The sequence below is a fragment of the Streptomyces poriticola genome (genome assembly GCF_036689765.1).
In the GTDB taxonomy this organism is placed as follows: Bacteria; Actinomycetota; Actinomycetes; order Streptomycetales; family Streptomycetaceae; genus Streptomyces; species Streptomyces poriticola.
In genome coordinates this window covers 170,205-226,202 of the sequence record NZ_JBAGKH010000004.1, presented here as the reverse complement: position 1 = coordinate 226,202, position 55,998 = coordinate 170,205, and the positions used below count along the sequence as shown (strand labels likewise).

The 55,998-nt window shown below is 74.6% G+C and carries 54 protein-coding genes (2 of these 54 running past the window's edge); 32 read left to right on the top strand and 22 right to left on the bottom strand.

The annotated features are described in order from the left end of the window. The 5 genes from V5O46_RS08645 to V5O46_RS08625 all read right to left on the bottom strand — a co-directional run. Positions 1–204, bottom strand: the start of a protein-coding gene (locus tag V5O46_RS08645) for a helix-turn-helix domain-containing protein (protein WP_332884124.1). 717 nt of this gene lie to the left of the window's left edge; 204 of the gene's 921 nt are visible here — the first part of the coding sequence; it begins with the start codon at positions 202–204; its stop codon lies off the left edge, out of view. Positions 205–301: 97 nt separating this feature from the next. Beyond that, positions 302–1,810 carry a MocR-like pyridoxine biosynthesis transcription factor PdxR gene (pdxR, locus tag V5O46_RS08640; RefSeq protein WP_332883891.1) on the bottom strand — a complete coding sequence of 503 codons (1,509 nt, stop codon included), beginning with the start codon at positions 1,808–1,810 and terminating at the stop codon, positions 302–304. A gap of 95 nt (positions 1,811–1,905) precedes the next feature. Continuing rightward, the gene (locus V5O46_RS08635; protein ID WP_332883890.1) at positions 1,906–2,592 is read right to left on the bottom strand and encodes a B3/B4 domain-containing protein; all 687 of its coding nucleotides are present in this window, start codon (positions 2,590–2,592) and stop codon (positions 1,906–1,908) included. A 16-nt stretch (positions 2,593–2,608) separates the two neighbouring features. Beyond that, positions 2,609–3,214: a LysE family translocator gene (locus V5O46_RS08630; RefSeq protein ID WP_332883889.1), complete on the bottom strand. Its 606-nt coding sequence runs from the start codon at positions 3,212–3,214 to the stop codon at positions 2,609–2,611. A gap of 321 nt (positions 3,215–3,535) precedes the next feature. Further along, positions 3,536–3,763 carry a DUF397 domain-containing protein gene (locus V5O46_RS08625; RefSeq protein WP_332883888.1) on the bottom strand — a complete coding sequence of 76 codons (228 nt, stop codon included), beginning with the start codon at positions 3,761–3,763 and terminating at the stop codon, positions 3,536–3,538. A gap of 178 nt (positions 3,764–3,941) precedes the next feature. On the opposite strand from V5O46_RS08625, the gene V5O46_RS08620 reads away from it, so the two are divergent. The 3 genes from V5O46_RS08620 to V5O46_RS08610 all read left to right on the top strand — a co-directional run bounded on the left by V5O46_RS08620 (position 3,942) and on the right by V5O46_RS08610 (position 5,443). After that, positions 3,942–4,436 (top strand): ATP-binding protein, encoded by a 495-nt coding sequence (locus tag V5O46_RS08620; protein WP_332883887.1) that lies wholly within the window; start codon positions 3,942–3,944, stop codon positions 4,434–4,436. Between the two features lie 26 nt (positions 4,437–4,462). Further along, entirely contained in the window at positions 4,463–5,008 is a 546-nt protein-coding gene (locus V5O46_RS08615; protein ID WP_332883886.1) for a hypothetical protein, read from the top strand. Positions 5,009–5,182: 174 nt separating this feature from the next. Beyond that, the gene (locus V5O46_RS08610; protein ID WP_332883885.1) at positions 5,183–5,443 is read left to right on the top strand and encodes a DUF5133 domain-containing protein; all 261 of its coding nucleotides are present in this window, start codon (positions 5,183–5,185) and stop codon (positions 5,441–5,443) included. Positions 5,444–5,461: 18 nt separating this feature from the next. Here V5O46_RS08610 and V5O46_RS08605 read toward each other — a convergent pair whose 3' ends face one another. Beyond that, complete coding sequence (locus V5O46_RS08605; RefSeq protein ID WP_332883884.1) at positions 5,462–6,442, bottom strand: GlxA family transcriptional regulator; 981 nt, start codon at positions 6,440–6,442, stop codon at positions 5,462–5,464. Between the two features lie 192 nt (positions 6,443–6,634). On the opposite strand from V5O46_RS08605, the gene V5O46_RS08600 reads away from it, so the two are divergent. Then, a complete protein-coding gene (locus tag V5O46_RS08600; protein WP_332883883.1) occupies positions 6,635–7,168 on the top strand; it encodes a hypothetical protein in 534 nt (177 codons plus the stop codon). Between the two features lie 109 nt (positions 7,169–7,277). Next, the gene (locus V5O46_RS08595; RefSeq protein ID WP_332883882.1) at positions 7,278–7,481 is read left to right on the top strand and encodes a hypothetical protein; all 204 of its coding nucleotides are present in this window, start codon (positions 7,278–7,280) and stop codon (positions 7,479–7,481) included. A 19-nt stretch (positions 7,482–7,500) separates the two neighbouring features. On the opposite strand, the gene tgmB is transcribed toward V5O46_RS08595, so the two are convergent. From tgmB to V5O46_RS08580, 3 genes are all read right to left on the bottom strand, one after another. After that, positions 7,501–8,484: an ATP-grasp ribosomal peptide maturase gene (gene tgmB, locus V5O46_RS08590; protein ID WP_332883881.1), complete on the bottom strand. Its 984-nt coding sequence runs from the start codon at positions 8,482–8,484 to the stop codon at positions 7,501–7,503. A 16-nt stretch (positions 8,485–8,500) separates the two neighbouring features. Next, the gene (gene tgmA, locus V5O46_RS08585; RefSeq protein ID WP_332883880.1) at positions 8,501–8,692 is read right to left on the bottom strand and encodes a putative ATP-grasp-modified RiPP; all 192 of its coding nucleotides are present in this window, start codon (positions 8,690–8,692) and stop codon (positions 8,501–8,503) included. Positions 8,693–8,838: 146 nt separating this feature from the next. Next, positions 8,839–9,153: a YkvA family protein gene (locus tag V5O46_RS08580; RefSeq protein WP_332883879.1), complete on the bottom strand. Its 315-nt coding sequence runs from the start codon at positions 9,151–9,153 to the stop codon at positions 8,839–8,841. 239 nt (positions 9,154–9,392) lie between these two features. Between V5O46_RS08580 and V5O46_RS08575 the strand changes: the two genes are divergently transcribed. Next, complete coding sequence (locus V5O46_RS08575) at positions 9,393–10,658, top strand: hypothetical protein (RefSeq protein ID WP_332883878.1); 1,266 nt, start codon at positions 9,393–9,395, stop codon at positions 10,656–10,658. Positions 10,659–10,783: 125 nt separating this feature from the next. On the opposite strand, the gene V5O46_RS08570 is transcribed toward V5O46_RS08575, so the two are convergent. Then, on the bottom strand, positions 10,784–11,896 hold the full coding sequence (locus V5O46_RS08570; protein ID WP_332883877.1) for a hypothetical protein: 1,113 nt from the start codon (positions 11,894–11,896) through the stop codon (positions 10,784–10,786). Between the two features lie 255 nt (positions 11,897–12,151). On the opposite strand from V5O46_RS08570, the gene V5O46_RS08565 reads away from it, so the two are divergent. The 4 genes from V5O46_RS08565 to V5O46_RS08550 are packed head-to-tail and all read left to right on the top strand — an operon-like array spanning position 12,152 to position 14,311. After that, entirely contained in the window at positions 12,152–12,550 is a 399-nt protein-coding gene (locus tag V5O46_RS08565; RefSeq protein WP_332883876.1) for a hypothetical protein, read from the top strand. Beyond that, positions 12,547–13,326 carry a hypothetical protein gene (locus tag V5O46_RS08560; protein ID WP_332883875.1) on the top strand — a complete coding sequence of 260 codons (780 nt, stop codon included), beginning with the start codon at positions 12,547–12,549 and terminating at the stop codon, positions 13,324–13,326. The genes V5O46_RS08565 and V5O46_RS08560 overlap by 4 nt, the downstream gene beginning before the upstream one ends. A gap of 38 nt (positions 13,327–13,364) precedes the next feature. Next, complete coding sequence (locus V5O46_RS08555) at positions 13,365–13,895, top strand: roadblock/LC7 domain-containing protein (RefSeq protein WP_332883874.1); 531 nt, start codon at positions 13,365–13,367, stop codon at positions 13,893–13,895. Between the two features lie 41 nt (positions 13,896–13,936). After that, complete coding sequence (locus tag V5O46_RS08550; protein ID WP_332883873.1) at positions 13,937–14,311, top strand: roadblock/LC7 domain-containing protein; 375 nt, start codon at positions 13,937–13,939, stop codon at positions 14,309–14,311. Between the two features lie 92 nt (positions 14,312–14,403). On the opposite strand, the gene V5O46_RS08545 is transcribed toward V5O46_RS08550, so the two are convergent. From V5O46_RS08545 to V5O46_RS08525, 5 genes are all read right to left on the bottom strand, one after another. After that, on the bottom strand, positions 14,404–15,768 hold the full coding sequence (locus V5O46_RS08545; protein ID WP_332883872.1) for an FAD-dependent oxidoreductase: 1,365 nt from the start codon (positions 15,766–15,768) through the stop codon (positions 14,404–14,406). Between the two features lie 194 nt (positions 15,769–15,962). Beyond that, entirely contained in the window at positions 15,963–18,695 is a 2,733-nt protein-coding gene (locus V5O46_RS08540) for a SpoIIE family protein phosphatase (protein ID WP_332883871.1), read from the bottom strand. Positions 18,696–18,834: 139 nt separating this feature from the next. After that, positions 18,835–21,378 carry a SpoIIE family protein phosphatase gene (locus tag V5O46_RS08535; RefSeq protein ID WP_332883870.1) on the bottom strand — a complete coding sequence of 848 codons (2,544 nt, stop codon included), beginning with the start codon at positions 21,376–21,378 and terminating at the stop codon, positions 18,835–18,837. A 144-nt stretch (positions 21,379–21,522) separates the two neighbouring features. Next, entirely contained in the window at positions 21,523–21,927 is a 405-nt protein-coding gene (locus V5O46_RS08530) for a VOC family protein (RefSeq protein WP_332883869.1), read from the bottom strand. Between the two features lie 227 nt (positions 21,928–22,154). Continuing rightward, a complete protein-coding gene (locus tag V5O46_RS08525; RefSeq protein WP_332883868.1) occupies positions 22,155–23,360 on the bottom strand; it encodes a glycoside hydrolase family 64 protein in 1,206 nt (401 codons plus the stop codon). Positions 23,361–23,574: 214 nt separating this feature from the next. Between V5O46_RS08525 and V5O46_RS08520 the strand changes: the two genes are divergently transcribed. Beyond that, entirely contained in the window at positions 23,575–23,856 is a 282-nt protein-coding gene (locus V5O46_RS08520; RefSeq protein ID WP_332883867.1) for a hypothetical protein, read from the top strand. 39 nt (positions 23,857–23,895) lie between these two features. Here the strand turns inward: V5O46_RS08520 and V5O46_RS08515 are convergent, their stop codons facing one another. Both V5O46_RS08515 and V5O46_RS08510 read right to left on the bottom strand, forming a co-directional pair. Continuing rightward, on the bottom strand, positions 23,896–25,485 hold the full coding sequence (locus V5O46_RS08515) for a glycerol-3-phosphate dehydrogenase/oxidase (protein WP_332883866.1): 1,590 nt from the start codon (positions 25,483–25,485) through the stop codon (positions 23,896–23,898). Between the two features lie 113 nt (positions 25,486–25,598). Beyond that, on the bottom strand, positions 25,599–26,216 hold the full coding sequence (locus V5O46_RS08510; protein ID WP_332883865.1) for a TetR/AcrR family transcriptional regulator: 618 nt from the start codon (positions 26,214–26,216) through the stop codon (positions 25,599–25,601). A 71-nt stretch (positions 26,217–26,287) separates the two neighbouring features. Between V5O46_RS08510 and V5O46_RS08505 the strand changes: the two genes are divergently transcribed. Continuing rightward, positions 26,288–27,886, top strand: a complete 1,599-nt coding sequence (locus V5O46_RS08505; RefSeq protein WP_332883864.1) for an FAD-binding oxidoreductase — start codon at positions 26,288–26,290, stop codon at positions 27,884–27,886. Positions 27,887–28,083: 197 nt separating this feature from the next. After that, positions 28,084–28,965, top strand: coding sequence for a YegS/Rv2252/BmrU family lipid kinase (locus V5O46_RS08500; protein ID WP_332883863.1), 882 nt, complete (start codon positions 28,084–28,086; stop codon positions 28,963–28,965). A gap of 647 nt (positions 28,966–29,612) precedes the next feature. Here V5O46_RS08500 and V5O46_RS08495 read toward each other — a convergent pair. Further along, positions 29,613–30,656 carry a M48 family metallopeptidase gene (locus V5O46_RS08495; protein WP_332883862.1) on the bottom strand — a complete coding sequence of 348 codons (1,044 nt, stop codon included), beginning with the start codon at positions 30,654–30,656 and terminating at the stop codon, positions 29,613–29,615. Positions 30,657–30,890: 234 nt separating this feature from the next. Then, a complete protein-coding gene (locus V5O46_RS08490) occupies positions 30,891–31,586 on the bottom strand; it encodes a class I SAM-dependent methyltransferase (RefSeq protein ID WP_332883861.1) in 696 nt (231 codons plus the stop codon). Between the two features lie 193 nt (positions 31,587–31,779). Between V5O46_RS08490 and V5O46_RS08485 the strand changes: the two genes are divergently transcribed. The 4 genes from V5O46_RS08485 to V5O46_RS08470 all read left to right on the top strand — a co-directional run bounded on the left by V5O46_RS08485 (position 31,780) and on the right by V5O46_RS08470 (position 37,308). Then, positions 31,780–33,975 carry a DUF1996 domain-containing protein gene (locus V5O46_RS08485; protein ID WP_332883860.1) on the top strand — a complete coding sequence of 732 codons (2,196 nt, stop codon included), beginning with the start codon at positions 31,780–31,782 and terminating at the stop codon, positions 33,973–33,975. A 220-nt stretch (positions 33,976–34,195) separates the two neighbouring features. Beyond that, positions 34,196–35,899 carry a tetratricopeptide repeat protein gene (locus V5O46_RS08480; protein ID WP_332883859.1) on the top strand — a complete coding sequence of 568 codons (1,704 nt, stop codon included), beginning with the start codon at positions 34,196–34,198 and terminating at the stop codon, positions 35,897–35,899. 35 nt (positions 35,900–35,934) lie between these two features. Then, on the top strand, positions 35,935–36,369 hold the full coding sequence (locus V5O46_RS08475; protein WP_408648944.1) for a BlaI/MecI/CopY family transcriptional regulator: 435 nt from the start codon (positions 35,935–35,937) through the stop codon (positions 36,367–36,369). Positions 36,370–36,375: 6 nt separating this feature from the next. Further along, a complete protein-coding gene (locus V5O46_RS08470) occupies positions 36,376–37,308 on the top strand; it encodes a M56 family metallopeptidase (protein ID WP_332883857.1) in 933 nt (310 codons plus the stop codon). A gap of 25 nt (positions 37,309–37,333) precedes the next feature. Here V5O46_RS08470 and V5O46_RS08465 read toward each other — a convergent pair whose 3' ends face one another. Further along, positions 37,334–37,786 (bottom strand): flavodoxin family protein, encoded by a 453-nt coding sequence (locus V5O46_RS08465; protein WP_332883856.1) that lies wholly within the window; start codon positions 37,784–37,786, stop codon positions 37,334–37,336. Positions 37,787–37,944: 158 nt separating this feature from the next. Between V5O46_RS08465 and V5O46_RS08460 the strand changes: the two genes are divergently transcribed. From V5O46_RS08460 to V5O46_RS08450, 3 genes are all read left to right on the top strand, one after another. Continuing rightward, positions 37,945–38,457, top strand: coding sequence for a GNAT family N-acetyltransferase (locus V5O46_RS08460; protein ID WP_332883855.1), 513 nt, complete (start codon positions 37,945–37,947; stop codon positions 38,455–38,457). Between the two features lie 183 nt (positions 38,458–38,640). Then, the gene (locus V5O46_RS08455; RefSeq protein WP_332883854.1) at positions 38,641–41,025 is read left to right on the top strand and encodes a phosphoketolase family protein; all 2,385 of its coding nucleotides are present in this window, start codon (positions 38,641–38,643) and stop codon (positions 41,023–41,025) included. A 61-nt stretch (positions 41,026–41,086) separates the two neighbouring features. Further along, positions 41,087–43,477 (top strand): glycoside hydrolase family 65 protein, encoded by a 2,391-nt coding sequence (locus V5O46_RS08450; RefSeq protein WP_332883853.1) that lies wholly within the window; start codon positions 41,087–41,089, stop codon positions 43,475–43,477. Between the two features lie 54 nt (positions 43,478–43,531). Here V5O46_RS08450 and V5O46_RS08445 read toward each other — a convergent pair whose 3' ends face one another. Then, complete coding sequence (locus V5O46_RS08445; RefSeq protein ID WP_332883852.1) at positions 43,532–43,987, bottom strand: hypothetical protein; 456 nt, start codon at positions 43,985–43,987, stop codon at positions 43,532–43,534. 440 nt (positions 43,988–44,427) lie between these two features. Between V5O46_RS08445 and V5O46_RS08440 the strand changes: the two genes are divergently transcribed. Then, positions 44,428–44,691, top strand: coding sequence for a hypothetical protein (locus V5O46_RS08440; protein ID WP_332883851.1), 264 nt, complete (start codon positions 44,428–44,430; stop codon positions 44,689–44,691). A gap of 56 nt (positions 44,692–44,747) precedes the next feature. Here V5O46_RS08440 and V5O46_RS08435 read toward each other — a convergent pair whose 3' ends face one another. Next, positions 44,748–45,614 carry a DMT family transporter gene (locus V5O46_RS08435; protein WP_332883850.1) on the bottom strand — a complete coding sequence of 289 codons (867 nt, stop codon included), beginning with the start codon at positions 45,612–45,614 and terminating at the stop codon, positions 44,748–44,750. 333 nt (positions 45,615–45,947) lie between these two features. Between V5O46_RS08435 and V5O46_RS08430 the strand changes: the two genes are divergently transcribed. From V5O46_RS08430 to V5O46_RS08380, 11 genes are all read left to right on the top strand, one after another. Continuing rightward, positions 45,948–46,277: a hypothetical protein gene (locus tag V5O46_RS08430; RefSeq protein WP_332883849.1), complete on the top strand. Its 330-nt coding sequence runs from the start codon at positions 45,948–45,950 to the stop codon at positions 46,275–46,277. Between the two features lie 186 nt (positions 46,278–46,463). Further along, positions 46,464–47,192 (top strand): FAD binding domain-containing protein, encoded by a 729-nt coding sequence (locus V5O46_RS08425; protein WP_332883848.1) that lies wholly within the window; start codon positions 46,464–46,466, stop codon positions 47,190–47,192. A gap of 165 nt (positions 47,193–47,357) precedes the next feature. After that, positions 47,358–48,443 carry a GNAT family N-acetyltransferase gene (locus tag V5O46_RS08420; RefSeq protein ID WP_332883847.1) on the top strand — a complete coding sequence of 362 codons (1,086 nt, stop codon included), beginning with the start codon at positions 47,358–47,360 and terminating at the stop codon, positions 48,441–48,443. Between the two features lie 108 nt (positions 48,444–48,551). Continuing rightward, on the top strand, positions 48,552–48,902 hold the full coding sequence (locus tag V5O46_RS08415) for an NADH-quinone oxidoreductase subunit A (RefSeq protein WP_332883846.1): 351 nt from the start codon (positions 48,552–48,554) through the stop codon (positions 48,900–48,902). After that, a complete protein-coding gene (locus V5O46_RS08410) occupies positions 48,893–50,071 on the top strand; it encodes a hypothetical protein (protein WP_332883845.1) in 1,179 nt (392 codons plus the stop codon). Before V5O46_RS08415 ends, V5O46_RS08410 begins: the two co-directional genes overlap by 10 nt. After that, positions 50,064–51,008: a complex I subunit 1 family protein gene (locus tag V5O46_RS08405; RefSeq protein WP_332883844.1), complete on the top strand. Its 945-nt coding sequence runs from the start codon at positions 50,064–50,066 to the stop codon at positions 51,006–51,008. Before V5O46_RS08410 ends, V5O46_RS08405 begins: the two co-directional genes overlap by 8 nt. A gap of 18 nt (positions 51,009–51,026) precedes the next feature. Then, positions 51,027–51,590 (top strand): NADH-quinone oxidoreductase subunit J, encoded by a 564-nt coding sequence (locus V5O46_RS08400; RefSeq protein ID WP_332883843.1) that lies wholly within the window; start codon positions 51,027–51,029, stop codon positions 51,588–51,590. Further along, positions 51,587–51,892, top strand: coding sequence for an NADH-quinone oxidoreductase subunit NuoK (nuoK, locus tag V5O46_RS08395; protein WP_332883842.1), 306 nt, complete (start codon positions 51,587–51,589; stop codon positions 51,890–51,892). Before V5O46_RS08400 ends, nuoK begins: the two co-directional genes overlap by 4 nt. Continuing rightward, a complete protein-coding gene (locus V5O46_RS08390; protein WP_332883841.1) occupies positions 51,889–53,724 on the top strand; it encodes a proton-conducting transporter transmembrane domain-containing protein in 1,836 nt (611 codons plus the stop codon). The genes nuoK and V5O46_RS08390 overlap by 4 nt, the downstream gene beginning before the upstream one ends. Before the next feature lie 6 nt (positions 53,725–53,730). Beyond that, entirely contained in the window at positions 53,731–55,236 is a 1,506-nt protein-coding gene (locus V5O46_RS08385; RefSeq protein WP_332883840.1) for a complex I subunit 4 family protein, read from the top strand. Further along, positions 55,233–55,998: the 5' portion of an NADH-quinone oxidoreductase subunit N gene (locus tag V5O46_RS08380; protein WP_332883839.1), read on the top strand. 650 nt of this gene lie beyond the right edge of the window; 766 of the gene's 1,416 nt are visible here — the first part of the coding sequence; the start codon lies at positions 55,233–55,235; its stop codon lies off the right edge, out of view. The genes V5O46_RS08385 and V5O46_RS08380 overlap by 4 nt, the downstream gene beginning before the upstream one ends.

Sequence of the window (55,998 nt, the reverse complement as noted above, 5' to 3'; positions counted from 1 at the left end):
CCTGCGGCCCTTGCCCGACTCGATTCGGGACAGCTTCGCCGCGCTGAACCCCAGCTCGCGGGCGGCCTGGTCCTGTGCCAGACCGGCATCCTCACGGAACCCCGCCAGCTGCACCCCGACGAGCATCTTCAGCAGGGTGGGAGCCGGCTCGGGCCGGTCCAGATAGGGTTCGAGTCGGGAGAGGCGATGCGACGAGGCGGACATCCTGGCTCCCAGCAGACCGGCAGAGTCGAGAACCACACTATCCCATCCGCTGCCGCCTCACCGCATACAGCGTCGGCAACCTCGTCCGAAGGAGGCGTCAGACCAGCTCGCGCAGCGCCTTTCCAAGCACCGCCACTCCTTCGGCGATGGCCCCCGGCGGGGTGGCCGCGTAGCCGAGGACGAGGCCGGGGTGGCCGGGCATCTGCCGGTGCCACGACAGCGGCTGGCACTTCACGCCCTGGGCGAGCGCGGCGGCGGCGAGCTCGGTGTCCGGCACCTCCGGTGCATACGTGACGGTCAGGTGCAGGCCGGCCGCTGCGCCGTGCACGACAGCGCCCGGCAGGTGCTCGGCGATGGCGTCGATCATCGCGTCGCGCCGCCGCCGGTGACGGCCGCGCATCAGATGCAAATGCCGCTCCAGGTCGCCGGACTCCATCAGCCGGGCGAGTACCAGCTGCGGCAGCACAGCATTGCCCAGGTCGGTGAAGCGTTTCGCGTCGGTCAGCGCGTCGCGGTAGCGGGGCGGCGGTACCACCCAGCCGATCCGCAGCGCGGGCGCGAGCAGCTTGGACACGCTGCCCATGTAGCACACCTGGTCGGCCAGCAACGCGCGCAGCGCGGCCACCGGCGGCCGGTCGTAGCGGTGCTCCGCATCGTAGTCGTCCTCCATGATCATCCCACCGTCCTTCGCCCAGAGCAGCAGCTCGCGGCGGCGCTGGCCGCTGGTCAACACACCGGTGGGGAATTGGTGGGCGGGCGTGAGCAGCACCGCGCGGGCACCGGTGGCGCGCAGTGCGTCGACGCGCACGCCATCGCGGTCGACCGGCACCGGTGGGGTAGCCAGGGCTCCGTTCCGCAGGTGCTGGCGGGTGCCGAGCGAGCCGGGGTCCTCAACCGCAACACTGTCGATGCCGTCCGCTCGCAGCACGGGGTGCAGCAGCGTGAGGGCCTGCGCGGTGCCGGCGACGACCAGCACCTCGTCCGGCTCCACCCGGATGCCGCGGCTGGTCGCCAGCCAGGTTGCGACGGCGCGGCGCAGTGGTGGGGCTCCGCGGGGGTCGCCGTAGCCGAGGTTGTCGGCGGACAGCTCGGCGAGCACGGCCCGTTCGGCGCGCAGCCACGACGCCCGGGGAAACGCGCTGAGGTCGGGCTGGCCGGGGGTGAAGTCGATGCGCGCGCGGACAGCACGCAGCGCGTCAAAGACGTCGGCATCGGGTTCGCCGGCGAACAGCGTGCCTGGCGCACGGTCGGCGGCGACTGGCGCCGGGCCCCGGCACGGCCTGGTCCCGCAGGGCGTCGACGGCTGCAAGAGAGGTGTCGCGACCACCACCGTTCCACCGCGCCGACGCCCCTCGACGTAGCCGTCCTCGGCCAGCCGCCGGTACGCCTCGGTGACCACCCCGCGCGAGACGCGCAGTTCCGCGGCCAGCGCCCGGGTGGGCGGCAGCCTGCTGCCCACCGTCAGCTGGCCGTCAGCGACAGCCTGCCGCAGCCGTCGGGCCAGCCAGTCCACCTTGCGACCGGTGGGGGCGTCACCGGCGTCGAGCTGCAGGAAATCGGAGCCGTAGGCCGGGGATCCGCAGTCCGCCGACGTGGCTGCCGTCATGGGTACGGCGGCCGTTCCGTCCGCTACCCGTCTCCCCTCGTTCACCGGGCCGATGGTGTCATACGCCACCGCAGTTCTGCAGGCTCACCAGGGCCCTACCCGCCGAAGACGAATTCTGGTGCGGGCGGGGTGAGGACGGCCGCCGCGGGGTCGGTCGGCCAGTGCGCGGCCAGTTCCTCGGCCACCGTCTTCAGTAGCTCCGGCACGACCTCGGCTCCGCCGTCGTGCATGGCCTCCGCCACCACCAGGATCCGGCTGGTGCGCTCACCGACCGCGGAGTGGCCGCTCTGTCGGTTCGTCCAACGGCGGGCGTGCGCCCGTCCGACGGAGTCGGTGAAGGTCACCTCGCCGGGTTGAGGGTGCTCGGTGCCGCCGCCGAAGGTCGTGTAGTGCTCGTCACCGCGGGCGTAGCGCACCTCCAGCAGCGGGCCTGCGATGCGGTCCGTGTCGAGGACCGCCACCGGCACTGCGTATGCAGCCGATATCGCGTTGCACAAGTCGATCACCGGATGGATGCGCGGCAGTTCTCCCTTCTTCCTCAGCCGCCGCAGCAGCGATTCCGAGGCGCAGCGGTACTGCGTCGGCTTGAGCCCCATCCGGGAGAAGACCCGCCGCCAGGCCAGCACTTCGGGGAACCCACCCTCGGCGGCACCGGCCAGCCGGGCAGCGGCGCGGGCCGTGTACTCAGCGACGCGCGGGCCGACATCGGCGGCGGCGTCAACGCCGGTGGCCCACAGCGCACCGGCGGCGAGTTCGGGGTGGTCGGACCAGATTGCGTCCACGTGCCGGAAGCGCATCTCACGCCACCGCCAGCCACGCGCTCAGGCCCGCGAAGCAGGCGGCGAACCCCCGGCGGATGCCGGTCATCACCCTCGGCCTGGCCAGCACGCGGTGTCGTACGGCGGCGGCACACATCCCGTACGCGACGAAGACGACGAAAGTCAGCGCCATGAAAACGGCGCTGAGCCGGAGCATCGCTCCAAGGGAGCCGGATTGGTCGGCGGGCACGAACTGCGGCAGGAACGCGACGAAGAATATCGTGAGCTTCGGGTTGAGAAGGTTGATCAGTACCCCGGAAGCGATCACACGGGCCGCCGGCCGCGGCTCGGCCTCCCCCTCGACGGACAGCGCCTCCTTGTCGCGGAGCGTCGCCCACGCCATGTACAGGAGGTAGCCGACACCGAGGTACCTCACGACCTCGTAGGCGACGACACTGGTGTGCAGCAGCGCGGCGAGGCCGGTCATCGTCGCCACCAGATGCGGCACGATGCCAAGGGTGCAGCCGAGTGCGGCGACCGCGCTCGCCCGGCGGCCGTGGGACAATCCGGCAGCCAGGGTGTACACCACTCCGGCGCCGGGGGTGACCACCACGACCAAGGTGGTCAGCAGGAACGCGATGCTCAAGGAGACCTCCACAAGGTTCAAGGTCCCCCCAACCCTGCCCCGGCCATGGTGCGGTGGACAGAGCCAAAGTACGCCGAGCCAAATGGTCCATAAGGTCGAGCCGACTGCGAAGTACGCCCCTCCGGGCCACAGCCTTCTCACTGGCAGATGCACGTGGTCACCAAGGCCTTGAGCGCCAGGCCGGACCGGGTAGTCGGTTGCGCTTGCCGGTGAAGGAGTCCAGGCGCCCGGTCGACAGGCCCGAGGGTGGGGACGGTCACCTTTTCGCCGCAAGGGGCAGTCGGCGCCATCGGCGTGGCCGTCTCCGGTCCGGCCGGGCGCTCACAGCAGGTGGTCGAACTCTCCGTCCCTGGCCCCGGCCAGGAAGGCCGCCACCTCGGCCGGCGTGTAGACGAGCGCCGGCCCGTCCGGGTCACGGGAGTTGCGCATCGCGATGCCCCCGTCCACCGGGGCGACCTCGACGCAGTTGCCCTCGGCGTTGCTGTGCCGGCTCTTGGTCCAGCGGACGTCCAGCGAGCTGGCCCGCACTCCGTTGCGTACTGGTGGCACCGCGGTCTCCTTGCCTCTCGGGGGAGCCCGGCGGACCCTGCGGGCCCGGGTCGGCTCCCAGCCGAATTCTCGCGCAATTTCGCGTGCAATTGCATGCGAGCGCTGACAGCGTGGATAATAGCCGGGGCGTCAACCCCCGTGGAGGCGCCCCGGCCTGACGTCGCATCGAGGAGATGCCGTGTCATCACCTGCGCACCGCACGCTCCCGCCGCGGAGCGAACTCGCCCCGACGACCGGCGGAACGGACGGGGGCGACCGCCGGGTGACATCGGCGGTGCTGCGCGTCGCGTGCAGTGCGGAGGGATTCGCCCGGGCGCGCGCGTTCGCCCGGGACACGCTGCACGGCTGGGCACTCGACCACCGCTGCGACGACGCCGTGCTGGTCCTGACCGAACTGGCCGCCAACGCCGTGGCGCACGCCGTTCCCGCGGCGGCGGCAGGCACCGTCGAGGTCGGGCTCGGGCTCGCTCCGGACCGCGGTCGCGTGACACTGACCGTCTCCGACCTCACCGACGCCGCACCCGTGTTCGCACCGTCCGGCCGGCCCGTCCTGCGGGAGCACGGACGCGGACTGTGCATCGTCGACGCCCTGGCGGAGGACTGGGGCTGGACCCCCAGACCTCCCGTCGGCAAGACCGTCTGGGCCCAGCTGTCGACCCGTCCCCGCAACTGACCCCGACTGCCGCGGAAAGGCCCCCCATGCGCACCGCTCCGACTCCGCAGCCGAGCACCCGGCGCGCCCACGGCCGTACCTCGCCGACCGGGTCCGCCCCGGCCTCCCCCCTCGCCGGTGTCGACCGGATCCCCTGGGCCGAGATCCAGGACTCCAGCGGCTCGGCCGCAGCGATCCCGCTGCTCCTGAAGCGCGTGGCCTGGGGCGACACCGAGACCGCCCGTGCCGCCCTGACCGACCTGCGCACCCGTATCTGCCAGTACGGCTTCGTCGTCGAGCAGGCCACCGCCGCCACCGTGCCCTTCCTGTGGGAGCTGGCCCAGCTCCCCGGCGTCGGCAGCCGGGCGCAGATCATCCGCCTGCTGAAGGACATCGCCGACGCCCGGCAGTGGGAGAGCACCGCCGCCGTCTACCCCAAGCTGCTCAACCACCGCGAGAACCCGGTGGCGTGGGAGCGCGCGGCCCGCCGGGCGGTCCGCGCCCGGCGTGCCGACCTGCCGCGGCTGCTGGCCGAGGACGACAGCGAGATCGCCCGTGCCACCACCGAACTGGCCCGGGTGCTCGGCGAGTAGCACCCGGCCGTCACACACCGTGGCCGATGCTTTTCGGTCGAAACTTCGTCGGTTACGGAGACTGCACGGTCGAAAGATGATTGATTCTCGTCATTTGGGCGGTGACGGGCCGATGGTGTGCATGTTTCTGCCGGGTCCGGGCACAGGGAGCGAAAAAGGAGAGAGGGGCGCTTCGTGCTCGTACCGGACCCGAAGGTCGTCAGGGAGTTGCTGACGCGGTACGCGTCACTGCGGATCGCTCAGGCGGAAGGGGAGAGCCCGGCCACGGCGCGCGAGCTGGCGGACGTCAGCTACACGCTGTGCGTGATCACAGGGAAGACCGGCATTCACGACGCGGTGGCCGAGGCGGACGCCCTGCTGCTCGCCCAGGGGCGCCGGACCGGTGCCGCAACAGGCGGCCGGGACGGGGAGAGCGGCCTGTCGCTGGCGGTGTGACCCGCGGGCGGCCGGGCTTCAGCCGCGGTCGGGCGAGGCGGCCGAGGGGCGGGCCGGCCGGGCGCGGAACGCCGCACGATAGGCGAAGGGCGTGGTGCCGACCACCCGGCGGAACCGCTCCCGGAAGGCCGTCGGGGAACCGAACCCCGCCTGCCGGGCGATCCGTTCCACCGGGTGCTCGCTGTTCTCCAGCAGATACTGCGCGCGCCGCACCCGTGCCCGGAGCACCCACTGCAGCGGGGTGGTGCCGGTCTGCTCGCGGAACCGCCGGCTGAAGGTCCGCTCGCTCATCCCCGAGTGCGCCGCCATCGCAGCCAGGGTGATCTCCCCGGCCAGCTGGTCCTCGATCCACTCCAGCACCGGCTCGAGGCCGGACCCGCGGGGCACCGGCGGATGCTCGTGCACGATGAACTGCGCCTGCCCGCCCTCCCGTTCCAGCGGCACGACACACATGCGCGCGGCATGCGCGGCCACCGCCGAACCGAGGTCGCCGCGGATCATGTGCAGGCACATGTCCAGTCCCGCGGCGGCACCCGCCGAGGTGAGGATCTGGCCGTTGTCCACGTACAGCACGTCCGGCTGCACCTCGACGCGCGGATAGCGCCGGGCCAGTTCCTCGGCCGCGAACCAGTGCGTGGTGGCCCGCAGCCCGTCCAGCAGCCCCGCCTCGGCGAGGACGAAGGCCCCGACACACACCGAGGCGATCCGGGTGCCGGCCACGGCCGCCTGCCGGAGTGCGTCCAGCACCCGGCCGGAGGGCGGGCCGGACTCGTCGGAGCGGCCCGGGACGATGATCGTGTCCGCGTCCCGGAGCGCGTCGAGTCCCCGGTCGATCCGCAGCGCCAGACCCCTGGTGCGCACGTCCGGTTGCTCGGCGCACAGCCGGACCCGGTAGGGGCTGCGCCCGTCGGGCAGCCGCGTCCAGTCGAAGGCCTGGAAGGGCGCCGCCATGTCGAAGGGCACCACATCGTCCAGGACCAGGATCGCCACGGTGTGCATGCTCGCCACGATAGGCGGGATCCCGCCGGTGGGGGGAGCCCAGGTCACATCCGGTACCGGGGACTTCCGGCCGGTGGGGGATTTGGCGGGAACCCGTTGCAAGCTGTCGTTCCGGCCCCTGTGCGAGCGTGCGGCGGATTCCTAGCGTGGGTGATCGATTTCCGACCACCGTCACGCCCCGGAGCCCCGCCGATGACCAAGTTCCTGCTGTCGCTGCACGTCCTGGCCGCCATCCTGGCCGTCGGTCCGGTCACCGTCGCCGCGAGCATGTTCCCGCCCGCGGTCCGCCGCGCAGCCCTGTCCGGCACGGACACCGCCGGGTCCGCGCCGGACCTGGCCGGCCTCCTGCCGGACCCGGACGGCGCCGGTGGTGCCGGTGGTGCCGGGGGCGTCGCCACGGTACGGCTGCTGCACCGCATCTGCCGGGTCTACGCAGGACTCGGCATCGCGGTGCCGGTCCTCGGCCTCGCCACCGCGCTCGCCATGGGTGTCCTGGGCGACACATGGCTTGTGGTCTCCATCACCCTGACCACCGCGGCCGCCGGTGTCCTGGTCGCCTTCGTGCTGCCCCGCCAGGAGGAGCTCCTGGACCGGCTGACACAGCACCGGCCCGTCGAACGCGCCGGTACCGCGCGCCTCGCCATGTTCACCGGTGTGTTCAACCTGCTGTGGGCCACGGTCACCGTCCTGATGATCGTCCGCCCCGGCTCCACCACCGGTGCCTGAGGTCCCGTCACCGGCTGGACGGATCGCACCCCGCCGGGTGAGCGTCCCCCTAGACTGCTCACTCGCGCCTGACGCACAGGGGCTGACGACACGAAAGGCACGTTGACGGGTGTTCCAGGATTCCCCCATCTACGACCGACTGGTCGCCGAATGCGGCGACGTCCCCGCGCAGGTGCGCCGGGAGGCCGAGCGCGTGAGCAGGGAACTGGAGGTCGTCATGCGCCCGCGGCACACGCCCGGCGGGGAGCGCCCCCCGGCCCCGGGCAACGGCTGGCAGCGCGCCGGCACCCTCCCCGGGCCGCGCCCCGACTGACCCCCCTGCCCCGCCCGGATCAGATGACCGCGGTGTCCGCGCCCCCCGGCTGCACCCGATCCGCCGGATCCGGCCGGGCCAGCCAGTCGGCGACGGCCCGGGCTATCGGCTGACCGGTGTCCACCTCGACGAAGCCGAACTGGCCGGACTGATTGCACTCCAGGAACCACCAGGTCCCGTCGCCGTCCTCGGCGAAGTCGAAGGCACCGTAGGCCAGTTGGGAGGACCGGAGGTACTCCCGGACGGCCTCGGCGACGCGCGGCGGCACCTCTGCGGGACGCCACGGCTCGGCGGAGGCGGTGAACCGGACGTCCACGTCCCCGGGGTCCGCGTTCACGGCGGTTGCCTTGCGGGCGGCCAGCAGCCGCTCGCCGACGGCGGTGAGCCGGATGTCGGCGCGCTTGGGCACCCGCCGCTGCAGCAGGGTCGGGCCGAACGCGACGGCGGCGAAGTCCGTCTCCGGCGGAACCCGGCTGGCCGGCACCGCCCGCGGCGGATCCTGCGGATGGGCGCCCGAGACCGGCTTGACCACCAGGTCCGGATACCGCTCGGCGAACTCCCGAGCCGCCCGCGGGAACGTCGTGATCAGCGTGGCCGGCACCGGCAGGCCGCACTGCTGGGCCAGCCGGAGCTGCCAGGGCTTGTGCCGGGCCCGGCGGGCGGCGTCGGGATGGTTCATCCAGCGTGCCTCCGAGCCGCGCAGCATGCCGTAGAGCGCCTGCCCGGACTCCTCCGTCAGCCATGCGGACGGTTCGGCCGCGCGCCCGGCCGGGCTGCCCGGCCGGCGCACCCAGACGGACCGCAGCCCCCCGATGCTCACCATCCGGCCCCCGGACGACAGATGGCCGCGGAAGGAGCCGTGTACGTACTCCCCCGACAGGGCGACGGACCCGGTCAGGTCGGCCGGATCCAGTCGCACCACCGGGACCCCCGACTCGTGCAGGTGCACGACCACCATGTCGGCGGTGACGTCCTCTTCACAGGTCAGGATCAATACGGTCATGTTCGGCGGTCCGCGTTCAGTCGTCGAAGTGAGTCTTCGAGCCCGCGGTGGAGGTCGTGGTCCCCAGCTCCCGGAGCAGGGCGTGGTCCCGGGCCGCCACCCGGCCGTCGAGGAGCACGTTCAACTGCAGCCCGGAGTCGTAGACGTACGGAGTGGCCGCTTCCAACTCCGCTGCGGGACGTGCGTAGTTGAGCGCGAACGGTTGCATCGTCTCTCCCTCGTCGGTGCTCGCCGAGCAGGCGGTGGTCCAGCAGCGCCTTCGGCCGGTCCGCCGACTTGCTTCGGCTTCCAGAGACTTATACGAATCGAACGGGTGAATGGTTTCCTCACGCTGCGTAGTATTACGCTGCGTAGTCAAGCCATGGGTTCGTGATCCGGTCGCCGCGGCTCGGGGTGCCGTCCCCGCTCGCCCAGGGAGCCGCGCATGCTGCGCAGGGACAGCAGCAGGACACCGATGTCGTCCAGGTACACCGGATCGGGCAACAGGTCCGCCGGCAGGGCGAGATAGAGGACGGCGCCCCAGAAGACCCAGCGCGGGCCCGTCGGCAGCCCGGATCTCCTGAGATCCCGTCGGGTCCGTACCAGCCGCACCAGGACGGCGACGGCCAGAGCGAGCACGACCGCCGCGAGCGCCATGGCCGCGACGATCCACGCCGTGGTCGTGTCCACCCGCCCCCTCCTCATGGTCGGTCCGTGTCCGGTGCACCGCTCCGGTGCCCTTGCACACACGCGTCCTCTACGGGATTCCCCTTGGGAGCACACATATGGCTGCCGGGCGGGTGGCTCCCCCGGGTGGCCGGTCCGAGTGGCGGGCCGGGGCGGGGCAGCTTAGTAATGGTCACCACCATGTCGCGTGTCGCATGTCGGGGACGCAGGAGCGGCCGCACCCCCTTCACACGGAGCAGACCATGACCACCGGCTCTTCAACCACCTGTTCGGACGAGTACGCCATAGCCCCCGTGGACCTGCCGACAGCCGAGACCGCCACCGCCACCGGCACACACAGCAGCACCACGGCCCCGGCACTCACCGGCCTCGACCCCGACCCGTGGCCCGACCCGTGGCCCGACCCGGCCCCGGAATCGGCGCCCCCGGCCCCGGCAGGTGCGTCCGGGGACGCACCCTCCGCCCACCCGGACGCGACGGAGTCCTACGGCGACCCGGCGGCCGACCTGGTGCGCTCCGCGGTCGCCGACCGGCCGCTGGAGGAGGTCGTCGCCCTGATCGCGATGCTGGAGGAGTCGCCCGAGTACGCACAGGCGACGGTCGATGCGCTGCGCGCGGCCGGCGTCAACCGGTCGGTGGAGGACGTCACCCGGTTGGTGGGCCTGCTCACCAGGCCGCCCCGTCACCCCGCCAGTGCGGACGAGGCGATCCGCGCGGCGGCCGAGCACCGGTCGGTGGAGGACGTGACCCGGCTGATGGCGCTGCTGCACCGCACCCCGTTGGAGCCGCACTGCGGCCGGGAGGCGGTGCGGGCCGCGGCCACCGGCCGGTCCGTAGCGGAACTCGTCCAACTCATCGGGCGGCTCGCCGAGGAACGCCGGGACCCCGCCTACCGGCCCGACGCCGCCCCGTCGCCCGCCGCGGAGGACACCGGCGCCCCCGACCGGCCGCGGCGGAACGGCGGCGCGGCCGGTCCCGACGACGACGCACCACCGGCTGCCGGCACCCGGCCCTCCGGCCGCGAAGGCCGCAGCGGCCCGCGGCGCCTCCGGGTCGCGCGCCGGTGTCCGGGGCGGCCGGCCGACCGCGGCCCGTCCCGGCCCGTCCGGCTCGCCGTCGCCGCGCTCGCCGGCTGCGGCGTCGCCTTCTTCCCGCCGCAGCCGGACGGCGCCTCCGTCCGGGTGTACGCCGTCGCCCTCGGCCTGTCCGCGCTCTGCCTGGTGCTCGCCCTGCTGCTGACGGTGCGGCCCGCGGTGCCCGTGCTCGCCGCGGGGGTGGCGGGGCCTGCCGCGCTGGCCGCCGCCAAGCTGTACGGCAGCGCCACTCCCACGGCCGGCGCGTCCCGGGTGCTGGACCTCACACTCGCGCCGGGCTGGGTCGCCGCGGCCGTGGCCGTGGCCGCGTCCCTGGTGGCACTGACGGCGCTGTGCGTACAGGTGGCGGCACAGTCGCCCGCCGCCCGCCGGCCCCGCCGCCCGGCGGCCGGGACGAGCCGCACCGCGGACTGACCGCACTGCCGCCCACGGTCACCCGGCGGGGCCCGCCACCACGGCCGCGAGTGCCCCGGGAGCCGAAGCCGGAAGCCGGAAGCCCGGCGCCGGCGGCAGGCGGAGGCCGGGCGCCTGCCGGGCCGTCAGTTCCCCGGCCCGGCCGGGCCCGGGCCCGGGCCCGGCCGCAGGCTCCTGAGTCGCTCCAGGGTGCGGGTCAGGAAACGTCGCGGGAGCACCGCGCGGGACGGTTCCGCGGCCCGAGCGGAGTCGCGGCACGCGGCCAGTGCCTCGTTGGCGCGCTCGGCGGCCTCCCGGTACAGGTCCCGGGACCTGGTCATGGCCTCCAGCGCCTCGGCGTACATGGCGACCAGCCTGCGTTCACGGGCCAGTTCCTCCTCGAGGGTCAGCAGCCGCCACTCCTCGCGCAGCGCCGCGAGCGCCTCCTCGGCGCCCTCGGGCAGCGGCCGGTCGAGCGCGGCGAACCGGGTGACCGCCGCGATCAGATCGGCGGGTTCGGAGCCGTCGAGGAAGACGGAGCGGACCGTGAACGCCTGTGGGTCGTGGCCGGCCGGGGCCGGTGTGCCGGGCAGCACCACGGCGCCGCCGCGCGGCAGTTGCACGCCGTGGTCCTGGAGTGCCCAGTTCGCCGCCCGCAGTTGCTGCGGCGCGGCGCGGTGCTCGACCACACGGTGCCGCAGCCCGGGCGGCAGCCACCCGGCCAGCGGCATCCGCCCGCGGTGGTCGGGGGTCATCGCCTCGTGGACGACGACATGGATCTGCCACGAGTGCCGCGCCGCGTCCCGCAGCAGCCGGCGGACCGTCCGGTCGTCGTCCGGCAGCGTGTTGATCCCGCGCAGCCGCAGTCCCGTGGCGGCGTCCCGGTCCCAGGGGACGTCCGGGTCCTCGGGCCAGAACACGGCGGCGGGGGACGGCCACGCCGGGTCCCAGGGTCCCTCGGCCTCCGCGACCAGCGTCCACTCCTGCCCGCCCGCCGAGCCAGGTGCCAGCGTCAGCCGGGCCCGCACGGTGACGTCTTCGCCTCCGTCCCCGGCCACGGTCCAGCGGGCCTCGAAGACCCGCGGGCCGGGGCCGTCCTCGTCCTCCGGCGGCTCCAGGAAGGCGTCGACGGCACCGGAGTCCCTGCGCTGCCGCAGTGTGCGGAGCAGCAGGTCCTCCGCGCCGGATCCGACGTGGCGGCCACGCGCCGGCCACACGGTGGGCGGAAGCGTGGGGCGATCCGGGGGAGAGGTCGGCATGAGTCCATCCGAAGACGGGAGTAGGTGTACAGACCAGTATGGTCGTCGCAGACCGGAGGATCTCACCCGGGGCCCGGTGGACGGACGCCGCCCGGACGGGTGCGGCAGGATGTCAGGGGGCCGGATCCGGCCGAATTATGCACCACCCCGGGCACGTTCCCCTGGAAAATGCCAAACCCCTCACCTCATGCGTGCACTTTCCGTAGTGTCGGCGTCACGTTCGCGGCACAGGGGTGCCAGGGGAGGGGAACCGGCGTGCCCGGAATTGACGAGAGCCTGCTCGAGGCGATGCGGGTGCCCGGGGCCCGGGGCGTGTCCCTGGTGGACTGGATCAGCGGGCTGGCCCTGGGCACGGTGGGCGAGGCGCCGGGCGGCGATGCGGAGGCGAGCGCCGCGGAGACCGCCGAACTCGCCCGGCTGGCCGCCGAGAGCGGCACCCTCGCCCCGGCCGGGCGCGGCGCCGCGGCGGACAAGGAGCCCCCGGTCGAGGATCTGATCGTCACCACCGCCGACTCCTACCACCTGCTGAGGTTCGTCGGCACGCCGTTCGACAGCACCGTCCTGCTGCACCTGTGGCTGGACCGGAACGACGGCAACCTGGCACTGGCCCGCATCCGGCTGGCCGAGACGGCGGACCGACTGGTGCTGGGATGACGACCGGGACCGCGCACGGCACCACCTCCGCCTCGCTGGCCGCCCTGGCGGCCGACCGCGCCACCGGCGCCCTGTCCGGTGAACGCGGCGTGTTCTATCTCGTCTCCGGCCGCATCGTGCACGTCGAGTCCGCGCTCACCCCCGGCCTGCGGGCGCTGCTCACGCACAGCGGCGCCGTAGCCGCCGACGGCTGGTGGGAGGCGGTCGCCCGGGACGGTGCCCGGCACCGGGTCGGGCACCGGCTGGTGGACAGCGGACGGGTCTCGGCGGGGGCGCTGGAGGTCTGTCATCTCGGGGCGCTCTTCGACGCCGCGTACTTCGCCCTCGCCCATGACACCCGTCCCCACCGCTTCCGGCCCGGCGCCGCGCACTGGCTGGGCACCGTCCGCTCCGTCCCCGTCGACGCCGTCGTCCGCGAGTCCCGGCGCCGCCGCACCCTGCTGGAGCGCATCTGGCCCGACCCGGCCGTCGACGTCGCCCCGCTCGCCCGCGCACCGGGCGCCGGGGCCGCTGAGCTGCCGGTGCGCCGTGGCCGGATCCTCGAACAGGTCGACGGCGTACGCACGGCCGCGGACATCGCCGCCGCCCTCGCCTGCCGCACCTACCACACCCTGGTCGAACTGCGCCGCCTGGCCGCCGGCGGACTCGTCACCACCGCCTCGCCCCGGCCCGCGCCGCCACCGGCGCCCGGCGGTCCGGATCCCTGCGGCACGGCATGGGACGACCCCGACACGGCCCTGCTGCGGCGGCTTCGAGACGCCTTGGAGGCCTTGTGATCCGCGCGCGCCGACAGCGTGCCGAAAGGAGACTGCTCATGGCCGTCGAGAGGGACGTCCTGGACGAGCTGCACCGACTGCGCAACCGCGTGCCCCAGGTGACCGGGTCGCTCGCGGCCACGGTCGACGGGCTCGTCCTGGCCCACGACGCCCCCGGCGCCGAACCCGAGGGGCTCGCCGCCCTCACCGCCGCCGCCCTCGGCGTCGCCCAGCGCACCACGGACGCCACCGGGCGCGGCGCGTTCCGTGAACTGCTGCTGCGCGGCGCCCACGGCTACGTCGCCACGTACGCGGCCGGCCCGGCCGTCGTGCTCACCCTTCTCGCCGACGCCCGCGTCAACGTCGGCCGGCTGCACCTGGAGGGCCGGCGCAGCGGAGCCCGTATCGCGGAGCTCATGGCGGCCGGCGGCGACGGGACGCGGACCGGCGCACAGCCGGCGCCCGGCGCGCGCACCGCCGCCGCTCCCGCGGACCCGGCGCGGCCCATCGGCACCCTGCCGGTGCGCACCCCGCCCCGCCCCGCCCACCAGCCCCGCCCCTCGGCCGGCGGCCACCGCCGGCCGGTCTGATCCACCGATCACGTACCGATCACGTACGGAAGGAAGACACCATGGCCAATCTGGAGACGTCGCTCAAGGAATGCCTCAGCTCCATCGACGGGGCGACGGCCGCCGCGCTGGTCGACTACACCAGCGGCATGGCCCTAGGCACCCTCGGCGGCACCAAGGACTTCAATCTGGAGGTGGCCGCCGCCGGCAACACCGATGTCGTCCGGGCCAAGCTGCGCACCATGGAGCACCTCGGCCTGACGGAGGAGATCGAGGACATCCTGATCACTCTCAGCACCCAGTACCACATGATCCGGCTGCTCAAGGGCCGTGGCGGCAACGGGCTGTTCCTGTACCTGGTGCTCGACGCAGGCCGGGCCAACCTGGCGATGGCCCGGCACCAGCTGCGCCGGATCGAGGGCGAGCTGGAGGTCTGATGCGAACCGGTTCCCGGCTCCGGGGCTGAGCACGGGTGCGCCCGGTGCCGGTGGCCAGCCGTGGCCACCGGCACCGGGCGCGGGCGGTGCTCTCAGGCGCCGCTCTCCCGGAGCATGTCCTCGCGCTCGACGATCTTCACCCGCTCGCGGCCCTGCGGCTCGCCCAGCGCCTTCTCCGCTGCGTCCAGCCGGTACCAGCCGTCCCAGGTGGTGAAGCGGACGTTCCGCTCGGCCAGGAACGTGTCCACGGCCTCGGGGCCGGGCGCGGACGGCGTGTGCAGCCGGCCGGCCGCGTAGTCGTCCAGCAGATTGGTCACCGTCTCGTTGGCGTCACCCTTGGTGTGGCCGATCAGACCCACCGGGCCGCGCCGGATCCAGCCCGTGACATAGGCCGACTGCAGATGCTCCCCCGACTCCTGCAGCACCCGGCCGCCCTCGTCCGGGACGGTGCCCGACTCCAGGTCCCACGGCAGCTTGGGCAGCTGGTCGGAGAGGTAGCCGACGGCCCGGTAGACCGCGCTGACGTCCCAGTCCTTGAACTCCCCGGTGCCCTTGACGTTGCCGGTGCCGTCCAGCGCCGTGCGCTCGGTGCGCAGGCCGACCACCCTGCCGTCCTCGCCGAGCAGCTCGGTGGGCGACTCGAAGAAGTGCAGGAACAGCTTGTGCGGCCGGTCGCCGGTGTCGCGGATCGCCCAGTTCTCCAGCGTCTTGGCGACCATGTCGGCCTGCTTGTTGCCGCGCCGGGTGGCGATCGAGCCGTCGTCGTAGTCGATGTCCTCGGGGTCGACGATCACCTCGATGTTCGGGGAGTGGTCCAGCTCCCGCAGCTCCATCGGACTGAACTTCGCCTGCGCCGGGCCGCGGCGGCCGAAGACGTGGATCTCCTTGGCCCGGTTCGCCCTGAGGCCGTCGTACACGTTGGCCGGGATCTCGGTCGGCAGCAGCTCGTCGGCCGTCTTGGCGAGGATCCGGGCCACGTCGAGGGCGACGTTGCCGACCCCGAGGACGGCGACCTTCTCCGCCTGCAGCGGCCAGGTGCGCGGGACGTCCGGGTGGCCGTCGTACCAGGAGACGAAGTCCGCGGCGCCGTAGGAGCCGTCCAGATCGATGCCGGGGACCGGCAGCGCCCGGTCGGCCGTCGCGCCGGTGGCGAAGATCACACCGTCGTAGAACGTGCGCAGGTCGTCCAGGCTGATGTCGGTCGGGTAGTCGACGTTGCCGAACAGGCGGATCTGGGGCTTGTCGAGCACCTGGTGCAGCGCGGTGATGATGCCCTTGATCCGCGGGTGGTCCGGGGCGACCCCGTAACGGATCAGTCCGAACGGGGCGGGCATGCGCTCGAAGATGTCGATGGACACGCCGGGACCGGCGGCCACCTCGGACTTGAGCAGGGCGTCGGCGGCGTAGATTCCGGCCGGGCCGGAGCCGACGATGGCTACCCGCAGCGGGCGGGGCATGATCAGGTTCCCTTCGAGCGGTGACAGATCAACTCGTCGAGAGCCTAAACTAAGGCAAGCCTAAGTCGGTACGCGGGTCCGGTCTATGAGCTCATAAGGCGGGCTTATGGCGCCCCAAGGTCACGATTGGGGTGCCGTTCTCCCGGTACCGGCGGTCCGCCGCGCCGGCCGGGCGAGGGTCGCCGCCCGGCCGGTCAGGGAATCGGCTGCTCCGCCCAGATGACCTTGCCCTCCGGGGTGTAGCGGGTGCCCCAGCGTTCGGCGAGCTGGGCGACGAGGAACAGGCCGCGCCCGCCCTCGTCCGTCATCGCCGCATACCGCAGATGCGGCGAGGTGCTGGTGCTGTCGGACACCTCGCAGACCAGGGTGCGGTTGCGCAGCACCCGCACCCGGATGGGCTCGGCGCCGTACCGGATGGCGTTGGTGACGAGCTCGCTCAGGATCAGCTCGGTGGTGAACGCCAGCTCGTCCAGGTCCCACTCGGCCAGCCGCCGGGTCACCTCGGCGCGGACCGCGCCGACCGCCGCCGGATCGGCGGGCACCTGCCACTCGGCGACCCGGTCTGGGCCGAGCGCCCGGGTGCGGGCGACCAGCAGGGCGATGTCGTCGCTCGGCCGGGTCGGCAGCCGGGCGTCCAGCACCGCCCGGCAGGTGTCCTCGGGTGACTCGCCCGCCGCCGCCAGGGCATCGCGCAGCTGCTCCAGACCGATGTCGATGTCGTGCTCCCGGTCCTCGACCAGCCCGTCGGTGTACAGCACCAGGCGGCTTCCCTCCGCCAGCTCCAGCGCGGCCGTCTCGAACGGCAGTCCGCCGAGCCCCAGCGGGGGACCGGCGGGCACGTCGGGGAAGTCCACGCTGCCGTCGGGGTGCACCACCGCCGGCGGCGGATGGCCGGCCCGGGCCAGCGCACAGATCCGGGAGACCGGATCGTAGATCGCGTACAGACAGGTGGCGCCGGTGACCGGGGCCGTCTCGCCCGCCGCCGCCTCGTCCTGGTCGATCCGGCCGACCAGCTCGTCCAGCAGCGTCAGCAGCTCGTCCGGCGGCAGATCGAGCGAGGAGAAGTTGTGCACCGCCGTGCGCAGCCGGCCCATGGTCGCCGCCGCGTGCAGCCCGTGCCCGACGACATCGCCGACCACCAGCGCCACCCGGGCCCCGGACAGCGGCAGCACGTCGAACCAGTCCCCGCCCACCCCGGCCTGGGCGGGCAGATACCGGGAGGCGATGTCCAGGGCGTTCTGCTCCGGCAGCGAGCGCGGCAGCAGGCTGCGCTGCAGGGTGACGGCCATGCTGTGCTCGCGGGTGTAGCGGCGCGCGTTGTCGATCGACACCGCCGCACGGGCCACCAGCTCCTCGGCGAGCGCCAGCTCGTCCGCGTCGAACGGCGCGGGCTTGTCGCTGCGCCAGAAGCCCACCACCCCGAGCACCAGGGCGCCCGCCCGGAGCGGCACGGTGATCAGCGAGTGGATGCCGTACTCCACCACCTGCGCCGAGCGCTCCAGGTCCTGCGCCTGCCAGCCGTGCGCCCGGGCGAGCTCCGGTTCCAGCACGGACCGGCCGGTGCGCAGGCTGTGGCCCTGCGGGGAGGAGGCCACGAACCGGAGCTGGTGGCCCACCGGGTACAGCGGCGCGTCCTCGCGCACCCCGCTGACCGCACTGCGCCGCAGGACGCTCCCCGGCTCCGGCTGGGCGCCCGCCAGCACCGCGTCGTACAGGTCCACGGTGGCGAAGTCCGCGAACCGGGGCACGGCCACCTCCGCCAGCTCGGCGGCGGTGCGTGAGACGTCCAGGCTGGTGCCGATGCCCACTCCGGCGTCGTACAGCATCTCCAGCCGCTCCCGGGCGGTCTCCGCCCGGCCGGACAGGGCGCGCAGCTCCGTGGAGTCGCGCAGCGTGGCGACGCTGCCGGCCGGACCGTCCCGCACGTCCGTGGGCCGCTGGTTGATCGCCAGCAGCCGGTCCTTGACCAGGTGCACCTCGTCGGTGGCGATGCGCCCGGAGGCCAGCAGCGCCGCGGTGTCGGCGGCCAGCCCGAGCTCGCCGACGTGCCGGCCCTCGGCGTCGTCGGGAAGGCCGAGCAGCCGGTGCGCCTCGTCGTTGGCGAGCAGCAGGCGCCCCCCGTCGCCGACGATGAGCACGCCCTCCCGCACGGCGTGCAGGACGGCGTCGTGGTGCTCGTACATCCGGGTCATCTCGTCGGGACCCAGGCCGTGCGTCTGGCGCAGCAGCCGTCTGCTGACCAGCGCGGTGCCCCCGGTGGCCAGCACCAGCCCCGCGCCCGCGGCGGCGAGCACCAGGGGAAGGTGACGGCCGGCGGTGACGCCGACGTGCTCGGTGGTGATACCGGCCGACACCAGGCCCACGACGTCCCCGCCCGGCTCCTCGACGGGGACCACGGCCTGCACCAGCTGCCCGATGGTCCCCTCCACCTCCTCGGTGACCGTCCCGCCCCGCAGTGCGGGCTCGATGGTGCCGACGAACGTCCGGCCGATACGGTCCGGCCGGGGGTGGGTGTAGCGCACACCGTCGGTGTTCATCACGACGATGAAGTCCACTCCGGTCGCCTCCCGGGCCGCCTCCGCCCGCGGCTGCAGCACCGCCGTGGGGTCGGGACTGCGCAGCGCGGCGAGGATGCCGGGGGAGTTGGCGAAGGTCTCGGCCACGGCCAGCGAACGGTTGCGGGCCTCGACGGTGCTGTCGTGCCGTCCCTGGAGCACCAGCGCGACCACGGCGGCTGCCACCAGCAGCAGGACGACGACCACCTGCAGGACGAACACCTGTCCGGCGACGCTGCGTCCGGTCAGCGCGGACCGCAGTCCCGTGGTCCCCTCCCGCCGCGACCGGTGTGCGTCTCGCTGCCCGCGAGCGGGCGGACCGCTGGGGCGACGGGCTGACCGAGCTCCCGATCGACCCATTAGTCGGACCATGTGCCCATGTCTACACTGCCGTGGCGGGTGAGGCGAGAGGCACTGTCGTGGCGGGTGACGCGAGAGGTGTCCCGTGGGGTCGCCCGGCCGTTCGGCTGGTCGGCGGCCGGGTGCCGGAGTCCCGGGCAGGCCGCCCCGTTCACCGCCCGCTCTCCGGTTCCGGACGGCGGGCGGCGAGCAGCAGGGCGATGTCGTCGGGGCGGTCCACCGCGTGCCGGGCCCCCGCGGTGAGCCGGTCCGCCGTCACCGCCAGCCGCCGGGCCGTCGGGCGTTCCGTCGGCGCCCCCGCCTTGGACAGCGCCACCCGCAGCGCCGAGATGCCCGCGTCGATGTCCGTGCCGGGCCGCTCCACCAGCCCGTCCGTGTAGAGGGCGAGCAGCGCGCCGGGCGCCAGCCGGAACTCCGTGAGCGGATAGCGGGCCTGCGGGTCCACGCCGAGCACCACACCGCCGGGAAGATCCAGCACCTGGGCGCGTCCGTCCGGGTGGCGCACCAGCGGCGGCGGATGCCCCGCCCGGGCCGCACGGGCCAGGCCGGTGACCGGATCCAGCCGGAGGTAGCAGCAGCTCGCGAAGAGCCCCACGTCCAGATCGATCAGCAGGTGGTTGGTGCCGTTCAGCACCTCGTCGGGCGACCGGTCGCCGAGCGCGAAGGCCCGCACGGCGCTGCGCAGCTGCCCCATGGTCGCCGCCGCCTGCACCCCGTGCCCCTGTACGTCCCCGATGACCAGCGCCATGCCGTCGCCCGACGCGACGACGTCGTACCAGTCGCCGCCCACGTCCATGCCCTGGGTGCCCGGCAGATAGCGGCCCGCGGTCTCCATCAGCGGGTGTGCCGACAGGCGCCGCGGCAGCAGCGCCCGCTGCAGTCCGCGGGCGAGTTCGGTCTCGGTCTCGTAGCGCCGCGCCTTCTCCATGGCCTGGCCGATCAGCCCGGCCAGGGCGGTGAGCACGGTGCGCTCCTCGGTGCTGAAGCTGCGCGGGCGGTCGAAACCGAGGATGCAGGAGCCGACCGGGCGGCCGGAGGAGATCAGCGGCAGGAAGGCCCGGGCGCCCTGGGTGGCGTCCAGCGGGATGCCCGGGTATGCGGCCGCCAGCGCCTGCATCGAGTCGAAGAACAGCGGCCGGCCGCTGGTGAGCGTCTCCACGCCGGGCAGTCGCGCGTCCAGCCCTATCCCTTCGAACGGCGCCAGGAATCCGGGCGGGAACCCGGTCTCCCAAGCCAGGTGCAGATGCCGGTCCTGCAGCAGGTACAGGGCGAGCCGCCGGCCCCCGAACGCGGGCAGCAGCTCGCGCACCACCACCTCGGACACCTGGCGAGGCGTCACCGCCTCGGTCAGCGCCACGGCCAGCACGATCGGGCGGTACAGCGGGGCGGTGGAGGCCACCACGGGCGGTACGTCCCCGGAGGCGGACGCCTGGGGCGGGGCGCCGAACCCCGCGGCCCCGGCGGCGGAGGCGTCGGCCACCCGGTTCGCCGGACGGACCGTGCCGGTCAGGATGTCCGGCCCCGGATGCACGGACACCGCCAGCCAGTCCCCCTCGTAGAGTTGCGGGGTCGTCGAACGGCTGCCGTCGGGAGGGCGGCGGACGTGGAAGTGGACCGGGTCGGGGGAGAGCAGGGCGGCCCGCAGGTGGTCCTCGCACTCGGTCTGGTTCAGCCAGGGCACCGCCTCCCACAGCCCGTGGCCCACCAGCCGTGCCCGGGGGCGGCCCAGCAGCTGGGCGGCGCGCGGATTGGCGTAGACGATCACGCCCAGCCGGTCCAGGCAGAACACGCCGTCGGGCAGCAGATCGGCCGCGGCGTCCGCCACCGGACCGAGCCCCGGGTCGCGGACCATGCCGCGCACCGGGCCGGTGCCGGGCGGTGCGGCGTACGGCTTCCACAGCTCCACCAGCCGCAGCGCCCCGTCGGCGGTGCGCACCGGCAGCGGCAGCGGCGGCGGTCTCCCGGCCGCGGTCTGGCGCAGTGCGGCGGCGACCCGGTGGCCGTCACCGGGGGCCAGGGCGTCCATCAGCGCCCCGAGGGAGGCGGCCTGGCCGGGTCCCGGCAGGGCCAGCAGCGCGCGCAGCGGTTCGTCGACGGTCAGCGTGCCGCCGGCCGGTTCCCAGGCGAAGCTCCCGGCGTGCTGCGCGGGTCGCCGGGCCGCCGGCGGACGGACGCTCAGCGGCTCGTCGTCCCAGGTGACCGGGGTGGCTGTGCTGTCCTCGAGCCCCTGCAGCGCCATGGCCAGATCCCCGGCGATCCGGGTCAGCCCGTCCAGGTGCTTGAGCACCTCCGCGGTGTCCGCCGTGGCGGGGCGCAGCACGGTCAGCACCCCGAACATCGTGTCCGGGCCGGCCACGGGCACGTACAGGGACCCGAACGGAAACGGCAGCCCGGCCGCGAACTGGGGGTAGCGGCGCATCGTCTCGGTGGGGTTGGGCAGGATCACCCGCACGCCCAGCCGGAAGGCGTCCGCGGCCGGGAACGGGCGGTCGACATGCAGCTCCCACCAGGGGCGGAACAGCGGCCCGGGCAGCCCGGCGAGCGCGGACAGCCGCAGCAGTCCGGGTGAGCCGGACCGCAGATAGACCCCTCCCGCGTGGCCGCCGGCCGTACCGACCGCCTCGGTCGCGGCGTCCACGAGCAGTGCCGGCAGCCGCCCGGGCGTGCGGTCGGCGTCCAAGGCGCCTGCTGTCATCGGCCCCACCTCGTCCGTGCGCCGTCACGCGGGCGACACAGCAAGAATGCGCCACGACCGCCCTGTCGCGCACCCGGGGGACGCGGGGAATCCGTTCCGGCCGCGACCGGACGGGCCGCGGCCGGCGGGGTCCGGGGCCGGTTTCTAGGGGCGGGCGTAGGGCCGGGTCATGATCTCCATGTTGTGTCCGTCGGGGTCGTCGAAGTACGCGCCGCGGCCGCCGAACAGCCGGTTGATCCGCCCGGGCTCGGTGTGCCCGGGATCCGCGTAGTAGGTGACTCCCACGGCGTCGAGGCGGGCGATCATGCCGTCGAACTGTGCGTCGGGCACCAGGAACGCGTAGTGCTGGGCCTGGATCGGCTCGTCGCGCATCTGGTAGTAGTCGAGCGTCACTCCGTTGCCGAGGTCGACGGGCAGGAACGGGCCGAACGGGGCGCCGACCTCCAGCCCGAGTATCGCGGTGAGGAACTCGGCCGACAGCTGCCGGTCGCGGGCGTGGACGACGGTGTGGTTCAGCTGGACGGTGGTGGTGACTTCTTCGTGGGACATGGCCGGGTGGTCTCCGGTTCCGGTGGTCGGTGCAGGGATGCAGAACGCAGGAACGCGGAGACGGGCGGGCCTCTGGCCCGCCGCAGGCTCACGGCCGGGCCGGGGTGCTCACTCGTGCATGGCCCGAGGCCGACCCGGCAGTCACCGGGCCGACCCTAGTCGGGTGCTCGGGGCCGGTGCAACGGCGAATTCCCGCCGGGGGATCCGGGAGAGCCGGCGGTCGTCGGTCAGCCGAACGGGTCGAGGGTGAGCCGGGCCTCCTGCGGGCTGCCGTCGTGGACCAGCGACTCGTGGTTGCCGACGTCGTCGAAGGCGAACGCGTAGGCCTTGCCGTCGGTCGTCCGGGCGTGGATCGCGCGGGCGTAGTGGTTGGTCACGGGATCCCGGTAGAAGTCCTCGGACGTGGGGTCCGGCTGGTGCGGACTGGTCAGCAGCGTCGACCGGTTGAATCCGGCGCAGAGCGTGCGGGAGATCGGGCCTCGCACGGCGTCGTTGGGAGCGTCCAGCAGCTTGTGGCAGCCCAGGACGCTGTCCGCGTCGGGTTTGCGGAAGCTGGTGACGACGGTGCCGCTGCCGTCGGTGAAGTGCAGGACACCGCCCGACACCCGGCCGTGGTACGTGGTCCCGGGCCGGTCGGCGAAGGGGGTCACCGTGAGCATGTCCGTGGCGTACTTCCGCCAGACCCGGTCGATGTAGTCGTCCAGCACGGAGGCCGGCAGCGCACCGGTCGCCACGCCGTGGCCGGGGGCCAGGACCCGCAGGACGGTGCCGTCGGACCGGGTCCGGACCAGACCGGACCAGCCGCCGGGCTGCGCGCGCAGATCGTCCAGCACGCCCTGGTAGCCGCCGGGCCGGAGCCGGCCCGTGGTGGCGGTGCTGCCGTCGCCGCGCCGGACGCCGACCGTGTACGGCGCGGAGAACATGTCGACCTGTGTGCTGTTGATCCACAGTCCGGAGCCGTTGAGCGTGTACTCGGACCAGTTGAACAGGATGTCGTGGTTCGGGTCGTCCGGGTTCTGCACCGCCGGCTGCACCAGACCGCCGGTGGCCAGCCTGAACACCAGCTTCCGTCCGTACGAGAAGTAGATCCGGCCGGAGAGCCGGGGGATGCGGATGGTGGTGGTCCGCCCCGGCGCCGGTCCGGCGATCGAGGCGTCGGGTGCCGGCACGGGCGGACTGCCGCCCGCGGGCCAGGCGTGGAAGGTGCCGTTCGCGTCGGCCCAGCCCTGGCGGCCGGTGGCGAGCTCGGTGCCGAGCGTGTAGACGTACACCGGCCCGGCGCGGCCGGAGTCGTTGGTGACGGTCAGCGGGATGGTCGCGGGAGCGGCGGCGTGGGCGGGGCCGGTGGGGCCGGCCGCGAGCAGGGCCCCGGCCACGGCGGTGGCGAGGGCGGTCGTCGCGGCGGTGATCCGGTGTCGGAGCCTGTCGAGCATGCTGAACCTCCGTACGGGCCCTGCGGCGGGCCGCGGAGAGTGGGGGGCGCGGAGAGTGTGCGGAGTGCAGGGGGCTGGTCCGGACCAGTTCTGAGAGCGCTCTCAGCGTGTCGCTGAGGCGTGCCCATGTCAATACGTGCGGCGTGTGCGGACGTTCGGCCGCGGCGACCGGCTCGGCGCGCGGGCCGGCGGTCGCCTGGCTAGGGTTCTGTGTGTGGCTCACACCTTCGACGAGCTCGTGCAGAAACGGCGCGCGGCGGACCAGGCGCACAGCCGGGTGGAGAAGCTGCGCGACTCGTACGGGCCGCCCACGCAGGCGCACTGGACCCCGCGGCAGTCGCACACCTACGAGACCGCCGTACGGGCCTGGCGCGACCTCGACCGCGATGCGAGCAGCGCGATGGCGGAGTACGTGAGGGAGCGCGGCCGGCCCCGGCAGGAGGTCGAGGAGAGCGTGCACCGCGCCGTCGAGGACGCCCCGGGCCCCGGGATCTGACCCGCACGCGGGCCGCGCCCCGGGGTCCGCGGCCCGGCGTCAGGCCTGCCGGGCGAGGCCCTCGGCGAGGAGCCCCCGCACGGTGTGCAGCGCCTCGGCGCGGTCCTCCGGGACCACGCCGATCCGGCTGCGCCGGTCGAGCAGGTCGGCCTCGTCCAGCGCGCCCTCGTGGCGCACCGCCCACAGCAGCTCGGCCCCGGTGACGGGGTGGCCCGGCAGCACCGGTTCGGCCAGCCGGGGATCCCGTGCGGCGAGGGAGTGCACGGCCGGTGCCTCGGTGCCGAGGCGCTGCACCAGGCGACGCGGGGCCCGGAGTGCGGCCAGGGTGCGGGGTGCGGCGGCACCGACCAGCGGGAGCGAGGCGGTGGGGGAGGGGCCGGCCGTCAGGCCGCGGGCGTTGACGGCGGCGTCCACCGCGTCCTCGGCCATGCGGCGGTACGTCGTCAGCTTGCCGCCGACGACGGTGACCACACCCTCCGGCGAGGTGAGCACGGCGTGCCGGCGCGAGACGTCCGCCGTGCGCGGGGCCGCGCCGGACCGGCCCTCCGGGGCGGTGTCCAGCAGCGGGCGCAGTCCCGCGAAGGCGCCGACGACGTCGGCGCGGTGCACCGGGACGTCCAGCACCGAGCCGAGGACGTCCAGCAGGAACCCGATGTCGGTCTCGGGTACGTCGGGGACGTCCGGTATCGCACCGTCCACCGGTTCGTCGGTGAGCCCGACGTAGACCCGGCCGTCGCCCTGGGGCAGCACGAGGACGAAGCGGTTGGTCTCGCCCGGGACCGGGATGTGCAGACCGGCGGGCAGCGGGCCGAGGTGCGCGGAGCGCAGGACGAGGTGGGTACCGCGGGAGGGGCGGACCCGGATGCCGTCCACCAGGTCGCCGGCCCACACCCCCGAGGCGTTGACCACCGCGCGGGCGCGGATCTCGCCCTCCTCGCCGGTGAGTTCGTCACGGAACCGGGCGCCGGACGCGGTGACCTCCAGGGCTCGGACGCGGGTCAGGATCCTGGCGCCCCGCGCGGCGGCGGTGCGGGCCAGCGCGACCACCAGGCGGGCGTCGTCGGTGAGCCGGCCGTCCCAGGACAGCAGGCCGCCGCGCAGCCCGTCGGGGCGCAGGGCGGGGGCGAGATGGCGGGTCTCCACGGCGGACAGCCGGCGCGGGGCCGGCAGGGTTGCGCGGGCGGTGCGGGCCGCCAGGCGCAGCGCGTCGCCCGCCCGGAAGCCCGCGTGGGCCAGGGCGGCCCGGCCGCGGGAGACCATCGGTGTCAGCGGCAGCACGAACGGCTGGGCGCGCACCAGGTGCGGGGCGGTGCGCTCCATCAGCACGCCGCGTTCCACCGCGCTCTCGTGGGCCACGTCGAGCTGCGCGGAGGCGAGATAGCGCAGTCCGCCGTGGATCAGCTTGGAGCTCCAGCGGGAGGTGCCGAACGCCAGATCGTGGGCGTCCACGGCGACCACGTCCAGGCCGCGCGCGGCGGCGTCCAGGGCGGCCCCGGCACCGGTCGCTCCCAGGCCGACGACCAGGACGTCCACGACGCGGCCGTCGGCCGCCTCGGCCAGTTCCCGCGCCCGACGGGCCGAGGACAGCGACGAGGGCGAGCCGGGCGAGCCGGGCGAGGCAGGTGACACAGGTGAGGAGGGTGAGACGGACGAGGCGGGTGAATCCGATGAAACTGATGAGACGGACGGAGAGGGAGAGGCGGAGGCCGGGCGGGGGCCGGGGACGGGACTGCCGGTCGGGCTCATGGGGTGAGGGTCCTCTCCAGGATGGTGCGCAGCTCCGCGAGGAAGGCCGCGCCGGTCAGGTCGGCGTCGTCCTCGTCGGTCATGGTCCGCAGCGACAGCGCGAAGGACTGGACGATCAGCAGCAGCGCCCGGGCCTGCCGTCCGGCGTGGGCCGCACGCACCGAACCGTCGGCGTGCCCCTCCCGCAGGGCCCCGGCGAGCAGTTCCAGCAGCGCCTCCTGGCTCGCCCCGCGGCGGTCCAGCACATAGGGCAGCAGCAGCTCGGGATCGACGTCGACGATCTTGTGGAACAGCGGATGGTCACGGAAGGCGGTCACTCCGGCCACCAGCCCGTCGACCAGCAGCGTGCGGGTGTCCGCCCCCGGCCGGCGCTCGGGCATCGCCCCGGTCGCCACGGCGATCCACTCCCGTGTCATCAGATCGCCGACCAGGGAGCGCACATCGGGCCAGCGCCGGTACAGCGTCATCCGGGAGACGCCCGCGCGGCGGGCCACGTCGGTCATGGTCGTCCGGCGGACCCCGACGGCCAGCACGCAGTCCCGCACGGCGTCGAGCACCGCGTCGCCGTCGGAGGAGTCCTGCCGGGCCGAGCCGTTGTGACGAATAGGCGTCATGTGTAACAGTGTAACGCCCCTGAGGCCGCCACGGCGGCTCCCCCTCGAAACGACCCGTGAGGACGACAGGCATGGACATGCTGTGGAACGGCTGGGGCGACCCGGCCAGGGCGACGCCGCTGCCGGACACCGTGACCGGGCTGCTGCGCGACTGGCTCGGCGTCAAGCCGCAGGCCACGGCCCTGGTCCGGCTGGAGGACATCACCGTCACCGGGCCCGCCCCGGAGGACGCCGCACACCGGGCACTGCTGTCCGCCGTCGGCGACCGCGCGGACCGCGTGCGCACCGACGCCGAGACCCGCATCCGGCACACCCGCGGCAAGTCCACCCCCGACCTGCTGCGCATCCGCACCGGGGACACCTCGGAGGCTCCGGCCGCGGTCGTCCTCCCGGACAGCCACGACGAGGTGGCCGCCGTGCTCCGCGCCTGCGCCGAACACCGCCTCGCCGTGGTCCCGTTCGGCGGCGGCACCTCCGTCGTCGGAGGTCTCGCCCCGGGCCGGCGGGGCGCCTTCGTCGCCCTGGACCTGCGGCACCTGAACCGCCTGCTCGACCTCGACCCGGTCTCCCGCACCGCCACCCTCCAGCCCGGCCTGCGCGCCCCCGAGGCCGAGGCGCTGCTCGCCGAGCACGGCTTCACCCTCGGCCACTTCCCGCAGTCCTTCGAGTGGGCCACCATCGGCGGCTTCGCGGCGGCACGCTCCAGCGGACAGGCCTCCGCCGGGTACGGCCGCTTCGACGAGATGGTGCTGGGCCTCACCCTGGCCACGCCCGAGGGCACCCTCGACACCGGCCGCGCCCCGCGCTCGGCGGCCGGACCCGACCTGCGCCAGCTGCTGCTCGGCTCGGAGGGTGCCTTCGGTGTGATCACCTCCGTGACCCTCCGGGTCCGGCCCGTCCCGCAGGTGCGCCGCTACGAGGGCTGGCGCTTCGCCTCCTTCGACGAGGGCGCCGCCGCGCTGCGCCGGCTCGCCCAGGACGGTCCGCGGCCCACGGTGCTCAGGCTGTCCGACGAGACGGAGACGCTGATCGGCCTCGCCCAGCCCGACGCCATCGGCTCCGGCGCAGAGCAGCAGAACGCCGGCTGTCTGGCCGTCGTCGGCTTCGAGGGCACCGAGGAGGACACCGCGCACCGCCGCGAGGGCGCCGCCGCCGTCCTCGCCGACTGCGGCGGCACCTTCGCGGGAGCGGAACCCGGCGAGCGCTGGGCACACGGCCGCTACTCGGCGCCGTACCTGCGCGACTCCCTGCTCGACGCCGGTGCCTTCGCCGAGACGCTGGAGACCGCCGCCTTCTGGTCGCGCCTCCCCGGCCTGTACACCGCCGTCCGCGAGGCGCTCACCGGCACCCTGACCGAGGCCGGCACGCCACCACTGGTCATGTGCCACATCTCGCACGTCTACGAGAACGGCGCCTCCCTGTACTTCACGGCGGTCTCCGCCCAGGGCGACGACCCGGTGGCGCACTGGACGCGGGCCAAGCACGCCGCGAACGACGCGATCCTCGCCGCCGGCGGCACCATCACCCACCACCACGGCGTCGGCACCGACCACCGCGACTGGTACGTCCGGGAGGCCGGGGACCTGGGCGTCGCGGCGCTGTGCGCGGTCAAGCGCCGGCTGGACCCGGGCGGGCTGCTCAACCCGGGTGTGCTCCTGCCCGCGGACTGACCCGGCTCCGCCGTCCGCCCGGCCTGCCGCGCTCGCGGGCCCCCGGCCCCGGGCCCCGCGCGCCGCCCCGGGGGGGCCCGCCCCGCAAGACCCCGCCCTCCTGATGCCCCGCCCCCCTGCGAGACCCGGGCCCTGGCCCGGCCCGCCCCTGCGTGAGACAACAGTCCGGCACCACCGCTCAGCCCGGAGGCACATCGATGCGACAGTTCACCGCCGTCGTCAACCCCACCGCGGGCGGCGCCACCGGCGCCGCGGCGCTGCTGCGGGTGGCCCGGCTGCTGCGGGAGGCGGGCGCCGGACTGGAGACCGAGTACAGCCGCAGCCTCGACCACGCCCGCGAACTCGCCCGGCAGGCCGGGGAACGAGGGCGGGTGGTGCTCGCCGTCGGCGGCGACGGCATCGCGGGCGGCATCGGCGGCGCCCTCAGCGGGACCGGAGCGCTCCTCGGCCTGGTCCCGGCCGGGCGGGGCAACGACTTCGCCCGCGCGCTGGGCCTGCCCACCGACCCGGACGGCCTCGCCCGCGTCCTGCTGCACGGCGAACCGCGCGCGGTCGACACCGTCGAGGTCACCTCCGCCGTCCACGACCGCACCGTCGTGCTCGGCAGCGTCTACGCAGGGGTGGACGCGCTCGCCAACCGCCACGCCAACCGGTCCCGGCTGCTGCGCGGCACCGCCTCCTACACCGCCGGCGCGCTGCGTGCCGTCACGGCCTGGCGCCCCACCCGCTACCGGGTCACCGTGGACGGCCGGGAACACGCCTACACCGGCTACACCGTGGTCGCCGCCAACTCCGGCTACTACGGCTCCGCCCGCCGCATCGCCCCGGGCGCCGAGGTGGACGACGGTCTGCTGGACGTCGTGATGATCCACGACGCACCGCGCCGGCTGTTCTTCGCGCTGATGAGGGAGCTGGACACCGGTGCGCACGTGCACCGGCCCCAGGTGCGTGTCGTCCGCGGCGAGGAGATACGCATCGAGGCCGACCGGGAGGTGCCCTACGGCGCCGACGGCGAGGTCGAGGCGGTCCTGCCCGTCACGGCCCGGGTACTGCCGGGCGCCCTGCGTGTCCTGGGCTGACTTCGAGGGGGGCGCGAGCCGGGCCCGGGCCTTGGCCCGTACGCCGCAGTTCCGCGGGGCCGCGGCGGTCACCGGCAACCCCTACGAGCGGCTCCCGCGCGACCTCGTGTACGAGCCGCCGCACCTGCGCGACACCAGCCTCCCTCAGGGCTACCGGATCCCGCGGCCCTACCTGCACGGCTACGCCGTCGACCCGCCCGCACCGCCGGGGGACATCCGTGAGGCGCTCGGCGTCTCCGGGCGTGCGGGCCTCCGGCGGCAGGTGTCCGCACCGGCCGACCTGACCCGTTTTCATCCGCGGCCACGCCGCGGGCGCGCTGTACGGCAAGGAGGTGCGGCACGCGCGGCGGCCGTGGGTGCCCGGCGACTCCCGGCCCATGGGGCCCGGGCCGCAACGCCGCCGGACCGGGCGTCCTCCGCCGCACCACCCGGTGCGGCACGGTCCTCGGCCACACCGGCGACCTCCCCGGCTGCACCCAGCTCGCCGCGGCCCCGACGGCCGCCGCTCCCCGACCTTCACCGTCACCATCCGGTTCAACGAGACCCCCTCCCCCGACCGCACCCGGCGCCTGGGCGGCCTCCGGGAGGACTTCGTCCGCGCCCCGCCGTACCACCGCTGACGACGCCGGCGGGCGGCCCGGCCGGCATCAGCGGACCGGCCCGGTGCCGTCGCGGATCGACCGCTCGGCGACGGCGCGTGCGGCCGGTTCCAGCTCCCGGTCCAGTGCGTCGGCGGCCGCCCGGCCGAGCCTCACCGACCCGGGGTGCCACTCCGCCCCGCTCAGCCGGTCGATCCGCGCCTGCGTGACCTCGTGGTGCGGTCCCCGGTCGGGGAGGTCCGCGGTGTGGGCGGCGAGACTCCGCCACAGGTCCCGGGCCGCGTCGCGCCGACGGAACGTCCCGGCCTCGACCGCGAGCCGCCGCAGCTCGGTCTCCACCGCGGCCGACCGGGCGAGGCGCTCGAGTGCCTGCACCGCGGCCCCGGTGGAGGCCACCCGGGCGGCGAGCGCGTCCGAGCGGAACTCCGCCTCCTCGGCCACGGGGGCGACCAGGCGCCGGGCCGACCGGGCCGGCAGCCGCAGCGGCCAGGCGGCGAGCCGGCCGCCCCAGCGCGCCAGGGCACTGTCCACCCGGAAGCGAGCCGCGGCCTGCGCCATCTCGTCCGCGTGCCGGCTGGTCGAGGGGGCGGCGAGGACCTGTTCCCGCAGCAGGCCCGGGTCACCGGAGGACCGGCCGGGGCGGTGCGGGTCCGGCAGCGCGGTGCGCACCACCAGGTTGTACCGCACATCACCGGTGGCGAAGTGCCCCAGGGCATGGGCCAGGCAGGCGACGCGCTGCTGCGGGGTGAGCGTCGCCCACAGGCCGAGACCGATGTCGAGCCGCCTCCCCCGGAGACCGCGGGGCGCCGCGCCGATCGAAAGGCCCGGAGTGAGGCGCACGGCGTCGCATCCCCGGGTGCCGACGGCATCCGCCGTCTCGTCCAGCAGTGCGAACAGCAGGGGCGCGTCGGCCCGTCCCAGCAGCTGTTCCTCCTCGTCCCTGCCGAAGCGCGGACGCAGGTGCAGGGCGAGGCCGATCAGGAGGATCCCGAGGAGGGGCAGCACGACCGTCTCCCAGCCGAGGACGATCAGCAGTGCGCCGCCGACCGCCAGTCCGCCGGTCACGAGGTGGACGACCCCGCAGACGGCCACGGCGGCCACCGTTCGCCCCCGGCGGAGGCGGAGAGGGCCCACCCGGCCCCCGCCGCCTGCGACTCGCGGGCGGGCCGCTTCCCGTGGTCCGGTCCGGTGCATTGGTCAGCCCCCTATGTGCAGGTCAGGCGGTACGCGTGTACCGGGCCGACCATGCTGCACGGTCACGGCCGCGTCATGCACTGCCCGGAGTCGGCAGACCCGGCGCGGACCCGGTGCCGGAGTACAGCAGCGTCAGGCGGACGCCGGGGGCCTGCGGCGGCAGTGCAGGAAGAGCTGCGGTTCCGGTCCGGCGTCCGGGTGGGCGGGGGTGAACAGCAGTTCCTGCCGGTCCAGCACCTCCAGCCCGGCGTCCTCGGCCAGGGCCGCACATCCCGGTGGTGAGAAGCTGGAGACCCGCACCGGTTGCCCCATGAAGACGGCATCGACGCCGGCCACGTCCACCGGCACGGTGGCGAGGACCAGATGCCCCGCCGGGGTCAGCGCCCGCACCAGCCGCCTCATCACGTCCGCCTGCTCCGGCCGGTCCAGCTGGAGCAGTGAGAAGTACACGCAGACCGCGTCGAAGGACCCGTCGTCGAGGGACACCTCGCGGATGTCGGCGCACCGGAAGGACGCCCCCGGCACCTGACGGGCCGCCAGCTCCACCATCACGGAGGAGACGTCGACACCCAGCACCTCGTGCCCCGCGTCCGCCAGCGTCCGGGCCGTCGGGACTCCCGTCCCGCTGCCCACGTCCAGCACCCGGCTGCCAGGCGCGAGCCGGGTCAGCAGCCAGTCCAGAGAACGCCGGTGCGCCTCCGACCCGGAGAACGCCTTCTCGTAGGCGGCGCCCAGCCTGTCGAACACGGCCGCGGCCGACCGCCCCTGGTGCTCGTCGGTCACGACGGTCCCTCCGATGGATCGGTGCCGGTGCGGATGCCGGTGCATGCTTCCACCGGGGTCCGCCGTCGGCAAGGGGACCAGGACGACCGGGGGCACCAAGGAGGCCTGGGAGGCGCCGCGTCCGTGAGGTGAGGGATTCCTGAGAATCCGTGAGGCGTTTGAACGCTCCGGGGCCCGGCTCCGTATGGATCCGGGGGCACAGCCCTGCCCCCGCACAGCCACGACGTAGGAGCACGCCTTGGGACACAGCAGGCGCAGACGCCCGACCGGTGCACGACGCGCGACCTCTGCGGCGGTCGCGCTGATTCTGGGTGGCGGCGGGCTGGTGGCCGTCAACGTGTACGCCTCCGCCACCGAGCCCGATCCGAAGCCGGCTGTTCCGCTCGGCGCTTCCGGGGTCGCCGCGACGGTGGACTGCCCCGACCTGAGCACTCGGCTGACGACCGTGCCCGAGCAGGCCAGGACGGAGGTCGACACCGAACTCGCCCGGCTGGACGAGCAGGTCTCCACGGCCTACCGCCAGTTGCAGGAGGCGGCACGCACGGCGGACGACGGCCGGCTGGACGAGGCGGCGGTCCTCGATCCGCTGAAGCGGGACCGGGCGGAGAGCATCGGGCGCATCGCGGCCGCGATCGACCGCGTCGGCGACCGCCCGCAGGGCCTGGAGAAGCTCGCGGAGTGCTCGCTGCGGCGCACCGAGGTCGAGCCGGCGGACGGGCAGGCCGACGGGCAGGCGGACGGAGGCAACGACGGCGGCGGACAGGACGGGGCCGGCGCCGGGCAGGGCGACGGGCAGCAGGGCGACGGGGACCAGCCCGGGGACGGCGGTCAGGCCGACAACGGCGGACAGGCCGGCAACGGCCCCGTGGCCGCGGACTTCATCGACATCAAGAACGTCCCGCCGAACTCCCGGGACCTGGAGAACGGCCTGGCCGCCGACGGTGACGGGGGCTCCACGGGCTCGTTCACCACGGAGTGCGGGGTGAACGAGAACAACCTGTTCAACAGCGACAACATCATCGTCGCGCCCGGCGTCGACAACGGCGCCCACCACACCCACGACTACGTCGGCAACCAGGGCAACAACGCCTTCGCCAGCGACGAGGACCTCGCGAACGCCGAGACCACGTGCCGCAACCAGGCGGACAGGTCGACCTACTACTGGCCGGTGCTGCGGCTCCAGGACGGCACCGAGGAGTTCGACAACGACGATCTGGGCGGCGGCGCCGAGGGCAACGTCGGCCGGATCCTGAAGGCACAGCAGGCCGAGCTCAGGTTCGTCGGCAACAAGCAGGGCGACGTCGTCGCGATGCCGAAGTTCCTGCGCATCATCACCGGTGACGCGAAGGCCTTCACCAACGGCGTGAAGAACGCCAACACCTCCTTCAGCTGCACCGGCTTCGAGGACCGCCAGATCACCGACAAGTACGTGCTCTGCCCCGAGGGCAGCCAGGTGGTGCGCACGTCCAACTTCCAGAGCTGCTGGGACGGGCGGAACATCGACAGCGCCAACCACCGCGACCACGTGGCGTTCGTCCGGCAGGACGGCAGCTGCCCCGAGGGCTTCCAGGCCGTCCCGCAGCTCCAGGCCCGCCTGGTCTACGACGTGCCGACCCCGGTCGTCGAGAACGGCCAGGTGCGCAACCCGTACGCCGTGGACGGCTTCCCGGAGCAGCTGCACAAGCCGATCACCGACCACAACGACTTCATCAACGTGATGGACGACGACCTGATGGACCAGGTGGTCGCGTGCATCAACGCCGGGAAGCAGTGCGGCCCGGACGACGCCCGGCAGCCGGAGCAGCCCGGCGGCGACCAGGGCGGCGAGCAGAACCCGGGTGACAACGGCGGGGGCAACGGCGGGGGTCAGGACAACCCCGGCGGCGACGAGGGCCAGGGCGGCGACGACGGCGGTCAGCAGAAGCCGGGCGACGACGGGAACCAGGACCCCGGCCGGAACCAGGGCGACGAGGGAGGCGCCGGCGACGACCAGGGCAACGCCGGCGACGGAGGAAACGCCAACGGCGGCGGCAGCGCCGGCGACGCGGGCGGTCAGGACGACCGGGGCGACGGCGGCGAGCAGACCGCCGAGGCCCCGGCCCCCGCCCCGGAGGACGGCACCGAGGACGCCTCGCCGCCCGACGCCGCCGGGACACCCGGTGCCGCCGAACCTCGCGCCGCCACCACGTCCGCGGCCCCGCCGGCCGGCGGGGCGCGGGAGGACGCCGCGCGGGAGGACGCCGCGCAGGACCAGGACGGGAACGACCAGGCCGCGGCCGGCGACGACGACTCCGAGCCGACGCCCGCACCGCAGGCCCAGGGCGGTCTCGCCGAGACGGGGGCGGGCCTCGGACTCTGGCCGGCGGCGGCCGGAGGAGTCCTGGTGGCCGCCGGCTGCCTGCTCCTGATCCGCATCAGGCGCAGCACCGCGTGACACCGCGCCGCACGAGGCGCTGACGCGGAGCCCGGATCACGGCGGGCGGGGACGCACCACGGCCCCGTCCGCCGTCGCGTGCGCTCCACCCGGCCGCGTGGCCCAGCCGGCCGAGGCGCACGGGACGCCGCACCGAACGGCGCAGCCGCCGCATCCGCGGCACGCCCGCCGTCGGTGGACAACCGCAGCTCCGGGAGCGCCGCGGGGTATACAGCGAGCCATGGACTACTACGACCTCGGCACCCACCACCGCCCCGTGACGACCTCGTCCGCCGAGGCCCAGACATGGTTCGACCGAGGACTCAGATGGTCGTACGCCTTCAACCACGAGGAGGCCGTCACCTGCTTCGAGGCCGCCGTGGCGGCGGACCCCGACTGCGCCATGGCCCACTGGGGCATCGCCTACGCCCTCGGTCCGAACTACAACAAGCAGTGGGAGGACTTCGACGCCCAGGAGCTGGAGCAGACCGTCGAGCGCGCCCACGCCGCCGTCGAACGGGCCCACGAGAAGGCCGCCGGGGGCACGCCCGTCGAACGCGCGCTGATCGGCGCACTGCGCGCCCGCTACCCGCAGCCGCGGGCCGCCGAGGACTGCTCGGTGTGGAATCCGCCGTACGCGGACGCGATGCGCGCCGTGCACGAGCTCGCCCCCGGCGATCTGGACGTCGCCGCGCTCCGCGCCGACGCCCTGATGAACATCAGGCCCTGGCAGCTGTGGGACCTGCGCACCGGCCGCCCGGCCGAGGGCGCCCGCACCCTGGAGGCGAAGGAGGTCCTCGACCGCGCCCTCGGCACCGAGGACGGCCGCGCCCACCCGGGAGTGCTGCACCTCTACATCCACCTGATGGAGATGTCGGGCACCCCCGAGGCCGCCCTGACCGTGGCCGACCGGCTGCGCGACCTGGTCCCGGACGCCGGCCATCTGCAGCACATGCCGTCCCACCTGGAGGTGCTGTGCGGCGACTACCGGCGCGTCGTGGCGGACAACACCGCCGCGATCGCCGCCGACGAGAAGTACCGAGCCCGGGCCGGCGTGATGAACTTCTACACGCTGTACCGGTCGCACAACTACCACTTCAAGATCTACGGCGCCATGTTCCTCGGCCAGTACCAGGTGGCCCTGGACACCGCCGACCGGCTGGAGGCGTCCATCCCCGAGGAGCTCCTGCGGCAGGAGAGCCCGCCCATGGCGGACTGGCTGGAGAGCTTCGTCGCCATGCGGGTGCACGTGCTGATCCGGTTCGGCCGCTGGGCGGACATCCTCGGCCTGCCGCTGCCCGCCGACCCGCGGCTGTACTGCGTCACCACCGCGATGCTGCACTACGGCCGCGGCGTCGCGCTGTCCGCGACCGGCAGGATCGCCGAGGCCGAGGCCGAGCGGCAGCTGTTCCGCGAGGCCGTCGAACGGGTGCCCGGCACCCGCATGCTGTTCAACAACACCTGCGCCGACATCCTCGCCATCGCCTCGGCGATGCTCGACGGCGAACTGGAGTACCGCAAGGGCTCCTACGACGCCGCCTTCGCCGCCCTGGAGCGGTCGATCGACCTGGACGACAACCTCCCGTACGACGAACCCTGGGGATGGATGCAGCCCACCCGGCACGCCTACGGCGCCCTGCTGCTGGAACAGGGCCGCGTCGCCGAGGCGGAGGCGGTGTACCGGGCCGATCTCGGCCTCGACGACACCCTGCCCCGCGCTCTGCAGCACCCCGGCAACGTCTGGGCCCTGCACGGGCTGCACGAGTGCCTGGGCCGCCTGGGCAAGGAGGGGGAGGCCCGGATCGTGGCCCACCAGCTGAAGATCGCCGCCGCACTGGCGGACGTCCCGGTCGCCTCGTCCTGTTTCTGCCGGCTCGGGACCACTGCCGGAGTCCCCGCCGCCGAAGCCCCCGCCGGGGAAGGCTGCTGCGGCACGGACCGCTGACCGGGGGCGCCGTCCCCGCCGGGCCGGTCTATACGATGTCGGCCCCGGGGAACCCGGCGGGGAGCGAAGGGAGAGGTGCCGTGACGGATGACCAACGGCGCCCGCGGCGGCGGGGCCAGGGCGAGCTGGAGGCACTGGTGCTGGCGGCGCTGGCCGAGGCGGACGGCCCGGTGCCGGCCGGCTGGGTCCAGGAGCGCCTCGGCGGCGACCTCGCCTACACCACGGTGATCACCATCCTGACCCGGCTGCTGGACAAGGGCGCCGTCACCCGGGAGCGGGCCGGCCGCTTCTTCGTCTGGACGCCCGCCGCGGACCAGGCCGGCCTCGCCGCCCGCAGGATGCGCAAGGTGCTGGACGCCGAGAGCGACCGCGAGGCGGTGCTCGCCAGCTTCGTCACCGGCCTGGGCGCGGACGACGAGCGGCTGCTGCGCGAGCTGCTGGGCCACCCCCGTGCCACCGGCGAGGACTGAGGCCGCGTGGGCGTCTTCGTCTTCCTGCCGCTGGTGCTCCCGCTGACCGCCTGGCCCATCGCCCGGCTGGCCGAACAGCATCTGCACCCGCGGACCGCCACCCGGCTGCTCACCGGGGTGGCCGCGGTGATGGCCCTGTGCAGCACGGTCTGCCTGGCCCTGGTGATGGTCGTCGGCACCGCACAGCTGCCCGGCAACCCGTTGCCCGACGGCTGGTCGGACCCGGAGGTACGGGCGGCCGTCCGCTACGACGAGGTGGTCGGCAAGGCGGCGATCCCCGCCCTCTGCGCGGTGGTCGTCGCCTCGGCGCGCGAGCTGTGGCGGCACGGCCGGGTACGCCGCCGCGCCCATCGCGCACTGGCCGCACTGCCCGGCACCGAGGTGGCCGTGCTGCCCGACGAGGCGCCGTACGCGTACGCGCTGCCCGGCCGGCGCCGTGGCCGCGTGGTGGTGACCACGGCGCTGCTGGAGCGGCTCGCACCCGCCGAACGCCGGGCGCTCTTCGCGCACGAGCGGGCCCATCTGGCGGCCCGGCACCACCGCTTCCTGCTCGCCGTCCGGCTGGCTGCGCTGGCCAACCCGTTCCTGCGGCCGCTGCGGACGGCCGTGACCTACACGGCGGAGCGGTGGGCGGACGAGGAGGCGGCGCGGACGGTCGGCTGCCGCCGGACGGTGGCGCACGCCATCGGCAAGGCCGCCCTCGTCTCCCGCGGGACGCCGGCCGCCACCCTGGCCGGCCTCGCCGCGCCCGGACCGGTGCCCCGCCGGGTGGCGGCCCTGCTGGGCCCCGCCCCCGCGGTGCGCGACTGGCCGCCGGTGTTCACCTCCGTGGGCCTGGCGGTCTGGGCGGCCGCCGCCGGAACCGCGGTGTCGGCGATGTCCTCGGCCAACGCGGCGGTCACGATGTTCCTGGTACTGCGCGCGGCCACGCCCCTCTGACCGGCTCGGCCGGCGCCGGCGGCCCTCACTCCGTCAGCCCGGCGGCCAGCGCCGCTCCCAGCTCCCAGCACGCCTGGAGGTCCGCCTTGGACGGCTCCCCGGTCACCGTCACCGCCGGTGCCTCCCGGCGCCAGCCCAGCCCGGTCGTGACGGACTCGATGCCGCGCACGGCCCCCGTCGTGTCGCTGCCGCCGTGCACGTAGTAGCCGAAGGGCCGGCCGCGCGTCTCGTCCAGACAGGGGTAGTACATCTGGTCGAAGAAATGCTTGAGCGCACCGGACATGTAGCCGAGGTTCGCCGGGGTGCCCAGCACATAGGCGTCCGCCTCCAGCACGTCGGGCACGGTGGCGGCCAGCGCGGCCCGCCGCACCACCCGCACCCCCTCGATCTCCGGCGCGCTCGCTCCGGACCCGACGGCCTCGAGCATCGCCTGGCAGTTCGGCGACGGCGTGTGATGGACGATCAGCAGAGTGGCCACCCCCGAAGCCTGCCGTCCCGCACCCCGCGTCCGCAACAGACGGCGTACCGTCACCCCTGGACGGGCTCTGACGGGCACGACGGCCCCCGACCGGCACGACGGCCCTGACGGGTACGACCGCGCACCCGACACGACCGAGAAACGGACCCCCCTCACCCATGTCCCTCACCTGGACGACCCGCGCCGAGACCGACGCCGACATCCCGGCGATCCGCGAGATCCTCCTCGCCGCCTTCCCCACCGCGGAGGAGGCCGACCTGGTGGACGCGCTGCGCACCGACCCGGCCGCGTGGATCGACGGCCTGTCCGTCGTCGCCGCGGACGACACCGGACGGCCCGTCGGCCACGCCCTGCTCACCCGTTGCCACATCGGCGACAGCCCGGCCCTGTGCCTGGCCCCCTGCGCCGTGCTGCCGGACCGGCGGCGCAGCGGGGCGGGCTCCGCGGCGATCCGGGCGGCGCTGGCCGCCGCCCGCCGCGAGGGCGAGTACCACGTCGTCGTCCTCGGGCACCCCGAGTACTACCCGCGGTTCGGCTTCACCCGCGCCGCCGACCACGGCATCAGCGTGCCGCTCGACGTCCCGGACGAGGCCCTCATGGCCCTCACCCTCGACCCGGGCCACCCGCTGCCGCGCGGTGCCGTGCGCTACGCCGCCCCGTTCGGCATCTGACGGTCCCGGCCGCGGCACCCCGCGGCCCGGCGGCACACGGCGTTCGCGCCGTCGTCCGACGTGACCCGAACGGCCCTGTCGGGTACCCGCGCGTTGCGCACAGGGTGGTGGGATCGACAGGAGGACCGGCACCGGGCCGCCCTCACCGGCCCGACCGCCGTCCCGACCCGGAAAGGACACCGGATGTCCGCCGACACGCAGCAGGGACCCGCCGGGCTGCCGGACGAGGAACTCACCGCGCTCGACGCCCACTGGCGCGCCGCGAACTACCTCTCCGTCGGCCAGATCTACCTGATGGCCAACCCGCTGCTGACCGAACCGCTGCGCCCGGAGCACATCAAGCCGAGGCTGCTCGGCCACTGGGGCACCTCGCCCGGTCTCAACCTCGTCCACACCCACCTCAACCGGGTGATCCGCCGCCGCGACCTGGACGCCCTGTGCATCTGGGGCCCCGGCCACGGTGGCCCCGCCGTCCTGGCCAACGCCTGGCTGGAGGGCTCGTACACCGAGACCTACCCGGACGTCACCCGGGACGCGGCCGGCATGGCCCGCCTCTTCCGGCAGTTCTCCTTCCCCGGCGGGGTGCCCAGCCATGTCGCGCCGGAGACGCCCGGCTCCGTCCACGAGGGCGGCGAGCTCGGCTACGCGCTGTCGCACGCCTACGGCGCCGCCTTCGACCATCCCGGACTGGTGGTCGCCTGTGTCATCGGCGACGGCGAGGCGGAGACCGGACCGCTGGCCGCGTCCTGGCAGTCCAACAAGTTCCTCGACCCCGTGCACGACGGCGCGGTCCTGCCGGTCCTGCACCTCAACGGCTACAAGATCGCCAATCCGGCCGTGCTCGCCCGGCTGCCCGAGGCCGAACTCGACGAGCTCCTGCGCGGCCTGGGCCACGACCCGCTGCACGTCGCCGGCGACGATCCCGCGGCCGTGCACCGTGCGATGGCCCGGGCGCTGGACACCGCGCTGGACCGCATCGCCGCCGTCCAGCGGGCCGCCCGCGAGGACGGCGCCACCGACCGGCCCCGCTGGCCGGTGATCGTGCTGCGCACCCCCAAGGGCTGGACCGGCCCGGCGGAGGTGGACGGCCTGCCCGTCGCGGACACCTGGCGCTCCCACCAGGTCCCGCTGTCCGGCGTCCGCGACGACCCCGAGCACCTGCGGCAGCTGGAGCGGTGGCTGCGCTCCTACCGGCCCGAGGAGCTGTTCGACGACACGGGCGCGCCCCGCCCCTCCGTCCTGGACTGCGTCCCGGCCGGCGCCCGCCGCCTCGGCGCCACCCCCTACGCCAACGGCGGGCTGCTGGTGCGCGACCTGCCCCTGCCACCGCTGGAGAAGTACGCCGTCCCCGTCGACAAGCCGGGCGCCGGGCCGCACGAACCCACCCGGGTCCTCGGCGAGCTGCTGCGCGACGTCATGGCCGCCACCGCCGACCGGCGGGACTTCCGGCTCGTCGGCCCCGACGAGACCGCCTCCAACCGCCTCGAGGCCGTCTACGGGGCCAGCGGCAAGGCCTGGCAGGAGCGGACCCTGCCCGTCGACGAGGACCTCGACCGGCACGGCCGGGTCATGGAGATCCTCTCCGAGCACACCTGCCAGGGCTGGCTGGAGGGCTACCTCCTCACCGGCCGGCACGGCCTGTTCTCCTGCTACGAGGCCTTCGTCCACATCGTCGACTCGATGGTCAACCAGCACGTCAAATGGCTGCGCGTGAGCCGCCGGCTGTCCTGGCGGGCTCCGATCGCCTCCCTCAACTACCTGCTCACCTCGCACGTGTGGCGCCAGGACCACAACGGCTTCTCCCACCAGGACCCCGGCTTCGTCGACCACATCCTCAACAAGAGCCCCGAGGCCGTCCGGGTCTATCTGCCGCCGGACGCCAACACCCTGCTCTCCGTCGCCGACCACGCGCTGCGCAGCCGCGACCACGTCAACGTGATCGTCGCCGGCAAGCAGCCCTGCTTCGACTGGCTGTCCCTGGACCAGGCCCGCGCCCACTGCGCCCGCGGCGCCGGCATCTGGGACTGGGCCGGCACCGAGGACGGCACCCGCGAACCCGACGCCGTCCTGGCCTGCGCCGGCGACGTCCCCACCCAGGAGGTGCTGGCCGCCGCCCAGCTGCTCCGCCGCCATCTGCCGGACCTCGCCGTCCGCGTGGTCAACGTCGTCGACATCGCCCGGCTCCTGCCGCCCTCGGAGCACCCGCACGGCATGACCGACTTCGAGTACGACGGGCTGTTCACCACCGGGAAACCGGTGATCTTCGCCTACCACGGTTACCCCTGGCTGATCCACCGGCTCGCCTACCGCCGCACCGGTCACCCCCATCTCCATGTGCGCGGCTACAAGGAGATCGGCACCACCACCACACCCTTCGACATGGTGGTCGGCAACGACCTGGACCGCTACCGGCTGGTCATGGACGTCATCGACCGGGTACCCGGACTGTCCGTGCCCGCCGCCGCGGTCCGGCAGCGGATGGCGGACGCCCGGCTGCGGCACCACGCCCACATCCGCGAGCACGGCGTCGACCTGCCGGAGGTCGCCGACTGGTCCTGGGCGGGCTGACCGGCGGCCGGACCCGGGGCCGCGCCGCGACCCCACCACCGCGCGAAGGGAGACCAGCGCCGTGACCACCACCTCCGCGACCACCGCAGCCTGGACCTGGGACTACGACGGCTACGACCCGGCGGCCCAGCGGCTGCGGGAGTCGCTGTGCACCCTGGGCAACGGCTACTTCGCCAGCCGTGGCGCACTGCCCGAGTGCACCGCGGACGAGGTGCACTACCCGGGCACCTACGCGGCCGGCTGCTACAACCGGCTGACCTCCGAGGTCGCCGGACGCCGGGTGGAGAACGAGGACATGGTCAATCTCCCCAACTGGCTCCCGCTGCGCTTCCGTCCCGCCGGCGGCGACTGGCTCACCCCGGACACCGCACCCGTGCTGGCCCACCGTCAGGTCCTGCACCTGGAGTCCGGACTGCTGGAGCGGCACACCCGCTACGGGCTCGGCGAGCACGGCGGTCTCACGGTGCGCCAGCTGCGCCTGGTGCACATGGCCGACCCCCACCTGGCCGCCCTGCGCACCGAGTTCACCGTGGAGTCCGGCACCCTCGACCTGGAGGTGGAGGCGGCCCTGGACGGCGGGGTCACCAACGACGGGGTACCGCGCTACCGGGAGCTGGAGGGCCGCCATCTGACCCATGTGCACACCGGCTGCGACCTGCCCGACACGGTGTGGCTGCGCTGCCGCACCACCACCTCCGACATCCGGGTCGGCCTCGCGGCCCGGCTGACCGCCGACGCGCCGGTCGACTGCGAGCACGACCACCTGCGCGCCACCCAGCGCGTCCGGCTGCGCCTCGACCCCACCCACACCGCGGTGGTCGACAAGACGGTGGCCCTGCACACCTCCCGCGACGCGGCGATCAGCGATCCGATCCAGGCCGCCGTCGACCGGGTCGACGCGGCCCCGCCCTTCGACGCGCTGCTCCGCTCCCACCGCACCGCGTGGGGCCAGCTGTGGCGCCGCGCCCAGCTGGAGGTGCCCGGAGAGGCGGGCCGCATCCTGCGCCTGCACCTCTTCCACGTCCTGCAGACGCTCTCCCCGCACACCGCCGACCTGGACGTCGGGGTCCCGGCCCGGGGACTGCACGGGGAGGCCTACCGCGGCCATGTCTTCTGGGACGAACTGTTCGTCCTGCCCTACCTCAATCTGCACTTCCCCGAGGTCTCCCAGGCCCTGCTGCACTACCGCCACCGCCGTCTGGAACGCGCCCGCGCCGCGGCCCGTGCGATCGGCCGGCGCGGCGCGCTGTACCCGTGGCAGAGCGGCAGCGACGGCCGCGAGGAGACCCAGCAGCTGCACCTCAATCCCCGCTCGGGCCACTGGCTGCCCGACCACAGCAATCTCCAGCGGCATGTCGGCTCCGCCGTCGCCTACAACGTGTGGCAGTACTGCGAGGCCAGCGGCGACGCCGAGTTCCTGCACACCAAGGGTGCCGAGATGCTGCTGCAGATCGCCCGTTTCTGGGCGGACTCGGCCGTCTGGGACGAACACCTGGGCCGGCACCGCATCCGCGGTGTCGTCGGCCCCGACGAGTACCACGAGGCCTACCCCGACGCCGACACCCCCGGCCTCGACGACAACGCCTACACCAACGTCACCGCCGCCTGGGTGCTCGCCCGCACCCTGGAGGTCCTGCGCACCCTGCCCGAGCCGCGGCGCCGCGAACTCGTCGAGCGCACCGACCTGGACGGCGGCGAGCTCCAGCAGTGGGAGGACGTCTCCCGCACCCTGTACGTCCCCTTCCACGGGGGCGTGGTCAGCCAGTTCGAGGGCTACGGCGAGCTGGCGGAGCTCGACTGGGAGGACTATCGCCGGCGCTACGACGACATCCGCCGGCTGGACCGGATCCTGGAGGCCGAGGGCGACACCGTCAACCGCTACCAGGCCTCCAAACAGGCCGATGTGCTGATGCTGGGCTATCTGTTCTCCCCGGCCGAACTCCAGTCGCTCTTCGGCCGGCTGGGCTACCGGCTCGACGAGGAGACCTGGCGCAACACCGTCGACCACTACCTGGCCCGCACCAGCCACGGCTCCACCCTCAGCGGACTCGTCCACGGCTGGATCCTGGCCCGGGCCCGGCGCGCGGAGGCCTGGACGTTCTGCCAGGAGGCCCTCAAGGGCGACGTCGCCGACCTGCAGGGCGGCACCACCGGCGAGGGCATCCACCTCGGCGCCATGGCCGGCACCCTCGACCTGGTCCAGCGGGGCCTGCCCGGGCTGGAGACCCGGGCCGGCGCGCTGTGGCTGAACCCGGTGCCGCTGCCGGAGCTGTCGTCGTACGGCTTCTCGCTGCGCTACCACGGCCACTGGGGCGTACGGCTGCGCCTGGAGCACGGGAGGCTGGAGATCGCCGTGCCCTCCTCCAACGGGCTGCCGATCGACGTCCGGCTGCCGGACCGCGAGGTCCGGATCCAGCCGGGCGACACCTGCCGGCTGGCGCTCCCGGAGTGAACCGCGGGGATCACCGCCGCACCGGCCGTCCCTCGGTCCGGCAGCGGTCCGGGATCAGTCCCACAGGGGGTAGTCCACCGTGCTCGGGAACCCCTCCGGCCGGGCGTCGGTGTAGGTCAGGCTCATCCGGGTGAAGTGCGCCAGGTCCGGTTCCCGCTCCCAGGTGTCGGGCCGGTCGAGCCGCACGATCACGTCGTACTCGTGGAAGGTGCCCGCCGCGCAGTAGGGGTCGCAGTCGTTGACCACGTTGACCCCGCGGGCCACGGCCGCCTGTGCGTCCCAGCGCTCCCAGTCCAGGGCCGCCAGCCGGCTGTTGCCGTCGCCGCAGGCGATCAGGAACGCCTCGGGGCGTACCTCCGGCTGCCAGGCGCAGTCGACCAGCACCGGGTCCGGCGGCTGCTGGCGCGGCACGGTCTGCGCCGACGGCGCGGCGGACGCCGTGCCCAGGGACGCTGCCAGCGCGCCGGCGGCACCGAGGATGACTGCTGCCCTGATCGGGTGTGTGCCCATGTCTGCTCCCGGCCGACTCTCGCAAGGCCCGACACGCTGCCTCGCCGGTTCGTACTCGCTACGACGCTACGACCGTGTCCGGCACCGCACCACTCGTACGGCGTAACACCAGGTCGCACCGCCTGCCGGTGCGGTCCTACGATCATCTCGGATGCGCGCCGCCCGTTCGCGGGCCGGTGAGCGTGCGTCGGTGGTCCAAGGTAAGACGCCCCGCTTCCTGCGGGGAGATGCAGGTGCAAGGCTTGCCCGACGCTCCGCCGAGCGCCCCGTTCCCGCTCCGCCGGGACGGGGCGCTCTCCCGTGTGCCGTCGGTGCGACAAGACGCCGATTGCCTCCACCGGGTGGTCGGTGCCCCGCGCCGCAACCGCGGCCCGGTCCCCGGAGTCTCCACCCGGCAAGAACGGCCGGAGACGGCCGACCTCCGGGTGAAGGAGAACCCCATGCAGCCGATTCCCGCCCACGCCGCAGACGGCCCGACGCGGATGCGTGACACCCAGGGCGACTTCCTGCTCCCGCCGCCCGCCCCGGACAGCCGCCTGCCCTGGCGCATCGACCCCGTCGATCTGCGCCGACTGGACCTGTACGCCGTACTGACGGCGGCCGGGATCGCCCCCGAGCCCGGGGACCAGGAGGCCGTGGACCAGCTCAGCAGGCTGCCCGGCAGTGTCCACGAGGCGCTCCACCGGTGGCTGGCCGGCCGGTGAGCGGATCCCCGGGCGCTCCGCGGGCCGGTCCCGCGGGGCGCCCGGGGGAGCCCGCGTCACCCGTCGGGGCGCAGCTCCGCCCCGCGCCGGGCCAGCACCAGAACACCCGCGACGACCAGGGCGACCCCGACCGTCTGCGGCAGCACCCACCACGCTCCGGTGCGCAGCTCCTCCTGGTACAGCAGGACTCCGAGCGTGAGACTGACCGCCGCGTCCCCGAGGGTGAGCGCCGGCTGCGAGGCGACCAGGGGACCGCCCTGCATCGCATGCTCCAGCAGCAGCACCGCCCCCACTCCGGCCGCGGCGAACCCATAGGTCTGCCACGCCGTCAGGAACCCGGTGATCCCCCGCGTGTCCAGCACGTACATGGAGTCCTTCATCAGGGCGGCCGTCAGCGCGTACGACACGGCCGTCGCCGCGCCCAGACAGCCGGCGCGCGCCATGCCGACCGGGCGCCGCAGCCCGGCCGCGGCGAGCAGCAGCACCGCCCCGACACAGGCGGCCAGCACCGGGGCCCAGCGGTCGGGCGGCACATGGATGTCCTCGCCGCTCGGTGCTGCCGCCACCAGCGCGAGACCGAGCCCGCACACCACCCCTGCCACGGCCGCCCACACACCGGACGGCAGCCGGCCCCCGGCCAGCAGCGAGGCCAGCAGCAGCGCCAGCGGCAGCTCCAGCACGAACAGCGGCTGGACCAGCGCCAGCGGTCCGGTCGCCAGGGCCGCCGCCTGCCCCACCCCGGCGACGACGACGGCCAGCATCCCCGCCAGCCAGACCGGCCGGCGCAGCAGATCCAGCACGAGGGAGGGGCGGAACCCCTGGGACTGCGGCACGGTCAGAGCGGCCCGCCGCTGCAGCACGGTGGCCAGCGCATTGCTGAACGCGGCGATCAGCGCGAAGAGGACCGGCAGGACGGCAGCCATTCACCGATCGTCGCGCCGATCCCCGTGGCACGCGCGGCGGCACGGGCCACTCGGACTCGTGCCGCCGGGGTGGCCCACGGCCGCCGCGGCGCCCCGGGCCCCGGCTCGCCCGACTGCGGGCCCGCGGTCGGGCAGGACCGGCACCACTCGGCAGCCCAGGCCCGCGTCCGCGGCGAAGAACGCGGCGGAGCACCGGCAGCCCCAGGGACGGCGGGTCCCGGCCACCGTCCCGCAGCCGGACGCCACCGCGGTTGCCGCCGGCGGTCGCCCGGCACCCTCAGAACCCCCTCAAGTCCCTTGATGGGCGCGGTGTACGGCGCCGATCATGGCCGGATGTTCGGATGGAGCAAGCAACCGGAACTCAACGTTCTCGTCCTGCGCGACGCGGACGTCATCGCCGCCACCGTGCGCTGGGCGCTCGCCGAGGCCACCGCCGACGAACGGCCCGGCCTGGAGCGTGCCGCCGCCCTCGTCGAGCAGGCGGCCGCCGCCTCCGACGCCGACCTGCGCGCCCGCTGGGTCCACGAACGGCTCGCCGCGGCCGGTCACGAGGGCCCCGCCGACTCCGTCGCCGCGGTCAAGGTGCTGCGGGAGGCCGCCCCCGGGCTCAGCCTGGCGTCGGCGGTCCAGCTGTCGAAGGACGCGGCGGCGCGCCGGCCGTGATCCCCGCCGGTGCAACGCCGGTCGTGCGCGCGTGGTGACCCCCCCGTGAACGAGGGGCGCACAGGGTCCGGGCATGAGCCCTGTACGCGCCCCCGCAGACCTCGGCAGAATGCGCCATGCCAGAGATCATGTGGCTGAAACACCACGCTCCCCGCCACCGACTCCCAGGAAGGCAGGTCGGCTGCCGTGCTGTTGCGTCTGCCCACGTCCGTGTCCGAAGCGCAGGAGTACATCGCCGAAGGGGCGGTGCCGATCGGCGGTGCCACGCTCGTGTGGGCCGCCTGGCAGCGGGACGGGTTCCCCGAGCACGCCATGTCGCTGCGCGAACTGCCCGAGGCCAACGCGATCGGACGCGAGGAGCTCGGCGCGGCCGTGGTCCTGCACCGCGTCGACGACCGGGTACCGGAGGCGCTGCAGCGGGCCGCGTCCACGGTCGGCACCGGAGCCGTCCGCCGCACCGCCACGGTCGGCGGCAACCTCGTCGGCAGCACCCTGCGCTGCCTGCTGCCCGCGGCCCTCGTCCTGGACGCCCGCGGGACGGTGCTGGAGTCCGGTGGCACCTACGAGACCGACCTCGCCGAAGTCCTGGCGAAGCGTCAGCTCCTGCTGAGCCTGCGCTGGCGCGCCCCCCTGGCCAGCGGCTACCGCAAGCTGCCCGGTGACGCCGGGGGACCCCCGCCGCTGGTGGCCGCCGCCGCGGTGCACGGCGACGCCGGGGCCCCCGGCCGGCTGCGCGTCGCCGTACGCGACGGATACGAGGTGCTCAGCGAGAGCGTCCCGTGCGACACCGGCGCCGGACCGGCGCTCGCGGCCCTGGCGGACACGCCCCTCGGCGCCCTGCCCGCCCCTGCCCGCGACGTCGTCCGCGACCAGGTCACCGACGTCCTGGACCGTGCCGCCGGCCGGACCGCCTGACGGGGGCTTGACGGCCCCGCACGGGCTCGGCCTACTGGAAGGCGCGGCCGGGCGTGTGCGGGGGACCGGCCCGGTCCCCGTGCCGGTCCACGGCGACGAGCAGGCCCTCATGTGCCAGGAGTTCCGGATGTCCACGACACGGGAGCAGGACACAGGAGGCATCTCATGCAGGACAGGCGCATCGTCGTTGTGCGGCCGGACCGCCTCACCCCGGCCGACCACAAGACGTGGCGGGAGATCCGCACCGAGTCGGCGGCACCGGCGAACCCCTTCCTCGACCCCGCGTTCACCGTGGCCGTGGGCCGGGTCAGGCCCGGCGCGCGGGTGGCGGTGCTGCTCCAGGACGGCACCGCCGTCGGCTACTTCCCTCACGAGAAGGGGCCGCTGGACCGGGGCCGGGCGATCGGACTCGGGGTCTCCGACAGCCAGGGGGCCGTGCTGCGCCCCGGGATCCGGCCGGACGCCCGCCGGCTGCTGCGCGCCTGCGGACTGTCGTCCTGGGAGTTCGACAACCTGGAGGACGGCCAGCAGCCGTTCACCCCGCACGCGGCCGAACGGCTGGCCTCCCCGGTCGTCGACCTCGACGAGGGCTTCGCCCGCTACCGCGAACGGCTGCGGGCCCGCTCGGCCGGCTTCCTGAGGCAGACCCTCGCCAAGGAGCGCAGACTCGCCCGCCAGGTCGGCGAGGTGCGGTTCGTGTTCGACGCCAAGGACCCGCACGCCCTGCGGGCCCTGATGCGCTGGAAGTCCGCCCAGTACCGGCGGACGGGCCGACGCGACCGGTTCGCCCAGGACTGGATCACCGGCCTGGTCGGACTGCTCGCGGACGGCGGCGAACCGGAGTGCCGGGGCGTGCTCTCCGTGCTGTACGCCGCCGGCCGGCCCGTGGCCGCCCACTTCGGCCTGCGCTCGCGCACGGTGCTGTCCTGGTGGTTCCCGGCGTACGACCCCGACCACGGCAGGTACTCGCCCGGGTCGGTCCTGCAGCTGCGGATGCTGGAGGCCGCCGCGGCCGACGGGATCCGCCTGGTCGACCTGGGCAGCGGCCCGGCCCGTTACAAGGACACGCTCAGAACCCGGCAGCTGCAGGTGTACGAGGGGGCGGTGGTGCGGCCGGGGCCGGGCGGCGCGCTCCATCTGCTGAGCCGGGAGCCGGCCAGGGCGGCCCGCCGCTTCGTCCGCGACCGCCCCCTGCTGGCCTCCGCCGCCGCGCGGACGCTGGCGGAGCTGGGTCGGCTGCACCGGCCCTGACCCCGCCGGGTCCTCCCGCTGGACCTCCCTACGGCCGTGCCTCCGCGATCCGGGCCGCCCGCGCCCCCACGATGGGGGGGGGACACGAGCGGAACGGAGGGCCCGGACATGGACGCATGGCAGCCGGTCCCGGTGCTGCTCGGTGTCGTCGGCGCGGGCATCGCCCTGCTGTACGGGCTGGGCCGGTATCTGGCCGCCGACCGCGAGCCGCTCGTCACCGGGCCGTTCTCGGGCGGACTCCCGCCGGGCGAGCACGCGTTCTCCCGGTTTCATGTGCGCTGGTACGCGGTCACCATGATGTTCCTCGCCTTCGACATGGAGATGCTCTTCATGTACCCGTGGGTGACCGTGGTGTCGGAGATCGGGACCGGTGCCGTGGTCGAGATGTTCCTCTTCCTCGCCGTCCTGTTCGCGGGCGTCACCTACGCATGGCGGGAGGGGGCGCTGCGGTGGACGTGAGAACTCTGCTCCGCCGGCGGGCCGCGCGCCGCCCCCGGGTGTTCCCGGTGGCGCTGCCCGGCGCGACCGCGGTGCGGCTCGCGGCCGAGGCCGAGCTCCGCCGCCGCGGCCTGACCGCGACGGTCACCCCCGCCGACGCCGATCTCCTCGTCGTCTGCGGCGTCCCGGCGGCCGGGGACCTCGACTGGCTGGACCGCATCGCGGCGGCGATGCCGCGGCCCGCCGCGCGGATCGTCGTACCCTCGGCGGACCGAGCGGCCCAGCTCCTCGACACGGGGCGCGCCCTGCTCGAAGCCGGACCCGCCTACCGGCACCCGCCGGAGACCGCCGCGCCCGCCGCCTCCGGCGCGGCCGGGCTGTCGACGGCGCAGCGGGGCGACGACCGCGACGGGCTCCGGCTGGACCGGCTGCACCTCGTGCTGGGACCGGCCCTGGCCGACTGGCCGGCCGGGCTGCTGCTCCGCCTCACCCTCCAGGGAGACATCGTCCAGGCGGTCCGGGCGGACACCGCCTGCGCCACGGACCGCCCCGCGCTGCCGTCCGACCGGATGCCCTTCTGGGACGAACCCTGGCTGCGCGCGGCACACGGGGACCGGCCCGTCACCGGCGGCGACCTGGCGCGCCGCCGCTGCGCCGCCCATCTGGACAGCGTCGGACGGCTGCTCGCCGTCACCGGCTGGGACGACACCGCCGCCCGCTGCCGGCGGCTGCGGGACGCGGTGCTGTCCGGACTGCCGGGCGGGCCGGTCCGCGGCGAACTGCTGGCGACGACGCGCCGGGTGGCACGCTCCAGGACCCTGCGCTGGGGGCTCGCCGGACTGGGCCCGCTGCCGGCCCGGCGGGCCCGCGCGGCCGGGGTGACCGGACCGGCGCTGACGGCGGACGGGGACGCCCACGACCGGCTGCTCGTCTGGCTCGACGAGATCGAGCGCTCCGCCGCCGCACTCGACGACCCCCGCCCCCGCCCCCGGCGCCGCACGGACACCGGGCCCGCCGGCCCGCGCGGAGTGCTCGACCCGGACCGACCGCCGTCCCGGGCGCTGCTGGACGTACTCCCCGAGCTCCTCGCCGGCGCCGAGTTCGCCGGTGCCCGGATCGTCGTCGCGAGCCTGGACCCCGACCTCGACGAACTGGCGCCCGCACCGGTACCGGCGGCGGCCCGTGGGTGAGGCCGCGCCGCTGTGGGCGGCCGCCGTCCTGCCGCTCGCCCTGCTCGCGGCCGCCACCTGCACCGCCGGGTTCGACGCCGTGCTCTCGTCGGCGGCCGAGCGCGGCCGGGCGGCCGGGGTACGGGACGCAGCCGGCCGCGCGGCAGCGCCGCTGCACGAGGCGCTGCGGCTGCTGGTGCAGCAGCCACGGCGGACCCCGGCCGCGGACATGCTGCTCACCCGGCTCGGGGCGGTGCTGGTACCGGTGGCCGCCGTGCTCGCCGGAGCCGTGCTGCCGTGGGGCTTCGCCTCGGTGACCGATCCGGCCGTCGGCATCGTGTGGTTCAACGCGATGGAGGCGCTGGCCTGGGCGGCGGTGTGGCTGGCCGGCTGGGGGACGGACTCCGCGCTGCCGCTGATCGGCGGATACCGGTTCCTCGCCCAGGGGCTGGCGTACGAACTGCCGCACATGTTCGCCCTCACCACCGCCGCCCTCGGCGCCGGGTCCCTGCGGGTTGGGGACGTCGTCGCGGCCCAGTCGGGGCTGTGGTTCGCCGTGTGGATGCCCGCCGCCTTCGCCGCCTACCTGCTGAGCGCGCTCGCCATGTCCTTCTGGGGTCCTTTCGGGCACCCGCTGGGCCGGGACACGGCCGGGGGCGCGGCCGCCGAACTCGGCGGTGTGGACCGGCTGCTGTTCCTGGGCGGGAGGTGGATGCTGTTGGTGGTGACGGCCGGATTCAGCGTGCCGCTGTTCCTCGGCGGCGGGCACGGGCCGCTGCTGCCCGCCTGGGCATGGACCCTGCTGAAGACCGCGGCCGTCCTCGGCCTGCTGGTGGCCGCGCGCCGGGCACTGCCGGCGGTGCGGATGGAACGCTGGATGGAACCGGCGTGGATGGTGCTGGTGCCGCTGACGCTGCTTCAGGCGCTGTTCGTCGCCGTCGTCGTGCTCGACCGATGAGAGCGAGGCCCGCTGCCGATGCCCGATGCAGTCGTCTTCTGGGTGCCCGCCCTGATCGCCGTGGCGGCGGCGGTGATGGTGTTCCGGTTCGACTCCATGCCGCGGGCCACCTACGCGCTGCTGACCGCGCTGCTGTGCGTGGGCGTGGAGGTGCTGCTGCTGGGGCTGGACTACCTCGGGGTCGTGATCGTGCTGATGATGACCATCGAGATGGCCCTGATGGCCGTGTTCATGGTGATGTTCATGGCGAACCCGGCCGGGCTGACGCCGATGTCGATGCTGCACAACAGGCGCGGCGCGGCCGTCCTGTGCACCGCGGTCTTCGCCGCCCTCGCCGCCGGCACCCTGCTCGCCCCGTGGCCGTCCCGGCGCGGCGCCCCGCCCGGCGACCCCACCCGGGAGCTCGGCCGGTCCCTGATGGGTCCGCACATGCTCACCATGATGGTCCTCGGCCTCGCCCTGTTCGCCACCATCGTCGCGAGCGTCGTCCTGGCCACCCGCCGCGGCCGCTACGACCGGTTCGGCGACGACCTGGCCGCCCGCCGCGCCGACGACCCGGTCCGCGGAGGCCTCACCAGGTGAATCTCGAAGTTCTCCTGCTGCTGGCCGCCGCGCTGTTCAGCATCGGACTGTACGGCGCCCTCACCCAGCAGTCCGTGGTGATGCTGATGATGGGCCTGGAGCTGATGCTCGGCGGGATCATCACCGCGGCCGCCGCCGTCCGGCACCACATCGCCCCGGCCGCCACCGAGGGACAGGTGCTGATCGTCCTGGCGGTCACCGTGATGGCGGTGGAGATGGCCGTCGGCTTCGCCGTGGTCACCGCGCTGTTCCGGGCCCGGGAGGTCGACATGACCGACATGGCGGCGGAGCTGAAGGAGTGAGCGCGCTGCTGTGGGCGCTGCTCGCGCTGCCGCTGACGGCCGGCACCGCGCTGGCCGTCACGGGCCGGCCCGCCGACCGGTGTGCACCTGCGGTCGCCGTCACCGCCTCCGTCGCCACCCTCGGCCTCGCCGTCGCCGCCGCATACGTCCACCCGCGGGCGGGGGCGCCGCTGCTGGACGGCGCCCCGGCCGGATTCGGCGTCGACGGGCTCGCCGGACTCACCGCGGTCACCGTCGCCGCGGTCACCGTGGCCGTGCTGGTCTTCAGCACGGCGGATCTCGGGCCCCGGGAGGCACGCGCCCGGTTCCACGGCCTGATGCTGCTGTTCGCCGGCGCCATGCTGGCCACCGTCACGGCGACGACCCTGCCGGTGCTGCTGATGGCGTGGGAGGTCATGGGCGCCACCTCCTGGGCCCTGATCGGCTACTGGTGGCACGATCCCGACCGCGTCCGCGCCGCGACCACCGCCTTCCTCACCACCCGCGCCGCCGACCTCGGCCTGTACCTCGCGGCGGGCGCCGCCCTGGCGAGCGGTCCGGCCGGGGCCGGCTCACTGCGCCTGGACGCGACTCCCGACGCCGCGGAGCCCTGGCGGGCGCTCATCACGGCGGGCGTGGTCACCGCCGCCCTCGGCAAGTCGGCGCAACTGCCCTTCGGTTTCTGGCTCTCCCGCGCCATGCAGGGACCCAGCCCGGTCTCCGCCCTGCTGCACTCCGCGGCGATGGTGGTGGCCGGGGCATATCTGCTGCTGCGGCTGGAACCGCTGCTGCGGGCGTCCGGCTGGGGCGGCCCCGCCGTCGCCTGGGCGGGCGCGCTGACCGCGGTCGCCTTCGGCCTGGTCGCCGTCGCGCAGACCGATCTCAAACAGCTGCTCGCCGGTTCCAGCTGCGCCCAGATCGGCTTCATGGTGCTGGCCGCGGGCGTCGGCTCGCGCACCGGAGGCACCCTGCAGCTCGTCGCACACGCGGCCGCGAAGAGCCTGGCGTTCCTGGTGGCCGGTGTCTGGCTCACCGCGCTGGGCACCAGGTCGCTGCACGTGCTGCGCGGCCGGGCCCGCCGCTACCGCACCGCCGCGCTCGCGTTCACCGCCGCCGCGCTCACCCTCGCCGGGGTGCCGCCGCTGGCGCTGTGGGCCGCCAAGGACGTCCTGCTCACGGGAGCCCGGCAGGACAGCACCGCCCTCTACGCGGTGGGCCTGGCCGGGGCGGTCCTGTCCGCGGCGTACAGCGGCAAGGCGCTCTGGTTCGTGCTGCAGCCCGCCGACGGAGCCCGGCACCCGCTGCCGTACCCCGTGCGGCTGCCGCTGCTCCTGCTGTCGCTGGCCTGCCTCGCCCTCACCGTCCTGGCGTTCCCGCCCGTGCGGTACGCCGTCGCCCGCGTCGTCGGCGGCTCCGGAAGCGGCCCGCAGGCCTGGGAGTTCGCCCTGTCCGGGGCCCTGGCGGTGGCCGTCGTGGCCGCCTTCGGGATCCGCGGTGAGCGGCTGGCCGCCGTCTCCCCGCCCTGGTTGCGCGACTGGCTGGGCCTGGAGGCGGCGGCCCGGCTGCTGCTCGTCCGGCCCGTGCTGCGGCTCGCCCGCGCGCTGGCCGCCTTCGACGACCGGGTGCCGGCCCGGGCCGCCCGCGGCGCCGCGCGCGGCGCGGTGACGCTGGCCCGGTGGACCGACAGGCGTCCGGAGTTCCACCTCGACGGCGCCGTCGCGGGGGTGGCGCACGGGGCCCGGACGCTGGGCCGCTGGGCGCGCCGGCCGCAGACCGGGCAGCTGCACCAGTACCTGGCCCAGGCGGTGGCCGCCTTCACCGTTCTCGCCGTCGTCCTCGTTCTCGTGAGGTGAACCGCCGTGCTCACGGCCCTGGTCTTCCTGCCCGCCGCCGTCGCGGCGCTGCTGCTGTGCCTGCCGCGCCGGACACCGCGGGCCCTGTTCCTGACGGCCTGGACGGCGACGGCCGCCGCCGAGCTGGTGCTGACCGTGGTGGTGTGGGCCGGGTTCCGGACGGACGGCGGCATGCAGTACGAGATGCGGGCGCGCTGGATCCCCAGCGCCGGCGTCGGCTACCACGTCGGCGTCGACGGACTGTCGCTGCCGCTGGTCGCCCTCACCTGCGTGCTGTTCCTCGCCTGCGCGCTGTACGCGGCGCGCGAGCGGCGGCGGGTGCGGGAGTTCGCGGCGCTCTTCCTCTTCCTGCAGACCACCTGCGTGGGCCTGTTCGTCGCCCTGGACCTGATCCTGTTCTTCGTCTTCTTCGACCTGTCCATCGTGGGCATGTACGCCGTCATCGCCGGCTGGGGCCACCGCGGCGCGGCCCGCTCGGCGCTGCAGTTCTTCCTCTACACCTTCATCGGCTCCCTCGCCCTGCTGCTCGGCTTCATCGGCCTCTACCTGGCCGCCGACCCGCACACCTTCGACCTGACCGAGCTGACCGCCGCCGACCCGCTGGCCGGACGCACCACCTACGGTGCGCTGGTGCTTCTGGCGATCGCCGTCGGACTGGCGGTCAAGACCCCGACCGTGCCCTTCCACACCTGGCTGCCGCCCGCCCACACCGACGCCCCCGCCGCCGGGTCGGCCATCCTGGCCGGGGTGCTGCTGAAGATGGGCACGTACGGGTTCCTGCGTATCGCCCTGCCGGTGCTGCCCGGCGCCTGGCGGGACTTCGCGCTCGTGTTCGTCGTCGTCGGCGTGGTCTCCGTGCTGTACGGCGCCCTGGTGGCCCTCGCGCAGACCGACCTCAAGCGCATGATCGCCTACACCTCCGTCACCCACATGGGGTACATCGTGCTGGCGGTGGGTGCCGCCGGGGCCGTCGCCGGGCCGGACGACGCCGTCCGCCTCGCCGTCAACGGGGCGGTGTTCCAGATGGTCAGTCACGGACTCCTCACCGGTGCGCTGTTCCTGCTGGCCGGCGTGCTGTACGAGCGGGGCCGGACCTACCGGACGGCCGCCTACTCCGGGATCGCCGCGCGGGCGCCGGTGTTCGCCGCGCTGACCGGCGTGGCCGCGTTCGCCTCGCTGGGGCTGCCCGGCTTCTCCGGGTTCATCGCCGAGTTCCAGATCCTCACCGGGAGCCTCGGTCCCCGTCCCGTCGCCACCGGTCTGGCGGTGCTCGGCATCCTGCTCACCGCCGGGCTGTTCCTGCGTGCCCTGCAGCAGATCCTGCTCGGCCCGCTGAGACTGCCCACCGCCGCACCCGGCGCCGACCGCCCCTTCCCCGACCTGCGCCGGCACGAGGGGCTGGCGATCGTGCCGCTGCTGGCCCTCGGCGTCGTCCTCGGCCTGACCCCGCGGTTCGTGCTGGACGTGGTCGAACCCGCCTCGCGCACCCTGCTGGAGCTGCTCGCACGATGACCGGCACCGGCCACGACCCCCTCGATCTGCTCCCCGAGACGCTGCTCGCGGCCTCGGCGGTGCTCGGCCTGCTGCTCGGGTCCTGGCTGCCGCGCCGCCGGCAGTGGCTGACCGGCGCGCTCGGCATGACCGCCTGCGCCGCGGGCACCGCCGCCGCGGCGGTGGCCGCCACCGCTGCCCCCGGCAGCGCGTTCGGCGGCTCGTTCGCCCTCGACCCGGTCACCGCCACCGCGAGGGTGGTCGTCCTCGGCGCGACGCTGCTGGTGCTGGCCCTCGCCCTGCCGCGGCTGCACGGCGACCCGCGCGAGACCGAGGCCTACGTCCTGCTCCAGCTCGCCGCCACCGGAGCGCTGGCCCTCGCCGGAGCGCAGGACCTGCTGCTGCTCGCCGCCGGATATCTGCTCGCCAGTGTGCCCGGCTATGCGCTCGCCGGGTTCCGCAAGGACGGCCCCGGCACCGAGGCGGCCCTGAAGTACTACGTGGTCGGCGCCCTCCTCGGCGTACTGATGCTCACCGGCGTCACGCTCCTGTTCGCCGCCGGCCGCACCACCTCCTACACCGCCCTGCGCCCCGCACTCGCCGAGGCACCGTCCGCGCTGGTGGCCGTCGGCACCCTCGCCGTGCTCGCCGGCATCCTGTTCAAGGCCGGGGGAGTGCCAGGCCACTTCTGGGTGCCGGACGTCGTCCAGGGCAGCCCCGCACCCGTCGCCGCCTTCCTCACCACCGTCCCCAAGATCGGCGCCCTGGCCGCCGCCTTCCGGC

What these genes read in the sequence shown, in the direction of transcription:
- V5O46_RS08575 (WP_332883878.1), top strand. Translation starts at nt 9,393, where the DNA reads ATGACCACCGGCTCTTCAACCACCTGTTCGGACGAGTACGCCATAGCC.
- V5O46_RS08570 (WP_332883877.1), bottom strand. Translation starts at nt 11,896, where the DNA reads ATGCCGACCTCTCCCCCGGATCGCCCCACGCTTCCGCCCACCGTGTGG.
- V5O46_RS08600 (WP_332883883.1), top strand. Translation starts at nt 6,635, where the DNA reads ATGACCAAGTTCCTGCTGTCGCTGCACGTCCTGGCCGCCATCCTGGCC.
- V5O46_RS08530 (WP_332883869.1), bottom strand. Translation starts at nt 21,927, where the DNA reads ATGTCCCACGAAGAAGTCACCACCACCGTCCAGCTGAACCACACCGTC.
- V5O46_RS08475 (WP_408648944.1), top strand. Translation starts at nt 35,935, where the DNA reads ATGTCGGCCCCGGGGAACCCGGCGGGGAGCGAAGGGAGAGGTGCCGTG.
- pdxR (WP_332883891.1), bottom strand. Translation starts at nt 1,810, where the DNA reads ATGACGGCAGCCACGTCGGCGGACTGCGGATCCCCGGCCTACGGCTCC.
- V5O46_RS08420 (WP_332883847.1), top strand. Translation starts at nt 47,358, where the DNA reads ATGCAGGACAGGCGCATCGTCGTTGTGCGGCCGGACCGCCTCACCCCG.
- V5O46_RS08415 (WP_332883846.1), top strand. Translation starts at nt 48,552, where the DNA reads ATGGACGCATGGCAGCCGGTCCCGGTGCTGCTCGGTGTCGTCGGCGCG.
- V5O46_RS08440 (WP_332883851.1), top strand. Translation starts at nt 44,428, where the DNA reads ATGCAGCCGATTCCCGCCCACGCCGCAGACGGCCCGACGCGGATGCGT.
- V5O46_RS08540 (WP_332883871.1), bottom strand. Translation starts at nt 18,695, where the DNA reads ATGGTCCGACTAATGGGTCGATCGGGAGCTCGGTCAGCCCGTCGCCCC.
- V5O46_RS08535 (WP_332883870.1), bottom strand. Translation starts at nt 21,378, where the DNA reads ATGACAGCAGGCGCCTTGGACGCCGACCGCACGCCCGGGCGGCTGCCG.
- V5O46_RS08510 (WP_332883865.1), bottom strand. Translation starts at nt 26,216, where the DNA reads ATGACGCCTATTCGTCACAACGGCTCGGCCCGGCAGGACTCCTCCGAC.
- V5O46_RS08400 (WP_332883843.1), top strand. Translation starts at nt 51,027, where the DNA reads ATGCCCGATGCAGTCGTCTTCTGGGTGCCCGCCCTGATCGCCGTGGCG.
- V5O46_RS08460 (WP_332883855.1), top strand. Translation starts at nt 37,945, where the DNA reads ATGTCCCTCACCTGGACGACCCGCGCCGAGACCGACGCCGACATCCCG.
- V5O46_RS08455 (WP_332883854.1), top strand. Translation starts at nt 38,641, where the DNA reads ATGTCCGCCGACACGCAGCAGGGACCCGCCGGGCTGCCGGACGAGGAA.
- V5O46_RS08445 (WP_332883852.1), bottom strand. Translation starts at nt 43,987, where the DNA reads ATGGGCACACACCCGATCAGGGCAGCAGTCATCCTCGGTGCCGCCGGC.
- V5O46_RS08615 (WP_332883886.1), top strand. Translation starts at nt 4,463, where the DNA reads ATGCGCACCGCTCCGACTCCGCAGCCGAGCACCCGGCGCGCCCACGGC.
- V5O46_RS08550 (WP_332883873.1), top strand. Translation starts at nt 13,937, where the DNA reads ATGGCCAATCTGGAGACGTCGCTCAAGGAATGCCTCAGCTCCATCGAC.
- V5O46_RS08430 (WP_332883849.1), top strand. Translation starts at nt 45,948, where the DNA reads ATGTTCGGATGGAGCAAGCAACCGGAACTCAACGTTCTCGTCCTGCGC.
- tgmA (WP_332883880.1), bottom strand. Translation starts at nt 8,692, where the DNA reads ATGCAACCGTTCGCGCTCAACTACGCACGTCCCGCAGCGGAGTTGGAA.
- V5O46_RS08490 (WP_332883861.1), bottom strand. Translation starts at nt 31,586, where the DNA reads ATGCACCGGCATCCGCACCGGCACCGATCCATCGGAGGGACCGTCGTG.
- V5O46_RS08605 (WP_332883884.1), bottom strand. Translation starts at nt 6,442, where the DNA reads ATGCACACCGTGGCGATCCTGGTCCTGGACGATGTGGTGCCCTTCGAC.
- V5O46_RS08505 (WP_332883864.1), top strand. Translation starts at nt 26,288, where the DNA reads ATGGACATGCTGTGGAACGGCTGGGGCGACCCGGCCAGGGCGACGCCG.
- V5O46_RS08525 (WP_332883868.1), bottom strand. Translation starts at nt 23,360, where the DNA reads ATGCTCGACAGGCTCCGACACCGGATCACCGCCGCGACGACCGCCCTC.
- tgmB (WP_332883881.1), bottom strand. Translation starts at nt 8,484, where the DNA reads ATGACCGTATTGATCCTGACCTGTGAAGAGGACGTCACCGCCGACATG.
- V5O46_RS08480 (WP_332883859.1), top strand. Translation starts at nt 34,196, where the DNA reads ATGGACTACTACGACCTCGGCACCCACCACCGCCCCGTGACGACCTCG.
- V5O46_RS08560 (WP_332883875.1), top strand. Translation starts at nt 12,547, where the DNA reads ATGACGACCGGGACCGCGCACGGCACCACCTCCGCCTCGCTGGCCGCC.
- V5O46_RS08545 (WP_332883872.1), bottom strand. Translation starts at nt 15,768, where the DNA reads ATGCCCCGCCCGCTGCGGGTAGCCATCGTCGGCTCCGGCCCGGCCGGA.
- V5O46_RS08555 (WP_332883874.1), top strand. Translation starts at nt 13,365, where the DNA reads ATGGCCGTCGAGAGGGACGTCCTGGACGAGCTGCACCGACTGCGCAAC.
- V5O46_RS08435 (WP_332883850.1), bottom strand. Translation starts at nt 45,614, where the DNA reads ATGGCTGCCGTCCTGCCGGTCCTCTTCGCGCTGATCGCCGCGTTCAGC.
- V5O46_RS08500 (WP_332883863.1), top strand. Translation starts at nt 28,084, where the DNA reads ATGCGACAGTTCACCGCCGTCGTCAACCCCACCGCGGGCGGCGCCACC.